We start from the raw sequence: 57,671 nt of genomic DNA on the forward strand, positions 1-57,671 counted from the left end.
TACAATCGCTCTAAAACCGATTTTGAAGCGTAGCCATACGATTGCGGTAATCACCAGGTATGCAACTGCCTTTTGTGAAGCTTATTTTATCGTGAACTGCGAGCCCTTGGGCAATCAGCCGCCACGTTCCGGCTATGAAGCGTAGGAACGGTTTGGTTGGTTAGGCCTATGCTTTATAGCCATTGTTACCGCCTTTTTTTAATTATTTATCACTCGTTTAAAGATAATTCCCTCTGTCCTATAAACTGCAAGCGTTACATTATCTCCCTTTCTTGTATAAAATTCAGGTTCGGTTTTAGTTTTCCAGTTATTTTTTCTTTTCTCAATTATCTTATCCATCCACGCTTTATCACTACCATCAAGTTCAATTTTTATCAATCCAGTAGTCCATTTGTCTATGTCAGAAGGATTCACTTTAATTACAAATTTGTAGTCCCAAGAAGACGCACCTGGTACCGTTGTTCGACTATTCGAGAATCCATTTACATTAAATAATTCGAATTCGGCATTTTCGATTTCCCTAAAAGTCTTGATTTCCTTTTTTAGAACTTCAACTCTTTCATCTTTTTTGTCATAATTATCACTGTCCAAGTTATTCGAGTCTGCCGTATCGGAACAGCTACTCAATCCAATAATTAAGAGTCCTATTATGAGTATTATTTTATTCATGTTAATTGGCGGTAACGTATATATAAACGCAAGTTACTAAAAACTTAATACTTATCATACCCATACTAGTTGTATAAACGAATGTTTTGGTGATTTTTTACCAATCTCGATTTTCGGCGTATAAACGAATGTTTTGGGTTTTTAACACAACTTTAACGGGTGACTGTCTCTATCACTAGCAAGGTCACTGGTAGTACATCTTTTATTTTCTTTCGCGAAAGCGCAAAAAAAAAACAAACTTGCTACACAATCTACTTAAACATATATCTTACTTCTTAAAAACAGTAAAGCCATCTTATAAAGATGGCTTTACTTAAAAAAGTATGTATAATCACATACTTAATGGAAGATTTCTCATTCTAGTAATATGTAAACCTACGTACTTTAGAAATGTATTTTGCAAGGCGTATCACCTGGTGGCTGTATCCATACTCGTTATCATACCAGATGTAAAGAAGTACATTTTTACCATCCTTACGTACGATAGTGGCATTACTGTCATAAATACTAGGAGCAGATGAGCCTATAATGTCGCTAGACACAAGCTCATTATCTATAGAGTACTTAATTTGCTCTACAAGCTCACCCTCTAGTGCATACTTTTTAAGAAGTGTGTTTATCCCTTCTATGCTTGTCTCTTTTGTAAGCTCAAGGTTAAGTATTGCTAGAGATCCGTTAGGCACAGGTACACGTATCGCGTTTGAGGTAAGCTTCCCTTCAAAATGTGGTAACGCCTTACTCACTGCCGCACCAGCACCAGTTTCTGTAATCACCATATTAAGAGCAGCGGCTCTACCACGGCGGTACTTACTGTGCATATTATCTACCAGGTTCTGGTCGTTTGTATATGCGTGTATGGTCTCTAGGTGACCTGTTTGTACACCTAGGGTGTCATCTATAGCTTTAAGGATAGGTGTAATGGCATTTGTAGTACAAGATGCTGCACTAAAGATTTGTACCTCATCTGGGTTGTGCTCTTGGTGGTTTACACCGTGCACAATGTTTGGGATTCCTTTACCAGGAGCGGTAAGTAATACCTTTGCCACACCCTTACTTACGAGGTGCCTGCTTAGTTGTTCTTTATCTCTAAAGGCACCCGTGTTATCTATCACAAGGGCATCTTTTATACCATAAGCGGTATAGTCTATATCTTCTGGTGCATTTGCACTTATAATATTTACCGTAGTACCGTTTATAATGAGGGCTTGATTTTCTACATCTACAGAGACGGTACCTGTAAAGTCACCGTGTACAGAGTCACTTTTAAGAAGACCCGCTCTTTTCTCAAGTATACCGGCATCTATCTTACCTCTTGTTACCACAGCTCTTAGACGTAACTGGCTACCTTTACCCGTGCGTGTCATAAGCTCTCTGGCTACAAGACGCCCTATACGGCCAAAACCGTAAAGCACCACATCCTTAGGCTCAATAGGCGCTGCCTGCTGTGCAGGTTTAAGGCGTTGTGCTATAAAGCTCGTTGCGTTTTCATTTTCTTCTAGGTGGTACTCATACGTAAGCTTACCTATATCTAGCTTAGATGGTGGCAAGTCTAGTTGCTTTATAGCCTGCGCGATCTCTACACTATCAAATATAGAGATAGGCTTCCCTACAAAGGCTCCTGCATACTCGTGAAGGTCTAAAATCTGACTCACGTTGCGATCCATCACTTGGTTTCTAAATAAAACAAGCTCTATAGCATTGTCATACCATAGGTCGCTAGCTATTTTAATAAATTCTACAGTGGCTCTTCGGCGGTCTGCTTGAAAGGAAAGTTCTTTTTCGTATGTTTCTGATTGATTCATAGTAAGATACTAAACGTTACATTGTTTTTTTTGTACGCTTTCGCGAAAGCGTAATTTTTCAAATTTTGTGCAAAAGTAGCCATTTCTGTCTGTTACTCAAACGTTTTCGTAAATGAATTTCTCCCACAAAAAAATAACCCCTCCAGAAACTGAAAGGGTTATAATATTAAAGCGTGTATTGCTTAGTCAAAAATAAAGCGGTTGCGCTCTCCTTTTTTGTCATTAAAAACAATGCTTACAGGCTCGTTTGGGCTTTTATTTTTAAATATTTCTTTTACGTCATCTATAGAGTTTACCATAACATCATCTATTTCAGATATAACAAGACCTTCTATACGGTAACGCTTCATTGCTTCTGTGAGTGTCTGGCTTATTACCACACCATTTTTGGCTTTGTACTTGTCAAGGTCTTTTGGGGAGGCATTTTTAACCTGTATCCCTAGTCGCTCTATATCAAAAGTGACAGACTTTACTAGTTTTACGGGTAGGGTCATAAGTTCATCATCACGTAAAATCTCTACTTGTATAATATCATTAGGTCGCTTGGTATTAATGTATCCTGAGAGGTCAGAAAACTTAGTGATATTTACATTGTCAAGTTTTTTGATAATATCACCAGTGGTGATACCTGCTTGCTCTGCACCACTCTCATACTCTACGCTGGCTACATAAAAGCCTTCTGTAGTGTTAAGGTCTTGATCTTTTGCAATGGCAGCATTAAGTGTGCCTCCAGTAACACCTAGTATGCCTTTTTGTACAGAGCCATATTGCATAATGTCTTCCATAATCTTACGCGCATTGTTAGACGGTACGGCAAAGGCATACCCTACATAAGATCCCGTTTGTGAGGTGATGGCCGTGTTAATCCCTACCAGCTCACCAAAAATATTTACAAGTGCTCCACCACTGTTACCAGGGTTAATAGCTGCATCTGTCTGTATAAAAGACTGGAAGTTTGCATCACGCTCATCTATATCTCTCGCCTTTGCAGAGACTATACCTGCGGTAACGGTAGAGGTAAGGTTAAAAGGGTTACCTACGGCAAGTACCCATTCTCCCACCTTTGTAGCATCACTATCGCCAAAGGGGATATAAGGCAACTCCTCACCAGCATCTATTTTAAGGATCGCAATATCTGCCTTTGCATCTTTACCTATCACTTCTGCCATAAAGGTTTTATTGTTATTAAGCGTGACCTCTACCTCAGAGGCGCCATCTATCACGTGGTTATTTGTAATAATGTATCCATCTCCAGAGATAATCACACCACTACCGGCACCTACAATGCCTTTATTAGTTTGCCCGCCACCACGTAAATATTCCATCATATTACGCGGTTGCTTGTACACTTGTACATTTTTTACGTGCACCACACCATTTACCGTGCGCTCTGCCGCTTCTGTAAAATCTACACCGCTGGCAGCTGCCGTGAGTGCTTCATAATTTACAGGGGTATAGGCAGGGATGGTTTGGTTCTGTACTGGAGTTGAGACTACTTGTGTAGGCTCTTCTATAAATAATTTATAAGATCCTAGCGTTATTGCGCCGGCTAGTAAGGCGATTAAGAATGTTCCTCCGATTTTTTTCATAGTCCTTAGCATTTTATCAATAATCGTTAAAATTAAAAATTTAGTATTCTGTCGGTTTCTATTTAACTGGCATTTAACATCAAAAAGGAGTTTGATATTTGCTACTTTTGTCGCTTATATTGAGCATAAATGACAATTTCTTTTTCAAAATATCAAGGCACCGGTAATGATTTTGTAATCATAGATAACCGTCTAGATATATTTCCCAAAGATGATACCAAACTTGTTGCACAACTCTGTGACCGTAAATTTGGCATAGGGGCAGATGGTTTAATGCTGCTAGAAAGTCACCCTTCGGCAGATTTTAGAATGGTGTATTATAATGCAGATGGTAATGAGAGTAGTATGTGCGGTAATGGTGGGCGATGTTTGGTCGCTTTCGCGAAAGCGTTATCACTCATAGATACCCACGCTACCTTTGAAGCGGTAGATGGAATGCACGAGGCCACCGTAAAGGATGGAATTGTACATCTTAAAATGCAAGATGTTGAAGAAATTAAAACAACACCAGAATATAGCTTTCTAGATACCGGGTCGCCACATCACATTAAAATGGTGAGTGACGTAAAAGCCGTTGCAGTAAAAGAAGAAGGAGCAGCCATACGTTATGGAGCGCTTTATGGAGAGGCTGGGAGTAATATAAACTTTGTGCAAGAGCTAGAAGATGGTCATTTTGCCGTGCGCACTTATGAGCGTGGGGTAGAAGATGAGACCTTGAGCTGTGGTACGGGAGTTACCGCCGTGGCAATTGCAGCACACCACAATGGTGTAACTTCAAAAAATAATATACAACTGGATGTAGAGGGTGGTAAACTTGCGGTGTCTTTTACAAAAACAGCTACGGGCTATACAGATGTATATCTTATAGGTCCTGCGACCTTTGTTTTTAAAGGGGAGTGGCAATGTTAACACTACGAGGTACACGTACAGCTTTACGAGCCCTAGAGCTAGAAGATCTAGAGGCACTTTATGAGATAGAAAATAATGAGGCACTCTGGTTTGTAGGGGAGACGCTAGCGCCCTACTCAAAGTTTGTACTTAAGGAATACCTGGCAAATGCGCACAAAGATATATTTGAGATGCGACAGTTGCGCCTTGCTATTTGTGATGTAACGTCTGGAGCTTTTTTGGGTCTTATAGACCTCTTTGACTTTGATCCTCATAATTTACGCGCGGGAGTGGGCGTTGTGATTGCAACAGAAACAGAAAAGCGCAAGGGATATGCTAGTGAGGCGATAGCCTTACTTAAAAAGTATGCAAAGACACATCTCCATATGCACCAGTTATATGCAAACATAGGAGATGAGAATAAAGCAAGCATAGCACTTTTTGAAAAAGCAGGGTTTGAGCTTGTGGGCATAAAAAAAGAATGGAGACGCAGGCGCGACCTAACCACAGGTGAAGAATCATTTACAAACGAATTATTATATCAACACATATTATAAATGTACATCAAGAGAATACTTTTAATCATCGGGATAGTGGGCGTAGTAGTAGGCGGTATTTTTGCCTACACGGTTTACGACGCTATTTTTTCTGATAACACAGCGTTTAATAATGAGCGCGCTCATTTATACATCCCTACGGGAGCAGATTTTAATGATGTAACGGCAGAGCTTACGCCATTACTTAAAGATGTAGATGCATTTGCATCTGTCGCTCAGAAAAAGGGATATGTGTCTAATGTAAAACCGGGTCATTATATCATTAAGAAGGGTATGAGTAATAATGACATTATTAATACCATTCGTGTTAAAAATGTGCCTGTAAAGGTGGCTTTTAATAACCAAGAGCGCCTAGAGGATATGGCCGGCCGTATCGCTACACAGATAGAGGCAGACAGTACCTCACTTATTAATGCAATGCTAGATGTAAACTTTTTACGTGAGCACGATTTTAATAAGGACACGGCACTTACTATGTATATTCCTAACAGTTATGAATTTTTCTGGAACACCAGCGCCGAAGATTTTAGAGCGAGAATGCTTAGTGAGCACAAAAAATTCTGGAATAAAACCAGACTCGCAAAAGCCGAAAAATTAAACCTCACACCGGCAGAGGTGTACTCACTTGCATCTATCGTACAGAAGGAAACCGCAAAGACAGATGAGCGACCACGAGTAGCAGGCGTATACCTTAATAGACTTAAAAAAGGAATAAAACTAGACGCAGACCCTACCGTTATATATGCCGTAAAGCGCACTAAAAATGACTGGGATATGGTGATAAAACGTGTACTCTATAAAGACCTAGAGACAGACTCTCCTTATAATACGTATAGAAATAGAGGGATACCACCAGGACCTATATTTATGCCAGACGTAACAGCAATACAGGCGGTTCTTAACCCAGAAAAGCATAACTACTACTACTTTGTGGCAGATGTAGAAAATTTTGGCTATCACAAGTTTGCAAAGACACTATCGCAACACAATGCAAATAGTGCCGCATATAGAAGGTGGATAAACAGCAAGAAAATCCATCGTTAAGATAGCATCTCATAAAATTATATAAACCCAAACCTAGTGTTTGGGTTTTTTTATACCCGAACTCAGAGAGGTGTAAAAACAGGTAGATGCCCGTATGTTAAAATGGTGTTATACCTTAGAGTTGGTTGTATTTTCTGAATTATTTTTGCGTTGTAATGTATGATAATTGACGTTTTAAGTAATTTTATACTTGTATTAAATTACATTAAAATATGCTAAAACGTTATAGTTGAACTTATTTTGTGAGTGTAAGTATCATAAAATCAGGGATTCATAAAGTTTTCCTAAAAAATTAAAATAAGTTTTTCTGGTAATCTTTAAAGGTTGTATTTTTGCGCGCCGAAACAGACAGCACCCCAAGAGAAATTTAAATAGTAATTTCTTGGCTGTCGAAATGTATTTATATGGTTAGGAACTTGATAAAAGTTACTGTATTGCCTCTTATGTTAGGTATTCTGATAGTGTCAAACAAATCAGAAAAAACATATGATTTTTCTCACTATACCACAGATGGTATAGCTATGGACTTTAGTGTTCCTCTTCCGGAGGAGACGGTTCAAACCCCTTTTGTATTTAACCCTACACCGCTTACTGGTAAAAATTATACCGGTTTTAAAGAAGCACTTGCTTTTAAAGAATCTCGCGGTGATTATCTTACTATAAATAGATTTGGATATCTAGGGAAGTACCAGTTTGGTGCATCTACATTAGATCTTTTAGGTATTCAAGATGGCTCTGAGTTTCTAGAGAATCCTGTACTGCAAGAGCAAGCCTTTTTACTTAATGCCTCTCGTAATAAATGGGTCTTACGCCGTGACATAAAACGATATGAAGGTCGCTGGATTTCTGGCGTGCGCGTTACCGAGTCTGGTATACTTGCAGCAGCACACCTTGCTGGGCCTGGTAGTGTTAAGAAGTTTTTACGCTCTGGTGGAGCTACTGGTTTTCAAGATGCCTTTGGTACAAGTATACGTAGCTATATGAAGCGTTTTTCTGGCTATGATGTGTCAAATATAGAAGCGATTAAAAAGCCTTCGTTAGAAAACTTATCTGCTAGTTTATAATAGCATAAACATACACTTATATATAAACCCCAGTATCATTATGATGCTGGGGTTTCTTTTTGGTACGCTTTCGCGAAAGCGTAATAACTCACCTCACCGTCACTTCATAAAGCCATTGCTACTAGACAGTAATCTCTATAAAGTACTGTCGTAAAATGTCAGTTTGTCACATATCGCATTGTGGTACTTTTTTCGCTTTAAGCAAGACTCAAATTTTACACTTTAAAACATATATACAATGTCAACAGGAAAAATTAATGTATCGGTAGAGAATATCTTTCCGCTTATTAAGAAGTTCTTATATAGTGATCACGAGATTTTCTTACGTGAGCTTATCTCAAATGCAACAGATGCAACCCTTAAGTTAAAACACCTTACCTCTATAGGTGAGTCTAGTGCTGAGTATGGAAATCCTCAGATAGAAGTAAAAATAGACAAAGAAGGGAAGAAGCTCCATATTATAGATCAGGGTCTTGGTATGACGCAAGAAGAGGTTGAGAAGTATATTAACCAACTTGCATTTTCTGGAGCAGAGGAGTTTTTAAACAAGTATGAAGATGGTGCAAAAGATACGGGTATCATAGGTCACTTTGGTCTTGGTTTTTACTCGGCATTTATGGTGGCAGAGAAGGTAGAGATTATTACAAAGTCACATAAAGATGAGCCAGCAGCACACTGGACGTGTGATGGTAGTCCTAACTTCACGCTAGAAGCGGCAGATAAGACAGAGCGCGGTACAGAGATTATCTTACACATCGCAGAAGATAGTACAGAGTTTCTTGAAGAAGGACGCATCGCGGGACTGCTTTCTAAGTACAACAAGTTTATGCCAGTGCCTATTAAGTTTGGTATGAAAACAGAGACGCTTCCTAAGCCAGAAGATGCAAAGGAAGAAGATCCAGCTCCTACACAAGAGGTTGATAATATTATAAACAACCCTAACCCAGCCTGGACAAAGCAACCAGCAGACCTTGAAGAAGAAGATTATAAAAACTTCTACCAGGAGCTGTATCCAGCAAACTTTGACGAGCCGTTATTTAATATACACCTCAATGTAGATTATCCTTTTAACCTTACAGGTATCTTATACTTCCCAAAACTTGGGCAGGATATGAATATGCAAAAGGATCGCATACAGTTATATCAAAACCAAGTTTTTGTTACAGATAACGTAGAGGGTATCGTACCAGAATTTTTAACAATGTTACGTGGTGTTATAGATTCTCCAGACATCCCACTTAACGTATCTCGTAGTTACTTACAGGCAGATGGAGCTGTAAAGAAAATATCTGGATACATCTCTCGTAAGGTGGCAGATAAGCTTAAGTCACTCTTTAATAACGACAGAGAAGATTTTGAGAAGAAATGGAATGACATCAAACTCGTTATAGAGTACGGGATGTTATCTGAAGATAAGTTCTTTGAGAAGGCAGATAAGTTTGCACTATATCCTACTGTAGATAATACATTCTTTACTTGGGAAGAGCTTGAAGCAAAAATCAAAGAAAACCAAGTAGATAAAGACGGGAAGACTGTTGTACTCTATGCAAGTGATACAGATGCACAGCACTCATACATACAGAGCGCAAAAGACAAAGGATATGAAGTGTTATTACTAGATTCTCCTATTGTATCTCACTTAATCCAGAAGCTAGAGACTAGCAAAGAAAACGTAACTTTTGTACGTGTAGATGGTGATCATATAGATAACCTTATCAAAAAGGACGAAGAGCAAATCTCTAAACTCTCTGACGATGAGAAGGAGACTGTAAAAACAGCTATTACAGATGCTATTGCAAACACGTCTTACACGGTACAAGTAGAAGCAATGGATAGTAATGCTGCACCATTTATCATCACACAGCCAGAGTTTATGCGCCGTATGAAGGAGATGCAACAAGCCGGTGGTGGCGGAGGTATGAATATGTTTGGTAATATGCCAGAGATGTACAACCTAGTAGTAAATGGTAACCACGAGCTGGTGACAGAGATACTCAATGCAGATACAGATGAGACTAAAAAGCGTTTGATCACGCAGTCTTTTGACCTTGCAAAACTATCTCAAAATCTACTTAAGGGTGAAGAGCTTACTAGCTTTATAAAACGCTCTTATGAGATGATTAAATAATGTGAGAGTGCCTAGCACAGCACATTAATGTAAACCACCTTTTTCATTTTTGAAAAAGGTGGTTTTTTTATTTTAGCAATGATTATACGTAACGTCTAGCATATTGTTGCGTCTTATCATACAGTATGAGAACACCTACATAGTGCAGGTGTTAATTATTAAGATTACAAAAAAAAATATATGTCACTTACTCCATCTAATATGTTACCGCTAGGTACAAAGGTTCCAGAGTTTCAACTGCTTGATACGGTTACAAACCAGCTTTGCAGTTATCACGATATTAAGGGTGAGCGCGGCACAGTGGTGATGTTTATATGTAACCATTGCCCCTTTGTATTACACGTGGTAGATGAGATTGTGCGCATCGCAAACGATTATCGTGTGCTCGGTTTTGGCTTTGTGGCGATAAGTAGTAATGACATTGTAGCATACCCGCAAGACGGGCCAGAGATGATGTGGGCAAATGCTCGTAAAAATAGCTTTACGTTTCCGTATCTACTTGATGAGACACAAGAGGTGGCAAAAAACTATGATGCTGCCTGCACACCAGATTTCTTTGTTTTTGGACCAGATGATCGTCTTGTGTATAGAGGGCAGCTAGATAACAGTAGGCCAGGTAATGGCATCCCGGTAAACGGCAGAGACCTGAGAGAAGCACTAGATAATATCTTTAACAGCAAGCCACAAGCAACCCTGCAAAAACCAAGTATGGGTTGTAACATTAAGTGGAAATAGTAGGGGAGAGTTACTAGGTACGCTTTCGCGAAAGCGCACTCAAAACCACTATTAATTGCAGTGATTGTTAAGAATGAAAACGTAAGTGTAGGCATACTATTAAACTTGATGTCATATAATTGATTAATTATTATCCTCGCTTTTTATGGCTTAGTATTTTGTGCTTAGGCTATTTCTGCTATTTTTACGTAAATCTCACATTTTTGGAAATCTTAGAAAATTTACGCATCCTAGACGGCATCGATATTTTACTCGTAGCCATCTTAATGTTTTACCTCTATAGACTAGTAAAAGGTACGGTTGCGATAAACATTTTTATAGGTATTGTAGTCATCTACTTGATCTGGCAACTTACCGTCTTGCTTAAGATGGAGATGCTTAGTACCATCTTGGGGCAGTTTATAGGTGTGGGGATGTTTGCGCTTATAGTCGTTTTCCAGCAGGAGATACGTAAATTTTTACTCCTCATAGGTAGTACAAACCTCACTAAGGGCGGACTCTTTAAAAACTTTAATTTTTCAAAAAAGGAAGGTACACTGGCTTTAGATCTTAATGCAGTTCTCACTGCTTGCGAGAATATGGCTGCTTCAAAAACGGGAGCACTTATTATCATAAGAAGAGATACCAGTCTAGAGTTTGTAAAAGATACGGGAGACAGGATGGAGATAGAGGTAAACAGACCTATTATAGAAAGTGTTTTTTATAAAAACTCAACCCTACACGACGGGGCGATGATTATAGAAGAAAATAAAATTACAGCTACAAGAGTCATATTACCCGTAACACAAGAGCGTGACATCCCACTACGTTTTGGACTTAGACACAGAGCTGCCGTAGGTATTACAGAAAAGACAGATGCGCTCGCACTGGTAGTGAGTGAGGAGTCTGGTGCGATAAGCTATATAAAAGACGGAGAGTTTGTACTCTATAAAACGATAGACGATCTACGCATACTACTAGAGACAGAACTTACGTAAACAATGGCAGATCAAAAGTCTAAAAAGCTCCCTAAAAAGGCAAAAGCAAAAACGCCTAAAAAGCAAAAGCGAGAGCTGCTTGTAATCTCAGAGAGTTGTAAAAACTGTGGTACTCCATTAGACCTAGACCAGCGCTTTTGTTCTCATTGTGGCGCAAAGCGTATGCACAACAGGCTTAATACACGCAACTTACTAGAAGATTTTACAGAGCGTTTTCTCAACATAGAAAATGTCTTTCTCAAAACTTTTATTGACCTTTTTACAAAGCCAGAAGATGTTATAAATGGTTATATAGGTGGATTGCGAAAGCGCTATATGTCTGCCTTTAGCTACTTTGCGGTGGCACTTACTATAGGGAGTATTTACATTTTCTTATTTAGAAATTGGTTTTTAGATACAGAAAATGGACTGTTTAATGGATTCTTTACAGGTCTAGAAGCCGGTGCACAATCTAATGGTGGTGATGGCGTGATGGAGCTTGTAAATTTTATATTTGATTATAACTCCTTTATAAGCTTTCTATACATTCCATTTTTTGCAGTGATTTCAAAAATTGTTTTCTGGAATTATAAGGAGGTAAATTTTATAGAGCACATTGTGATATATCTCTATGCATACTCACAAACTCAAATTATAACTAATGTACTTTTTATACTTGCGGGCTGGTCTGCTGCTGGGCAAATTATAGTAAGCCTGTTTGTATCTACATTACCGTTTTTTTACACAGCATATGTCTTGTATCGCGTGTTTAATTTAAGTTTCAAAAGTCTGGTTCTTAAAACAGGTATTTTCTTGTTAATTATAGTGCCTTTCAGCATTTTGTTAAGTGCCATTATAGGTACAGCAATGTATACAGCAGGTTCTTTTGACCCGCTTATAGAATCTGTAAAGAAATCTCACGATGCAAGAAGAGCAAAGAGAGATAGCATAAAGCAAGATAGCCTAAAGCTTAAAACACTTACCCCACAATCCTTGCCAATACCAGTACAGAAAACTCAAGATAGTATAGAGTGACTTTAACATACTTGTAATTTTAGTATTATTGTGATTCTAAATCAATCAATCAAATGAGTACACTCTCCAGGGCAGAAAAAAAAGCTTTAAAGAAGCAAAACAATCTTTTAAAAGTAGAGGATACCTGCATAAACTGTGCAGAGTATATAGCCCTAGACCAGCGTTTTTGCTCACACTGCGGTGGTAAACGTATTTATAATAGACTCACCTGGCGTAATCTTATAGAAGATTTTGTTGATCGTTTTTTAAATCTGGAAAACTCCTTTCTTAGAACATTTGTAGCGATGTTTACACGCCCAGATGAGGTTATAGGAGGTTATATGAATGGAATGCGTAAGAAGTACTTACCCGCATTCAGTTACTTTGCTATTGCACTAACCATTGCAGGAGTTTATAGTTTTTTACTTAAAAACTATTTTGCAGATGTGTTTACAGGTATGCAGGCAGATGCATCTACAATGTTCGTTTCAGACCCAGAACAACTCGCAATGCAAAAGGAATTTGCAGAGGGCTGGGCAGAGGAGTGGATAGAGCTAGCTACAGACTACCAGTCTATGTTTTATTTTGCTGCAATACCACTACTTGCAGTTATCTCAAGAATTGTTTTTTGGAATTACAAGAAGTATAATTTTGTTGAGCATCTGGTCATCTATTTATATGCCTACTCACATACAGCTATGATAACCTCAGTATTATATATATGTTTTATGTGGAGTGAGACTGCTTTTCAAATTATAGGTTTTGCTGGGATGCCACTTGCTGTTCTTTATATAGGTTATGTACTTAAAAGACTCTTTAAATTAGATGCAGCTGGGATTATACTTAAAACGGCATTGTTTGGAGTAGTATTAACAGCAATAACCGTTGTGATAGGTGGAGTTTTCGGTGGGTTGCTTATTTTTAATCTTCTCAAAAATGATGGGCAACCGGCAGAAAATGAATCGTCATTTGTAAAAATTATGAGAGAGTCCTTTGAGCAGGGTAAAAGAAAAGGTGAAGAAATGTCTAGAAAGAAGAAAGTCAAAGACTCTATGGAGCAGGACAGTGTAAAGCGACTTGAAGATATACTGGAGATCACTCCAGATATGATTAAAAATAGACCTCAGTAGGAGTACGCTTTCGCGAAAGCGTTATTAAAACCTCATAAATCTCTCTTAATAAGTAGACCATTCTGATAGGAGTATACCTATATTGATACCAGATATTGTAGTATGAAGATTTTTAGAAAAGAGTTAACTAACAATGAGATCATATTTTATGTGCGTAGAGCACTGTGGATCTTGCTTGCGTGGACACTCATATCAAATATTATTTTCTTGTATGATTATGCGACGCTAGTATCTGCAAATGCGCTTACGTCTAATTTTGATTTGGAAGTGTCATTTAAGGCTAACTTGCTTGTGTCTATCGTTGCTGGACTTTTTGGTGGCATTTTTACGGTAAATATAATGGAGCTCTGGTTACGTAAGTATGCCTTCTGGAAGGCGCTTATTTTTATCACCATACTTTATGTAGTGATTGCTATGGTAGTGGGTACCATAGGGGCTTATTATTTTTATAGTGATTCGCTAGGTCTCGCCGTAGGTAGTCAAGAGCTTTTAGATAGAGTATTACAGTTTTATACAGAGCACATATTTATAAAGAACTTTGTAATATGGTTGTTTATCGTATTGCTCACACTTATCGTTTTAATGATAAATGATAAGTATGGTCCAGGCGTTTTTCCAGATTACTTGATGGGGCGTTACTTCTTGCCAAAAAATGAAACCCGCATCTTTATGTTTGCAGACATTAGGGACGCAACGCGCATCGCAGAGAAACTAGGGGAGCAAGAGTATTTTAACTTTCTTAAAGACTTTTTTAATGACATTGCGCCAGCCATTATGCAAACTAAAGGCGAAGTATATCAATATGTAGGTGATGAGGTAGTTATCACCTGGAAGATGAAAAACGGTGTTAAAAACGCAAATGCACTGCGCTGCTATTACCGTATGAAAAACATTATCTATAAAAAATCTGTGCGCTATTATAAACGCTATAATGCCTTGCCAGATTTTAAGGTAGGTTTTCACTACGGGCAAGTAATGGTAGGGGAGCTAGGTAAAATAAAACGTGACATTGCATTTTCTGGAGACGTACTCAATACAACAGCACGTATACAAGGTATGTGTAATGATAAAGGCGTAGATATACTGGCGTCTAAAGCCTTTGCAGACTTGCTTAAAAAACTACCTAGAAACACAAGAGTGGTAAAAGTAGGTGATGAACTTCTCAAGGGTAAGTCTGAGCAAGTATCGCTCGTTACATTTGACAGGGATATTTCTGCAAAGTAATGTGTAGTTCGATTTAGCTTGCCTCAGCCTGCATAAACTGTACTTCATAAAGATTGCGATAATGACCGTTTTCTTTTTTAAGTAGCTCTTTATGTGTGCCTTGCTCGATGATTTTTCCTTTCTCCATCACGATAATTTGGTCAGCCTTTTTGATGGTTGCTAGACGGTGTGCAATAACGATAGAGGTACGTCCTTTTGTTATTTTCTTAATAGCTTTCTGTATAAGCTGCTCACTGTGTGAATCTACAGATGAGGTAGCCTCATCTAGCACAAGTATAGAAGGATTACTTACATAAGCTCTTAAGAAAGCAATAAGCTGTCGCTGGCCGCTAGAGAGCATAGAGCCACGCTCCTTTACGTTATAGTGGTATCCATCTGGCAGACTAGATATAAATTTATGTACGCCTATAGCCTTAGCACTTTCTATTACCTCCTCTTCTGTGATAGATGGGTCTTGTAGCGTGATGTTATTAAGTATAGTATCTGCAAATAAGAATACATCTTGCAATACCACAGCAATTTCCTTACGTAAATCTGTAAGCTTTATATCTTTTATATCTGTGCCGTCTAGTAATATCTTACCGCTATCTATCTCATAAAATCTACTTAGTAGATTGATAATTGTAGATTTACCTGCACCAGTAGAGCCTACAATAGCAATGGTTTCTCCAGCAGCAGCTTCTAGTGATATTCCTTTAAGTACTTCTTCACCGGGTACATACGAGAAGTGTACATCTTTAAAATCTATAACACCTTTTACATCGTTTAATTCTAGAGTACCTGTATTTGTAATAGAAGACTCTATATCTAGTATGGTAAATACCCTATTTGCGGCCACCATACCCATTTGTAAGGTGTTAAACTTATCTGCTATCTGGCGTAGTGGTGTAAAAAGCATCTGTATGTAACTTATAAAGGCAGTAATTAAACCTATCGTTACAATGTCGCTTTGTGCTGCTTTAAGACCGCCATACCACACAATAAGACCTATAGTCACCGCTGTACAAATCTCTGCAATAGGGAAGAAAATAGAGTTATACCATACTGTCTTGTTCCACGCATCTCTGTGCTTGTTATTAATAGCATTAAACTTTTTGTGCTCTATGGCTTCTCGATTAAAAATTTGTACAATTTTCATACCTGTCACGCGCTCTTGTACAAAGGTGTTGAGGTTAGAAACCTGTGTGCGCACTTCTTCGAAGGCAAGCTTCATTGCTCGCTGAAAAACGCGGGTGGCATATAATATAATGGGGAATACCGCAAGTACAATAAGTGTGAGTCTCCAGCTCTCATAAAACATAAAACCTAAAACGACACTCATTTTAAGTAAGTCTGCAATAATCATAAAGAGCCCTTGTGAGAAAATACTAGAGATTGTCTCTATGTCACCTACAGCTCTAGTCACTAGACGACCCACTGCAGACTTGTCAAAATATTGCATTTTGAACCCAAGCATATGGTCAAAGAGTTTAACACGTATATCTTTTATAACCTGCTGGCCTATCCAGTTTGAAAAGTAGATAAACATAAGCTGGAAAACGACCTCACCTACCAGTACAACCGCCATAAGGCGTAAGTAAAAAAATAAGTCTGTGGCAGAGCGTTGTGAAATCCCTAGATCTATGGCGTTCTTTAAAAAGTAAGGGCGTAGCGCTGCACAAACAGATAAGATAATCGCTCCCGCTGCGGCTATGTAAAGCCTGCTACGATAAGGTTTCGTAAAGGCAAGTAATCGTTTGAACAACTGTGTGTCAAAAGCTTTTCCTTTAGTCTCTCCCATTGTTTATATAAATTGTTTCTGGATATATAATCTCTGTTAAATATAAGCCGTGCCCCGGTACAGAAGACCCTGCTTGTGATCTACTCTTTCCTTTTACTACTTCGTGTATCCACGTGACAGGTTTTTTACCTTGCCCTATCTCTAGTAATGTCCCTACAATGGCACGTACCATATTGCGCAAAAATCGGTTTGCCGTAATATGGAAGTGGTACTCATCTTCGGTTTCTAGCCACTGCGCTCTAGTAATATCACAAAGATACGTGTTGACCTCTGTCTTTGATTTAGAAAAACATTCAAAATCTGAATAATCTAGTAACGCTGCCGCTGCTTCATTCATAAGGCTTAGATCTATATCATATACTATAGCGTGTGCTTGCTCTGTACTAAAGGGGTTTTTGCATTTTGCAATGCGATATAGATAAGATCTCGATGTCGCGTCAAAACGTGTATGAGCCTCATCACGCACATTAAAAATGCGATCTATGGCAATGTCTGGAGGCAAAAACCTATTGAGTTTATAGGTAAGATTTTTTAATTTATTATCAAGACTTAAATCATCGTCCCATTCAAAGTGGGCATACATCTGCGTAGCGTGCACCCCGGCATCTGTACGTCCTGCACCCATTATGAGTACAGGTTTTCTTAAGATGGTACTCAGTGCTTTTTCTATGGTTTCTTGAACGGTAACAGCATTAGGTTGCCGCTGCCAGCCGTGGTAGTTTTTTCCAAAATAAGAAAGCTCAATAAAATAGCGCACCGTGTTGTATTTTTGTAGCAAATATACGCTTTCGCGAAAGCGCACTCAAATGAAAAAAATCCTCCTCCTTAGCGATACACATAGTTATATAGATGACCACATTATAGGCCACGTAAAATGGGCAGACGAGGTCTGGCACGCGGGTGATATAGGTGATCTAAAAGTAACAGACACGCTTAAAAAATTAAAGCCGCTACGTGCCGTTTATGGCAATATAGATACCACAGAAGCACGACAAGAATTCCCGCTTAACAATCGTTTTATTTGTGAAGGGGTAGAAGTTTTAATTACTCATATAGGAGGCTACCCTGGTAGATACTCGCCTGCTATAAGGGAAGAAATTTATGCACGACCGCCTAAACTGTTTATATGCGGGCATAGTCATATCTTAAAGGTGATGCCAGATAAAAAACTGGGACTATTACATATGAATCCGGGTGCAATAGGGAAGCACGGTTTTCATAAAGTGCGCACAATGCTCAGGTTTACCATACACGAGGGTCGCATCGAGAATCTTGAAATAATAGAGGTTGCTAGGTAATTATAAGAGTACCAGCATTTAAGGTAAGTGCTAAGATTATATTAAACTTAGTATATTTTTAAACCTGCTCATTTGCCTTCCCAAAGGTAAATAGTATCTTTGCACCTCATTAAAAACAAGGATAATGCAAGACGGTATTTACGCAAAAATTCATACGCCAAAGGGCGAAATAACACTTAAGCTTGAGCACGAGAAAACTCCTGGAACAGTAGGAAACTTTGTTGCCCTAGCAGAAGGAAACCTAGAGAACTCTCAAAAACCTCAAGGAACACCTTACTATGACGGATTAAAATTTCACCGTGTCATTCCTGATTTTATGATCCAAGGAGGTTGCCCACTGGGGACTGGAACTGGTGATGGAGGATACAAATTTGACGATGAGATTCATCCAGACCTTAAGCACGATGCTCCAGGTAAATTATCTATGGCAAATGCTGGACCAGGAACAAATGGAACTCAGTTTTTTATAACACACATCCCTACAGATTGGTTAGACGGTAAGCATACTGTTTTTGGAAACGTAGTAGAAGGGCAAGACGTAGTAAATAGCGTAGCACAAGGTGATGAGATGGAAAAAATCGAAATCATACGTGTAGGAGCAGAGGCAGAGGCTTGGAACGCGGTAGAAGCATTTAGAACCTTTGAAGGATCTAGAGCTAAGCGTATAGAAGAAGAGAGAGCAGCACAAGCAGCAGAGATAGAAGCACTAGCAACAGGATTTGATACTACTGATAGCGGACTACGCTACCAAATTATTCAAAAAGGAGATGGTGTAAAAGCAGAAAAAGGTAAAACAGTTTCTGTACACTATAAAGGAGCACTTCCTGACGGAACTGTTTTTGATAGTTCTTTTAAAAGAAACCAACCTATAGATTTTCAACTAGGAGTAGGTCAAGTAATCCCAGGGTGGGATGAAGGTATCGCTTTATTAAATGTAGGAGATAAAGCACGTTTAGTAATTCCTTCAGATCTTGCTTACGGTAGTGCAGGAGCTGGTGGTGTAATACCACCTAACGCTACACTCGTATTTGATGTAGAGCTTGTTGCTGTAAAGTAAGGAGTACAATTATAAAAGTTTAAAAAGGTCTGGTATTATGCCAGACCTTTTTTTGTTTTTAATAGGTTTTGTAAGCACATAGTCTTGTGGTTGTTAATAAGGTGTGATAACAATTATGTGTAAAGGCGCAGAGACTTTTCTATTTTTGAGACTATGGAAAAGTTAAGATACCCAATAGGAAAATATTCGATGCCCACAGATATCTCAAACGAGAAGCTTACAGAGTGGATTAACATTCTAGAAGTAATGCCAGCTCAGTTACGAGATATGACAAGTGAGATGAGTGATGAGCAGTTAAACACGCCTTACAGACCAGAAGGATGGAATGTGAGACAAGTAGTACATCATTTAGCAGATAGTCATCACAACAGCTATACGCGTTTTAAATGGGCACTCACAGAAGAAAACCCAGTTATAAAACCCTATGATGAAAATGCGTGGACGGCACTCCCAGATCTAGAAGGGATGCCAGTAGAGTGGTCACTACGTCACCTTGAAGTGGTTCATTATAAACTTGTACGATTATTAAGAACGCTCACAGATGAGCAACTGTCTAAAACATTTATTCACCCTGCAGGTGATAAAACCTATAACTTGAAACAAAACGTAGGGCAATATGCCTGGCACAGTATGCATCACTATATGCACATTGCAAACCTAGTGAAAGAGAAAGGCTGGAAATAATAGTAGACCTAGCACAAAAAGAAAGTCCGCAGTAGTATTATACTACTGCGGACTTTCTTTTATTAAAATCTCAATACGAGGTTATACTACCACTTTATAATAGAGCTGGCCCAAGTAAACCCACTACCAAAGGCAGCTAGCACTACAGTATCTCCTTCTTTTATCTTCCCGTTCTCCCAAGCTTCTGTTAGGGCGATAGGGATAGAGGCAGCCGTTGTGTTTCCGTACTTCTGGATGTTATTATACACCTTATCATCACTAAGCTTAAACTTTTTCTGGACAAACTGTGAGATACGTAAGTTAGCTTGATGCGGTATAAGCATATCGATATCTGTTACATCAAGTTTGTTTTTCTGTAAACCTTCCATAATCACTTCAGAAAAGCGTACCACGGCATTTTTAAATACAAACTGCCCATTCATATACGGGTAGTAAGGGATATCTTCTTGCGGGTTAGTCTCTATAAGTTCTGGTACCCATTGCTCTGTGCTTGGTCCTTTAAGAGATAGCTCTAGTGCGTACTCTCCCTCACTGTGTAGGTGAGATGATAATACACCTTTAGTCGTATCTTCTTCTCTAGAAAGTACTGCAGCACCTGCACCATCACCAAATATTACAGACACACTACGTCCTCTAGTGGTAAAATCTAAACCTCCACTATGATTTTCAGATCCTATTACCAGTACATTTTTATACATACCAGATTTTATAAACTGGTCTGCCGTTGCTAGTGCATAGATAAATCCAGAACACTGGTTTCTTACATCTAGCGCAGGTACGGTTTCCATACCCATTAAGTGCTGTACTTGTACACCACAGCCAGGGAAGTAATAGTCTGGGCTGAGTGTCGCAAAGACTATCATACCTATATCCTTATTAGTAAGTCCAGCACGCTCTATAGCAATGGTTGCTGCTTTTACACCCATCTTTGCGGTAGAGTTACCATCTCCTTTTTTGATGTGTCTACGCTCTTTTATTCCGGTGCGTTCTTGTATCCACTCATCATTAGTATCCATCAGTTTTGATAGATCATCATTTGTCACCACATTTTCTGGGACGTATTTACCTAGTCCGGTAATTTTGGAATTATACATAAGCTGTGTTTGAAAATTGTTTGAGGGTAATTACGCTTTCGCGAAAGCGTAAAACTCTCAGCGTGTAAATATACTTTATCTTAAGGGGTAGATAAAGTGTCTCTCATAATTTTAGTATGCACGCACAGCATAACATATAAACACAAAAAGAGCGCCCGACTAAAAGCGCTCTTTTCAAAAAACAACCTAACCAATAACATGTCACAAAAAGTAACACAATTATTAACCTTTATGCCACAGAGTCTGTGGGTACATAGTTCTTAAAATTATTGACCTTTATTTGTGCCTTGAGATCGTGCATCAAGTTATAAAGTCCAAAAAATGTTCTGTTTATATATAAGAAGTGTTTACTACCTCTGTTACCATTCATCTTACGTATTTCTGTATCCTTACTATACTTCTCGCTTAGCACGGCAATTTGATCAAAAAATGTACTGTCTCTAAAATCAAATTCTTCTTGATGCATAGGCTGTGTGAAGAGGCTGAGCATCTCGTGAAATAGTGCTGAGAAGAACTTTACTGTCTCTGAATCATCATCATCTCGTAATATTTCTAGCTCGTATAATTTTTGCTTAAAAATATTAGGGTCATTTATATTTGACGGTTCTGCAAGGTCAAAGTAAGGTATGTAAAAGTCTTGCGGTACGTGCTTGATACAACCAAAGTCTATGGCAATAAGATTATGGTCTTTATCTACCATAAAGTTACCTGGGTGAGGATCTGCGTGTATGCGCTTTAAAATATGCATCTGGTACATATAAAAATCCCATAGCGCTTGTCCCAGCTTATTTGCCGCTTCTTGATCTGTATTATGTGCCACAAACTCACTTAAGTGTTCTCCATCCATCCAGTCCATAGTGAGTATACGCTCACTAGATAGGTCTGGATAGTAAGTTGGGAATACAAGATTAGGTATGGTAGCACAGTCTTCTGTCATTGCAATACTTTGTGCTAGCTCTAGATTGTAATCTGTCTCTTCTAGTAGTTTATCTTCTACCTCTTTAAAAAATTTCTCTTTACCCTCGCCTTGAAGATTAAACATCTTCTTTGCAATAGGTTTTACGAGAGCAAGATCACTACTGATACTGTCTGCGACTCCCGGATATTGGATTTTCACAGCAAGTTTTTTCCCATTTAATGTCGCCTGGTGCACTTGGCCTATACTGGCCGCGTTAACACTCTGAGCCGCAAACGTATCATAGAGATCTTCTGGGTATTTACCCAAATATTTTTTAAAGGTTTTACGCACTAAAGGTGGAGATAGGGGAGGAACACTAAATTGTGATAGAGAGAATTTTTCTACATATGCCTTAGGCATAATGTTTTTCTCCATACTAAGCATTTGCGCCACCTTAAGTGCGCTACCTTTTAGACTTTTTAAGCCATCATAAATATCTTCGGCATTATCTTCATTAAGTTGCTCTTTTGTGAGCGATGGGTTAACGACCTTCTTACCGTAATATTTTGCATAATTTGCACCTACCTTTACACCAGTTTTTACAAGCTTTGAGGCTCTCTGGAGTTTGTTAGTAGGTATGTGGTCTATTGTTTTCATATATTGATGCCCATAGGGCTTATTATCTTGTTGAGTTGAGGTAAAATCTCGTGCGTACTTATAGTACTACTTTGCCATTGTGAAATTTTCTTTGAATAAAAATTTTCCAAAGTCTATGATGCTTTCTAGCGGTGTGGTTTCAAAAATGTCAAAAATTGCATTTACTGATTTTTCAATCGCCACATCTGTTTTTTCGAAGGCTGGAGAGTTATCTTCCATCCAGTATTTAAGTAAGAATAAAAACTGTACCCAAGCTCCTTCTTTAAAAAGACGTACAGGATTTTTTGTAATCTTATAATTCTTATCATCATTACCAGCCTCTATAAGATCTGCTGCAAAAGAGGTAAGATGACCTCTCAATTCTTTAAGTTGACTCATATTCTTGAGCATATTTTTATGCTCGTCTAGCGCTACAAGAACATAACTTCTATTTGCAGTAAGCATCTCAAACATTGTAAAAAAGTATGAGAGCATTTTGTCTTTATTGGTGTACAATTCAAAATCACTGTTTTTGTGAAGCACACCTACGGTATTTGTGTGGAAAGCATTCCAGATACCAGCTTTTAGATTTTGAAAAGAGCCAAAGAATTTATAAAACTCTGCTTCTTCTATATTGTGCTCTTTACAAAACTTGTAAATCGTTTTTGGTTCTTCTCCGTGCTCTAACACGTACTCCATATATGCTGTAATAAGCATTGGTGCGTTTACTGTCTTCTTCTTGGCAGTAGTCTTTTTAGTCGTTTTCTTTACAGTTGCCATAATATTTGTTGTTTTATGTAAAGATACATTATGTTTAACCTTGCAACAATACTATTAAACAAAAGTTACGTTAAAATTATTTCAAATTATATGAAATCCATTTTCACACCTGCTTGTAAGATGTTTGCTTTGTGATGGTTAATAGTTGGTTGATTAGAGTAGTGGGTGGTGATATGTGTTTTTACGCTTTCGCGAAAGCGTAATTAAAACCTTTATTTTTTAATAATGACACCTTGTCATACTTTGACCGATGGCATACTCCTTGTCTATTTGTGAGTGTTGAAAAAATTAAATAACACTTAAATACATATATAATGAGTAAAATAATAGGAATTGACTTGGGTACTACCAACTCGTGCGTTGCTGTAATGGAAGGTAACGAGCCTACGGTTATCCCTAATGCAGAAGGTAAGAGAACTACTCCATCTGTCATTGCCTTTGTAGAAGGTGGTGAGATTAAAGTAGGAGACCCTGCAAAAAGACAAGCTGTAACAAACCCTACAAAGACTATCGCTTCTGTAAAGCGTTTTATGGGTAACAAGTTTTCTGAATCTAGCAAAGAGGCAGAGCGTGCAGCATATAAAGTAGTAAAAGGTGACAATGATACACCACGTGTAGACATAGATGGCCGTTTATATACACCTCAAGAATTATCTGCAATGACTCTTCAAAAAATGAAGAAAACTGCAGAAGATTACTTAGGACAAGATGTAACAAGAGCTGTAATTACGGTTCCAGCATACTTTAACGATTCTCAACGTCAGGCTACAAAAGAAGCTGGAGAGATTGCAGGTCTTAAAGTAGAGCGTATTATTAATGAGCCTACAGCAGCAGCACTTGCTTATGGTCTTGATAAAAAAGATACAGATCAAAAAATCGTTGTTTTTGACTTTGGAGGAGGAACACACGATGTATCTATACTAGAACTAGGAGATGGCGTTTTTGAAGTATTATCTACAGATGGTGATACACACTTAGGTGGTGATGACGTAGATCAAAAAATCATAAACTGGCTAGCAGAAGAGTTTATTGCAGATGAGGATATGGACCTTCGTAAAGACCCAATGGCTTTACAACGTCTTAAAGAAGCTGCAGAAAAGGCTAAGATTGAGCTTTCTTCTTCTACACAGACAGAAATTAACCTTCCTTATGTAACTGCAACGGCTTCTGGGCCTAAGCACTTAGTACGTACTTTAAGCCGTGCAAAATTTGAAGCGTTAATAGACGACCTAGTAAAAAGAACAATAGAGCCTTGTCAGACAGCACTTAAATCTGCTGGATTAAGTACAGGAGATATCGATGAGATTATTCTTGTAGGAGGATCTACTCGTATCCCTGCAGTACAGGCAGCGGTAGAGAAGTTCTTTGGTAAAGCACCGTCAAAAGGAGTAAACCCAGATGAGGTTGTTGCCGTAGGAGCAGCAATACAAGGAGGAGTACTCACTGGAGATGTAAAAGATGTATTACTACTAGACGTAACACCACTATCATTAGGTATTGAGACTATGGGTAATGTATTTACAAAACTTATAGAAGCAAACACTACAATACCTACTAAGAAGTCACAAGTATTCTCTACAGCGGCAGATAATCAGCCTAGTGTAGATATACACGTACTACAAGGTGAGCGCCCTATGGCGGCAGATAACAAAACGATAGGTCGTTTCCAGTTAACTGATATCCCACCAGCACAAAGAGGTGTACCACAAATTGAAGTAACTTTTGATATTGATGCAAATGGTATCATTAAAGTAAGTGCAGTAGATAAAGCAACTGGAAAATCTCAAGATATTCGTATCGAGGCATCTTCTGGACTATCTGAAGAAGAAATTGCAAAGATGAAAGCAGAGGCAGAAGCAAATGCAGAGTCTGATAAAAAAGCAAAAGAAACTGCAGATAAGATAAACGAGGCAGATGGTATGATTTTCCAAACGGAAAAACAACTTACTGAGTTTGGTGATAAGTTATCTGACGATAAGAAGAAGCCTATCGAAGATGCTCTTGCAGAGCTTAAAGCAGCTTACGAGACTAAATCTGTAGACGCGATTGCTCCAGCACTAGATAAAATCAACGAAGCTTGGAAAGTTGCATCTGAAGAGATGTACAAAGCACAAGCAGATGCTGCTGGGCAACCAGGACCAGATGCACAAGCTGGACCAGATGCTGGCGGAGATACTGCTAGTGATGTAGAAGACGTAGACTTCGAAGAAGTCAAGTAGCCTGTACTGAGCGTAGTCGAAGTATAGACTTCGAAGAAGTTAAGTACTATTTACTAAGTGTAGTCGAAGTATAGATTTTTGAAGAAGTGAAATATTTGCTTAACAAAAATCGGTAATTTATTGAGACACTATATATAATGAAATCCCTTTGACGTGAAGTTAAAGGGATTTTTTTGCGCTTTCGCGAAAGCGGTATCATATACTTCGTTACTTAATTTAATGTATAGCTTTTTGTAGTATAAATCACACAATAGTGTAGTACAGCTGTATAAATAAGTACTATAACGAGTTTTTTATAGAGGTCTCACCTATATTTGCGACGCTAAACCAGTCTAATTATGGGGAAATTATACCTGTTTCTTATCTTTTTTGTAACCGTAGCTACAACAACATTTGCACAATGTGGTGACACAGAGACTTTTACTGTTTGTGATATGACTGTTGTAGACGGTGATAGCAACGGTACTCCAGATGGAATCATAAATCTATATGAAGAGTTCTCTACACTGAGCGGTACAACTATCACTGCTGCCGACGGTATGTGGTTTGATCCAAACTTTAACTTTGCCCTAGATGTAGTTACTGGTGACCTTTATTTATGGGATCTTGATAGCTCTTCAGAACTAGATACAGACTATCAATTTGAATTTTTGAGCGGTACATCTGGCTGTCCAGAAGATGTTCAATACTTATTTAATATCGTACTCGGTCCTTATTCTGGAACTGTTGCAAACACGATGGATGGTGCCATAAACTTACAGATATGTCAACCAGCCCCACCAGCAGAGTGTATGCAGTTTACAGAGATTGACTTGTTTCAAACTATGCTTTCTAACCCTAGTCCGCATAGCAATGGGGAGTGGACATATACTGGGTCCAGTGCTAACTTTGTTTCTATAACTGGTAATCGTTTTCTTAATGTAAATATTCCATATCAAGAGGGTCCGCCGCTTGTAGATGAAGAGACATTTGAGCTAGTTTATACAGTGCCAGGTATAACACCTTGTGATGCAGAGCAATCTACAACCGTTACAGTATCTGTGGTTAGGGAGCCTTTTGCTGGATTTGCAAATCAATTTAATATCTGTGATACAGAACTTATAGCTGGTAATTATGATGGAGATATTGATTTACTAGAAGATGAGTTTCTAGTAAACGAAAACATAGAAGGAATATGGCTAGATGCAACAGACCCTACAGGTCAAATCTCAGGTCCAGGAGATTCTGTAATTAATCTTGCTCAGGTGTATGCAGATCTTGTAATGAGTAACCCTAGGTTTGGATCACAAACTTACGAGTACCAATATTTTGTAGAAAGTAGGTCTACTGTTTGTAATGATGCCACAAGTACCATAGGTCTTACATTTTATGAATCTGTAAGGCCTTTTAGTCAAAACGAAAATGAAGCAGCATTTTGTACTACAGATGAAACTTTAGGAAGTGTTAATCTATATGATTATGTAGAATTTACTACAGAAAATGGAGTGCTGTATGATTATCCTAATAATGATTACACTAACTGGACATTGATTTCTGGACCTTCAGATTTAGGATTAGTTTCTAACACAGGTGATATCGCTACAACGACAGAAGATCCAGGTTATACAAGTCAAGGTACTATAGATTTATCAAATCTGGATCCTCTCACAGCTGCTGGAACATATGTTTTTGAGTTTACTGTAGATGAGGCGTATAATGCTGAGGCAATAGAAGAAGAAATTTTTGAAATTCCTGACGGTTGTTCTTCAGAAGTAAATGAGGATCATCCCTGTGATACTCAAACTACTCAAATTACCATAATCATTACAAATCCGAACTACGCAGGAGAAGACACTGCAGATCTTGAATTTTGTGAGAATGAAGAAACACTCACACTTACAGATTTGCTAGAGACAGATGGTGTACAAACAGTATATGTAGGGCCAGATGGTGTATGGACAGACACAGCAACATCTACTGTGGTAGATAATAACTTTTTTATTCCAGAAATTACTGGAGGTTCACAAACCTTTGATTTTGTATACAACACAACAACTAGCGCTAGTGACTGTGCAGATAGCGCTACATTGAGCTTTACTATTTATGAGCAATATGATGCTGGGGAAGATACTCTGGTAGATATTTGTGCAAATAGTGAAGAGGTAGATCTTTTTACACTACTAGAAGGTAGTCCAGATACTAATGGAACTTGGACGGGTCCAGAAGGATACACTACTACAGATAATGTTGCAAATTATGATCCAGCGACTAATGCCGCAGGAGATTATGTATACACCGTGCCTAGCAATGAAAGTTGTGATGAAGATATGGCAACATTAAGTATCACGCTACTTGAGTTTCTGTATGCAGGAGAAGATACCGCAGGCGTAGAGTTATGTGATGTAGATGCAGAGTCTCCTATTGATCTTATCAATTTATTAGATACAAATGGTACAGATACTATTTATGAAGGAACACAAGGAGTGTGGACAGATACGGTAAGTGGCGATGAAGTTGCAAACCCATTTTTATATGCAGATATAGATGGGCAAGCGACCTTTAATTTTACTTATACGACAACATCAGATGAAGGTTGTATAGATAGTGCGACACTAGAGTTTACATTATTTGAAAGTGTGAGTCCAGGGGTAGACGCAATTTATGAGACCTGTGCTGTAGATGATGTTGTAAACTTATTTGACTTTTTAGAAGGTACTCCTGCTACAACGGGAACTTGGACAGGTCCTGAGGGATATATAACTACAGATAATGAAGCAATTTTTGATCCTACAATAAATGCCGAAGGTAACTATGTATATACGGCACCAGCAAACGGTGTTTGTGAAGCGTTAAGTGCAACAATTACAGTTTCCTTTTTTGAAAATAATTATCCTGGAGAAGATACTGCTGGTGTTACTATTTGTGACGAGGCTGGATTTGTGAGTCTTATCTCTTTGCTAGAAACAAACGGTGTTGAAGTTATTTATTCTGGACCTCTAGGTGAGTTTACAGATGCGGTAACGGGTGAAGTGGTAGATAATTTCTTTTTCTTTCCGGAGATAGATGGCGAGCAGGATTTTAGTTTTATTTATGCGACCACTACAGAAAATGGTTGTGATGCCCAAGCTACATTAGACTTTACTGTCTTTGAGCAAGGAGATCCGGGTATTACCTCAAGTATTGTACTGTGTCAAGATGATGCGCCACTTGATTTATTTTTATCGCTTTCTGGTACTCCTGATACAACAGGAACTTGGACAGGTCCTGGTGGTTATGTTTCTTCTTCAAGCGAAGCGCTATTAGACCCTATGACCGCGCTAGACGGAGATTATATTTATACCATTGCTGCTACAGATGTGTGTCCAGAGGCCTTTGCTTGGGTAAATGTCACTGTAAATGGAATCGCAAATGCAGGAGAAGATCTAGACACCTTTGTTTGTCCTGGTGATTATACACTCTCGCTTTTTGACTTTTTGAGCGAAGGGGCAGATGTAACGGGACAGTTTATCGATCTTGATACATCGCTCACCATAGATAATGGGTTACTGTCTATAGGCGATTTTGAACCTGAGACGTTTTCATATATGTACCTAGTAGAAAATGACAACTGTGGTGATGATGATGCGACTATCACTTTTACTATAACAGCGATAGAAGCGCCTTCGGTAGCAGATCCAGAGACGTTTTGTGTTAATGATGATCAGACTTTGGGAGATATTTTAGTTACTGGAGCGGCGGTTTATAATTGGTACGCTTTCGCGGAAGCGGGCTCTCCCTTACCATTATCCACATTGCTAGAAAATAATGTCACGTATTATGTGGCTGCCATAGATGAAAATGGTTGTGAGTCTGAAAGAGTTTCATACCTAGCCGATATCTTGCCACTTACTGATGGTAGCTGCCAGCAAGAGATATCTGACGGGGTGTCTGACAATGGTGATGGTCAAAACGATTTTCTAGACTTAGGAACCTACCCAGATTTATATCCAAATTTTGATATTCAAATCTTTAATAGATACGGAACCATCGTGTATAGAGGAAATAAAAATACTCCAGCCTTTGACGGAAGTGCAAACACCGGATCAGCACTAGGAGATCAATTACCTACGGGTGTGTATTTCTATATCCTTTATCCAAACGACTCGGAGACAGAACCTATAGACGGTAACTTTTACTTAAGTAGATAAAATAAAAAGCATATTATGAAATTTAGATTATTCATACTAGCGGCATTTTGTAGTTTATCTACGCTCGCACAACAAGAACCGCAGTACACACAGTATATGTACAATCAGGGTGTGGTAAACCCTGCATATATGATTAATGAGCCAGGACTCATACGTATAGGGAGTCTATACAGATCGCAATGGGTAGGTCTTGAAGGAGCTCCTACCACAGCAAACGTTTTTGCAAACATCCCACTCAACGAGCGAGTAGAGATAGGTGTTAATTATGTAAATGACCAAATAGGAGATGTACTTACTACAAATAATTTTAATGTAAACTTTGCTTACAGAATTAATGTAGCAGAAAGTACTAATCTATCATTTGGGTTAAAACTAGGAGTAGATAACCAGAGTCTTGATTTTACGGGGCAAAATATTACTGGTGACCAAGCCTTTCAAAATGGCCAGACAACATCTCTTAATGTAGGTGCTGGGGTATTTCTATTTAAAGAAAATTATTATGTAGGCTTAAGTTCTCCTAGTGTAATTCCTTATAAGATAGAAAATAGATTTGAAGATGGAGGAAGCTCTGTACTTTATAAAAAGGATCCTACTGCTTACTTAATGGCTGGATATGTTTATGAGGTGACAGATATGCTCAAGATCAAGCCTTCTGGTGTAGCAAAGTGGGTGAGTGGTGCACCACTTACTTTTGATCTCTCTGTAAACACACTTTATGATGATAAATTTGAGCTAGGTGTCTCATATAGACATCAAGATGCTATCGCAGCTCTTGCCGGCTTTAATATCACAAACAGTCTCAAATTAGGTTATAGCTACGATTTTAATGTAAGTGATCTTAACAGCTTTAATAATGGGAGTCACGAGATTGTATTGTTATACACTTTTGACATATTAGGCTTACAGAAAAGATACATCTCACCTAGATTTTATTAAGATGAAAAATATATACCTACTACTTGCAATACTGTGCCTGAGTACAACAGTCATTGCACAATCTAAAAAAGGAGATCGGTTCTTTAAGAGAGGAGATTATATAGGAGCTGCACATTATTATGAGCAAGCACTTAAGGATAATAACTCTAAAGAAAATTTAAGTAAAGTAATAGATGCCTACTACTTAGGTCAAGATTATAAAAGCGCAGCCTTATATCTTAATCAACTTGTAAATGAGCGTTTTAATGATCAAGATAGAACGTTTGATAATGAATTTAATTTTAAAATGTACCACGCACTAACGGTCACCGGTGAGGGCGTAGAAGCATTAAACTACCTTGAAGCTTATTATAAAAACAAAGGAGAAGATTTTGATAAAACTAAAGCGCTAGAAACGCTCAAAGCCTTATCTGGCAGTAATCCTAAATTTGATGCGACAAAGAGTAACATAAGCTCTGAGGCAGATGATTTTGGACCTGTGCGTGTAGGTGATAGTGTGTTTTTTACCTCAGACCGTCTCAATGATGAGGTTTTTAGAACTTTATTTGCAAAACGTTTTAAGTCTACGCAAAGACCTTTTCTCGATATTTATGGAGTCCGAGTAAATGATAAAAATGAACTAGCTGGTGAAGCCGTTCGTTTAGGTCAAGGTGTAAATTCTTCATTGCACGATGGTAACATAAGCTTTAACGCTGCAGGTGATGAGATGTACATCTCGCGTAGCGCCTATGAAAAAAGTGATTCAAAAAGAATTTTTGATGAAGAAGGGACGAATCGTGTTCACCTATATAAAAGTGTGCGCATAGACGAGGTTTGGAGAGAGGCAGAGCGATTACCTTTTGTAAAGGAGGAATTTTCATATATGCACCCTACACTTACTAAAGATGGTAAGCGACTTTACTTTGCCTCAGATATGGATGGCGGTCTAGGTGGTTATGATATTTATTATGTCACGGTACATCTTGATGGCTCTTATGGTACACCCGTAAATTTAGGACCTACCATAAATACAGTTCACAGAGAGCAATTTCCTTATGTGTCAGACAGTGGAGATTTATACTTTGCTACAGACGGAAGATTAGGACTAGGATTGTTAGACATCTTTGTAGCCCCACTTACCGTAAAAGGATTTACAGAACCTATTAATCTAGGCGCACCTGTAAACTCGCCTTATGATGACTTTAGTCTCACATACTACTCTCAAAATGAAGGTCTTTTTGCAACAAGCAGAAGCGGAAAAGATGATGATATTTATAGTTTTGTCCAGACAGGTGAGCTTATTACTAGAAAGTTTAACACACGATTTGAAATAAGAGATGCTGTAACAAATGAGTTAATAAGTGATGCAACTATTAAGATTATAGGATATCAAGGAAAAGAAATTTACAAGAAGACACAAGCCGTTGCGGGCACTTTTACCGTGCCACTTACTGTAGATGATTATACATTTATAGGCTCTGGAGATAACCACGATCAAGGTAGCTTAGACTTCCAGATAAGAGGTGTGCAAAAGGCTCCCTATGTGATTAAAGTAAATCGCATATTTACCGAGTCAGAACTCACGATGATGAAACAAAAGAATCTTGCAAAAGATCTTAAAGATAAAGACCCTAGCCGTTTTGAGTTGCTCACAGACACACAGTCGCCACAAGTGGTAGAAAAAGAAGGTAAGCTATTTATAGATGTAGCTCCTATTTACTTTGATTTTGATTTATACAGTATAAGAGAGGATTCTCAAGTTGTACTCGATGAGCTTGCTGCAAAGCTTATAAAGTATAAACGTATCAAAATGAAAATACAATCTCATACAGATAGTCGTGGGCCAGAGGCATATAATGTTCCGTTATCACAAAACAGAGCAAAAGCAACCTTTGATTATCTTGTAGAAAAAGGAATAGACCCTAATCGCATACAGTATCAAGGTTATGGTAATAGCCAGCCAGTAGTAGATTGTCCAGCTGGACAATGTACAGAGGAGGAGCACCAGCTCAACAGGCGTAGTGAGTTTGAGATAACAGGGTATTAGAGATATAATCATTCATAAAAAAAGCAACAGTTTATGTTGCTTTTTTTTGGTTTACGCTTTCGCGAAAGCGTACTCATAACCAATACTTACATAAGTTTAGTACTTATCTCATTTATAAACGGGACGTGCACCTCGTGCTTTCCTTTAAACACCTGCACATTTAACCTTTCTCCAAAAAGTGCCGAGCCTTTAAGTTGTTGCTCTGTCTTACGGGCTTCTGTGATGTACTCATCCTCATCTCCATAGAGATAAGTTACCGTAGTGCTTTGTGGTAAATAATTAAAGTCTGTTGCTTCGAGTTCTTGAGGTATCGCACCAGAGTGTAGCAGTAGATAATCACAAGATAGCGCTCTGTGTGCCATCCAGCGGGTGAGTATAGAGACTCCTTGCGAGTAACCCATAAAGATAAAGCGTACTTCTTGATTTCCTATTTTCTCAAGTTCTTTGCTCCACATTGCATCTAGATAGGCAAAGAGATTTTCTTTCTCGGTCTCTATATTTTCTCTAGTAAGCCAGCTTGCACCTATGTATTTAAAACGTTTATCTTGATAGTACTTACTAGGCGCCTGTGGTGCTATGATATAATTCTCAGTAGTATCTAGAGCCTTAAAGTACTTGATAAAATATTTTGATAAATACCCCATACCGTGTAGTGCTACCCATACATTTTTAGTCTGTGAGGTTACATCATTAAGTGTAGTATACGTATTAGTATGTGTGTAGGTTGTACTATTTTCTTCCATAGATGATAAAAGTAGAAAAGCTTGTAGAATCTTGTTAGTAATAAGGCATAAAAAAACCACTCGATAGAGTGGTTTTAGGTTGCTTTGAGAGCAACTTATATATTAATACCTACTGGTAGTAGCTTTTTGTACTTACGACGGTTAGAGCGCATAAATTTTGCAATTTCTGGACTTGTAGGGACGAGGTTAATCTCTCTATCTGCTACTTCCTTAAAAACGGCTATTATAAACTCGTTCATATGGTCTTCTGTGCCTTCTGGCATAAATATTTTAGTGAGGAAGATCTTACGCTCTTGTAAGGAATATTCCATTTTTGCAAGCTTTCCGTCAAAGGTAGTTTCGAATTGTCTTAGAAACTCATTGTCTGTCAATTCAATTGCTGTTGTAGCCTCCATAAATTTTGAAAAATATTTAGTATTTGTAATATAATTAACACGTAATAAGAAATCAGTCTTTAGTTTTATGCGCTGTAAACGCTGGTATTTGAGAATATTTTTAAAACATATGAATTTCTTAATAAGAAAGTGTTGCAAATTTACAAAAAATTCCCGAAATAGGCCACTACTTCTATGTTAAACCCTTATTCCTAAGTAAGATGATACACGTGTATTTGATGCCTGGTATGGCTGCAAATCCTTCTATATTTGAAAATATAAGCTTACCGAGTGCTTCTTATACTACGCATTTACTAGAATGGCAGCTGCCAGAACCTGGGGAGTCACTATCACAGTATGCCCTACGTATGACACAGTTTATAAAGCACGATGATATTGTATTGCTAGGCGTGAGTTTTGGTGGAGTGCTCGTACAAGAGATGGCAAAGCATATCAAGGTGCGCAAGCTTATACTGGTAAGCACTGTAAAAAGCAAGTATGAATTACCGAGGCGAATGAAGCTTTCGCGAAAGCTAAAACTCTACAAAGCACTTCCAGCTAGTCTTATAGAAGATGTTGATAAACTTGCAAAATATGCCTTTGGAGAAACCATAAAAAACCGCGTAGATTTGTACCAGAAATATCTATCTATGAATGATAGAAGATATATGAAGTGGGCAGTAAAAGAAATGGTGTGCTGGGATCAAGAAACCCCTACAGAAAATGCGATACATATACACGGAACGGCAGATAAGGTGTTTCCAGTCAAGTATATAGATAATTGTATAGAGGTTCAAGATGGAACACATATAATGGTGATAACTCGTGCAAAATGGTTTAATGAACATTTGCCGAAACTCATTGAAAATGAGTAAATTGATTTAAAATAGAAAAGACTATGATAATGATGAAGAAAATTTTTGCAGGTGTGGCGATAGTCGCAGTTGCCGGTCTTGTTATAAACTCTGCAAAAGCTCCACAAGAGCAAGAGGAAGAACAAGTACCCGTAAAAGATGAAAAAGTACGAAGCGAAAAACTAGTAAACGATTATAATGTATATGCCATCCCTATGCCAGATGGACTCAACTTTGCTGGTGAGGAAGTGCCTGTACAAAATCCAGACATTAAGGAACGTATGGATCGCGAACTTCTGGTAAATACATACTGGCAGTCTAATGCGTTATTGCTTTTTAAAAGAGCGCATAAATACTTTCCTATCATAGAGCCCATACTTGCCGAAGAGGGCGTGCCAGATGATCTGAAATATCTTGCAGTTATTGAGAGTGGTCTTACACAGGCGGTATCACCTGCAAGAGCTACAGGTTTCTGGCAAATTATGAAAGAAACGGGTAAAGAGTACGGTCTAGAAGTAAACAGCAATGTTGATGAGCGTTACCACATAGAGAAGTCTACAAGGGCTGCTTGCCAGTACTTAAAGAAGTCTAAAGAGCGTTTTGGAAACTGGACGGCTGCTGCTGCAGCATATAATGCAGGTAACTACGGTGTGTCACGTCGCTTTGAGGAGCAAAATGTAAATGATTATTATGACCTACTTCTAGGTGAAGAGACAGGGAGATATGTCTTTAGAATTATCGCGCTTAAGGAGATTCTTAATAACCCAAAAAAGTATGGATTTAATTATAGAACAGAAGACTTGTATACCGCTGTACCTACATACAAAGTAGAAGTTGATACAGCAGTTACAAATTTTGTAAAATTTGCTGAGCGTTTTGGGATTAATTATAAGATTTTAAAAATACATAATCCTTGGTTGAGAGAGCCTAAGCTCAATAACAGCTCAAGAAAGAAATATTATATCGAGATACCTAAAGAAGGAGCATACTCTTTAGGGAGATAACAATGTAACAACACATTGTTGTAAATGAAAAGCCTGACAGAAATATTACTGTCAGGCTTTTTCTATTATTCAAGATATAATGAAGGTATTATTTGTTTATCACGATGGGAGCCTCGCTCAATGTTTCTTGTTTAAAAAGAAGCTCCTTGAGTAAGTTTTTATAAAGATCATAATTCTCAAATGCGGCATCTTTTTCATCTTTTGCCATTTTATTTGAGAGTCTTCTTTTTATATTAATAATTGTCTTGTCTGATGTGATGGTATAAGCAAGAGGTAGACCTAAGGAGTGCTTAAGATTTTTAATAATCTGTGTGTACTTGTTATCTGAGTCATCTACATAAAGCACGTCAATATTACGATGATATCCTTTTGCTAGTTTTTTTACCTCCTTATTGGTTCCCCAGTGCAGTAATATAATAGATACGTCATCTCCATACTGGGCTGCTAGTTCATTAAGAGCTGCTTGTTCTCCTTTACAGTTTATACGCCAGCTAGAGTAGGTGAGTAGCATTACTGGTTTTGTATACTCATTAAGTGCTACCGCTTTTTTAGAAAGTTTAGTCACCTTAAAATTGTCCATTAGAGACCCTGTGATTTTATCTTCAACAAGATTATCAAAAAGTACTTTGACTTTATCTTGTTCTAAATTTCTAATCGCGTCTTCGGCTTGTAAAAGATAGGCAGGTAGGTGCGCGTCTAACACATCAGAAAAAAACAGTTGAGAGTTTTGAGCCGATAGTGTAATGTGCGCAGTAAGAAGGAGTGTAAGTAATAATCTTCCCATAATCATACCTTTATACTAACAAGGTATGCGAGTAAGATCTAAAAAAGAAATTTTTTCGTCCAAGCACCTTAAAATTAGGTCAAAATGCTTGTTTTTGACATTTTATTATCCTTATTTATAACAAATATCTTGTAAAATCTATTTTTATTAAGAATATGATATTTATAAGTATCCTTAGTTATTTCCACTTTTTTTAATAACTGGGATCACTTTTGGTTTAGTGGAGATTGATGTAGGTGCAGTAGCTCTCTGTTGAGCGGCTTTTTCATTACGTTCAATTAATGACTCTCTTTGTTTTGTGCTTTCATCATCAGAAGATTCAGTACCGTATTGTGGTTTATTTTCTTCTCTATTTTGTAACGTGCCCTCACTAATATCTGAGTTTTCTGAAAGTGGAGGTTTCTCACCATCATCTGGTGTGCTGAAGAAACCTTCATCTATTTCTGGAAGAGGTATTCCCTGTATTTTTGTAAGTGTAAAAGGTGCCTCACCTTTAAAAATATCTTCTTTGCTTAGTAGTCGCTCATCGCCACGCCAGTTAAACCCTTCAAAGGTTTGTGGCTCCTCTAGAAATTGAGACTCAGGAAAAATATTCCCGCCAGGACTCTTTATTTTATTAATCTCATCTATGGTGTTCTCAAAAAAAGTGATTTCTATCCTTGCAGATTTACCCCTATCTATCCCTGTGAGATCTCCATTATCTTCACGCATATACATTATGGTCTCAGCATTGTTTATAATATCTACCTGCTTAAGTGCATTGTCATCATCAAAAAAGCCATAAAGTTTCTGGCCCTTAATCTGATTGAAACCAGAGATAGTATCCTTTTGAGCAATAAAAGCGTTATTAAAAACTTTAAGAGAATCTATTTTTTCTGTCTCTGTATTGCTTATAAGGTGTATACTATCACCCGTGATCTGGCTTTCTTCACTCCATAAAATGGGCTTGTATATCATCTGTGTAAGACCTGTGCGCTGGTTGCTGTGTAGCGAGTCACTCTTACCACTCATATTACTCTTGTAGAGCTTTACATTTTTATAAGCACGCATTATACGATTCTCTGGCTTACCAGTAAGCATTAATTTATCTCCGTGTACATATACAGAGTCATTATCTTCTACAGTAATAGCAACTGCTCTTTGCGTTATAAGTACGGAGTCTTTTGCTCTATAAACCTCTGCATAATGTCCTTTTACTAGACTTCTATTAAGGGTGTCAAGTACTTTTATATTATTAGTAGCGCTTGCAAAATTGCGATTTCTATCAAAATAAAGGCTATCCCCATATACTTGCCTGTTATCATAATCTATACGAGAGTTTTTTACAAAATAGCCATAATCATTTGCGGTGTCATAAAACCCACGTTCACAATACACCTTAGAAGTCTTACTTGTAATCGTTGTTGGGCCGTATAGATATGCGTGCTCTGGCACACTATAAAAATCTAGTTGCTCACTGTTTATAGTATACTCAGGGTTTTTTACCACCACATCACTTATAAATGATATTTTATCTTGCTCTATATAATAACGCCCCACACGGCTTGTAATCTTACTATTAGGGGAGGTTACAACACCACCAGTTCTGTAATAAGCTTGCTGTGTAGTACGATTAAAGTACATTGTATCTGTAGTGACGGTGGTCGTATCCTTTTTTAGAAATACGTCACCAGCGGCATAGGCAAACTTTGTTTTACCATTATACTCGATGTATTTACTGCGCATAGAGACAGAGTCGCCTTGTTTGAGTCTTACATTTCGGTAAGCTTTTACAAAATTTTCTTCTTTGTAAAAAAAGGCAAGATCACACCACATCTCTGCACCTTCGTGCTCTATGTAAACTTGCTCATTATTGTTTTTCTGTAAAAGGATTGCTCCGGGAAACTCCTCTTCATTTATACGCTCTATAGGAGATTCTATATAGATGAGCTTTGAGGGTTGTTCTTGCGCTTTCGCGAAAGCGGAAAAAAATATAATCCCAGCTAGTAAGATGTAGTATTTGTAGTTCATTAATTCCAAAAATAATCAAATTGCTACCCTTAACCGTTAGCGCTTTATCAAAAAATAGATTGTAAAGATTAAAACGTTGCTATAAGTCAAAGCGTATGTAGTAATGTGTTTATATATAAAAAGAGCCTTCAGATATAATTCTGAAGGCTCTTTACATATTGTAGATACTTACTATCTAAGGATAGTTTGTGTTCTATCTGGTCCTACAGATACTATCTTGATAGGAGTCTCTAGCTCTTTTTCTAGATAGTCTATATAGTCATTAAGCTCTTTAGGTAGTTGGTCTGCCTTAGTCATACCTGTAAGGTCTTCAGACCATCCTGGCATATCTTTATATACAACTTCTACGTTTTCTGGCTCTATGTTATATGGAAGGTGCTCAATAGTCTCTCCTTTATATTTATAAGCCGTACATACTTTTAAGGTTTTAAAACCAGAAAGCACATCACCTTTCATCATCATAAGTTGTGTTACACCATTAACGCGCACAGCATATTTAAGTGCTACTAGATCGAGCCATCCACAACGACGCGCTCTACCCGTAGTTGCTCCAAACTCGTTACCTACACGTCCCATAGTCTCACCATCCTCATCAAAAAGTTCTGTAGGAAATGGTCCAGAGCCTACACGAGTAGTATATGCTTTAAATATCCCGAATACTTCACCTATTTGATTAGGAGGAACTCCAAGACCGGTACAAGCACCAGCCGCAGTCGTGTTTGAAGAAGTTACAAAAGGATATGTACCAAAATCAATATCTAGAAGTGATCCTTGTGCTCCCTCTGCAAGTATAGATTTACCGCCTTTTTGAGCTTGGTATAGGTACTCTTCTGAGTCTATAAATTGTAAGGTCTTAAGCGTCTTTATTGCTGCAAAAAATTCTGATTCTAGTTCTTCTAGGTCGTACTCAATTTTTGCATCATAAAAGTCTATCATAGAGATATGCTTATCTCTAAGAGTTGCATAACGATTTTTCCAGTCTGCAAGTTCTAAATCACCTACACGTATACCGTTACGACCTGTTTTATCCATATAAGTAGGTCCTATTCCTTTAAGAGTAGATCCTATTTTTGCTTTTCCTTTTGAGGCTTCAGAAGCAGCATCAAGTAAGCGGTGGGTAGGAAGTATAAGGTGAGCTTTACGCGAGATTACCATTTTTGCTTTATAATCAAGACCTTCAAACTTGTCTAAGTTTTGTAGCTCTTTCTTAAAAATAACTGGATCTATCACCACGCCATTACCTATGACATTCATAGCATTGTCGTGAAAAATTCCAGAAGGAATCGTATGTAGTACGTGTTTTATACCATCAAACTCAAGTGTGTGACCAGCGTTAGGTCCTCCTTGAAAACGTGCAATGATATCGTAGTCTTTTGTAAGGACATCTACAATTTTTCCTTTTCCTTCGTCGCCCCATTGGAGGCCTAGTAGTAAATCTACTGCCATTGTTATATTAGTTAGTCGTGTTTTTCTTTCCGTAAAAGTATAGAGAGTGCTTGTCTATAGTAATATCAAAAACCTCTTCTATGGTTTTTTTTATAGACTGTATGCGAGGGTCACAAAATTCTATAACCTCTCCAGTATCTGTAAGAATTACGTGATCGTGCTGCTTGTCAAAATATGATTTCTCATACTGCGCTTGGTTGTTACCAAACTGGTGCTTGCGCACGAGTCCACATTCTAATAAAAGTTCTATAGTGTTATATAGTGTTGCACGGCTCACACGATAGTTCTTATTTTTCATACTAATGTAAAGCGCTTCTATATCAAAGTGCTCTTCATTGCTGTATATTTCGTGTAGTATGGCAAAACGCTCTGGCGTCTTGCGGTGGCCTTTTTCTTCTAGATAGGCTGTAAAAACGCCTTTTACAACGTCTTGATCCTTATTGATAGTAGCTTTTAGTGGCATCGTTTATAATAAAGGACGAATTTACGGATTTAAACTCTAGTCACTTGATCGATACCATCTATTTTTTTGAGATTTTCTATTAAGGTTTTCAACAATGCATTGTTTCTTACAACAACGGTTATTTTACCCTTAAAAATACCTCCTTGTGTGGTAAAGCTCAGGCCTTTTATATCTACATTAAGATGGTTTGATATCTCTGCTGTAACTGTATTTACTAGACCAAGATTATCTATCCCTGTAAGTACGATATCTGTTTGATAACCCGTGTCTGATGAGTCTACCCACTTTGCTTTTATAATTCTATAGGCGTAGTTGCTACGCATAGCAATTGCATTAGGGCAGTTATTTTTATGAACCTTTATGCCATCTTTTATAGTGGTAAACCCAAAAACCGGATCACCCGGTATAGGGCTACAGCACTTTGCAAAGGTGTAATCTAGTTTTTGATCTTCCGGTCCAAAAACAAGGGAGTCAAAATTATTTGTAATCTCATCTTTGTGAATATCTGGCGGAGTGTTAGGTTTTCTGATCTTACTTTTAATAAAACTCATTAAGGCATTGCTGCGTTGTGCGGCAAATTCCTTTATCATTTTATTATCAATTGTTCCATTACCCACACGGTAAAAGAGGTCTAAGCTTGTGTTGAGTTTAAAATAGGATACAAGCTCGTTTATCGTTTTTTCATTAAGAGGTATTTTCTGCGACTTCAGTTTTCTGGCGAGTATTGCCTTACCATCATCTGCTAGCTCTTTTTTCTCGTCTTTGAGTGAAGATTTTATTTTGGCTCTTGCACGTGCTGTAGTCGCATAGTCTAACCAGTTATTTGTAGGGTGTGCAGACTCAGACGTGATAATCTCAACTTGATCACCACTTTTGAGAGTGTGGCTAAGAGGTACAAGTTTGCCATTTACTCTAGAGCCACGCGTGTGCAAACCAACCTCCGTATGCACGCTAAATGCAAAATCAAGCGGTGTTGCACCCTTAGGTAGCGATTTAAGCTCTCCCTGAGGTGTAAAGACAAATATCTCTTTATTATATAAGTTGAGCTTAAAGTTTTCTACAAAGTCTACCGCATTCTGGTCTGGATTTTCTAGTGCTTCTTGTAGCCTGTTTATCCACTCATCAAGGCTAGATTCTCCTTCTTTACCTTCCTTGTATTTATAGTGAGCTGCATATCCTTTTTCGGCAATTTCATTCATACGGTCAGAGCGTATCTGTACTTCAACCCATCTGCCTTTAAGCCCCATTACTGTAATGTGTAAGGCCTCATATCCAGTAGATTTTGGTGAAGAAATCCAGTCGCGTAGTCTCGTAGGGTTAGGTCTAAAGTGATCTGTTACGATAGAATAAATTTTCCAGGCGAGGAATTTTTCATTTGCCTTATCACTTTTATAGATGATACGTATGGCAAACTTGTCATACACCTCGTCAAAGGTGACACCCTGAGCAAGAATTTTGCGTCGTATGCTGTATATAGATTTTGGTCTACCTTTTATCTCATAAGTAAGTCCTTCTTCATCTAGTGAGTCTTCTATTACCTTCTTAAAGTCCTTTATGTATTGATCTTGCTGGGCTTTACTTTCTGTAATCTTACTAGAGATATCTTTATATACATCTGGCTCTGTATATTTAAGGCTAAGGTCTTCTAGTTCAGTCTTAATATTATACAAGCCCATTCTGTGAGCAAGTGGAGCATAGATATAAAGTGTCTCGCTAGCAATTTTAGACTGCTTATCTGCACGCATAGCATCCATAGTTTGCATATTGTGCAATCTATCTGCTATCTTAATGATGATCACACGTGGGTCATCATTAATAGTGAGGAGCATTTTTCTAAAGTTTTCTGCTTGTAGTGATACGTCTCTGTCCTTTTTTAGACTTGATATTTTTGTAAGGCCATCTACTATACGGGCAACCGTCTCGCCAAACATTTGTTCAAGATCTGCAAGGGTATACTCTGTGTCTTCTACCACATCGTGTAGTAATGCACTCGCTATAGAGGTAGCATCAAGTCCTATCTCACTTGCAACTATTTGAGCCACAGCAAGAGGGTGGAAGATGTAAGCCTCCCCAGACTTGCGACGTTGCGATTTATGCGCATCTACCGCAACCTCAAACGCTTTTCTTATCATCTTCTTGTCCTCATCGGTCAAGGTTTGATAACTTATGCGCAAGAGCTTTTTGTACTGTCTTGTCAGCTCTTTATTCTCTGCTTCTATAAATTCTGCGGTTAACTCCATATGATATATTAAATGTACCAAATTCTACTTTATGAACAACATATTTTTAATACATCTTAAGCTGTTTTAATAAATGTCTATAAATAGAGAATTCTATTAAAGTTTCTTTTTTACGCTTTCGCGAAAGCGTAACAATAATACCACATCACCTACTTATAAATGACAGTATAGTGAGCGAGTATAATTATTATCTTCGCCGTAATAAAAAACATTATATGAGCATATTTTTTATCCTAGTTGGATTAGTACTGTTAGTAGTAGGAGGGGAGTTTTTGGTACGAGCATCTGTGGGGTTATCTTTTAAACTCAACCTGTCTAAAATGGTGATAGGACTTACAGTTGTATCTTTTGCAACCTCTGCTCCAGAACTACTGGTAAGCGTGCAGGCAGCTCTAGATGGGAGTTCAGACATTGCACTTGGTAATGTAATAGGGTCTAATATTGCAAACATAGGGCTTGTGCTAGGTATAACGGCAGTAATATCTGCCCTGGCCATAGACCGAGATTTTTACAGATTTAACTGGCCGGTGATGGTGCTATTCTCACTTGCGCTTTACTTCTTACTTTCTAACGATGGTAAGCTCACAGCAGTAGAGGGTGGTGGTCTACTTGCGGCGCTGGGTGTGTACTTGTTTTTCTTAATACGTCGTGCTCGTAAAAGTAGAGAAGAAGAAGATGCAGATGGTGTAGATGAGGGGCTGGGACAAGCATCTTATTTTAAGATATTTATATGGTTATTTATAGGTGCACTTGCGCTATATTTTGGGTCAGAATGGCTAGTCTCTGGAGCAAAAGATCTTGCTACAGCAGTAGGTATAAGTGAGTATGCAATCTCTGTTACCGTGATTGCTATAGGTACGAGTGTGCCAGAACTTGCGGCATCTGTCATCGCTGCGCTCAAAAAGGAAAAAGCAATCTCACTAGGTAATCTTATAGGTTCTAATATTTTTAATATTGCCTCTGTGCTAGGCTTTACATCGCTTATAAAGGATATAAACGTTGTAGATGATGCTATTTTAGGGACTAATATTTACTGGATGCTAGGCTTTGCTATTGTACTCTTACCACTAGCATTTATACCAAAAACATTACAGATAGGTCGTTTTAAGGGCTTATTTCTTGTAGGTGCCTATATCTTATTTATTGCGCTTGCATTTTCGGCTTAGTTTCTTGGCTTCGTTTATAAAATAAATATCTAGGCTTCTCAATTATTTGATTATAATAAATGTACATTGTCTTCTACAGGCAATTTTAAGTCATTGTATACTGTCTATAGATGTAGGTGAAATTCCTTGTTTTATTACATAAGATGTGTTTACGCTTTCGCGAAAGCGCAAAAAAAATGCCCAACCTAAGTTGAGCATTTTTCACAATATAATTAAATCAGAATTAAACCTTTGCTGTTTTTACAGTCTCGATAATACGACCTGCTACTCTGTATGGGTCTGCGTTTGAAGCTGGACGACGGTCTTCTAGCCATCCTTTCCATCCTTGCTCTACAGTGATAATAGGGATACGTATAGATGCTCCTCTATCTGATACTCCGTAAGAGAAGTCATTTATAGATGCAGTCTCGTGATCTCCTGTAAGGCGTTGCTCATTGTGAGCTCCGTATGCTTCTATATGTTCTTTTGTAAATGGACGGAAAGCCTCACATATTGTATTGTAAGTCTCTTCAGATCCACACGTTCTCAATGTTGTATTTGAGAAGTTTGCGTGCATTCCAGAACCGTTCCAGTCTCCTTTTATTGGTTTTGGGTGGTAATCTATGTACCATCCGTACTGCTCAGTAAGACGGTCTAGTAGGTAACGAGCAATCCAGATCTCATCTCCTGCTTTTTTTGCTCCTTTTGCAAAAAGTTGGAATTCCCACTGTCCAGAAGCAACCTCTTGGTTAATTCCTTCAAAGTTAAGACCAGCCTCGATACAAAGATCTGCGTGCTCTTCTACAAAGTCACGACCGTGAGTGTTTTTACCACCTACAGAACAGTAGTACATACCTTGTGGTCCAGGGTATCCACCTATAGGAAATCCTAATGGTAGTTGTGTAGCCGTGTCCATAATGAAGTACTCCTGCTCAAAACCGAACCAGAAGTCATTATCGTTATCATCTATTTTTGCTCTATGGTTTGACTCGTGCGGAGTACCATCTGCACTTAAAACCTCAGTCATTACTAAAAATCCATTTATACGTAGTGGATCTGGGTAAATTGCAACTGGCTTTAAAAGACAGTCTGAATCTCCTCCAGAAGCTTGTTTTGTAGAAGAACCATCAAAAGACCATACTGGACAATCTTCTAGTTTACCACTAAAGTCATTTACAACCTTAGTTTTACTTCTCATATTTTGTGTCGGTGCATACCCGTCTAACCAAATGTATTCTAATTTTGACTTGCTCATAATAGCATTAATGTTTTGAGTTAACGAGGGCAAAGATAAAATAATTTTGAAATGCAGTGCTATTTATAGGGTTGATTTATTAAAAATTACACCATCTTATTAACAACCCCTTAAATTTTAGGGGGTGTGTAAAAAAAGAGACATATTTTTGTAAATCCCTTATATTTGCAATGCTTTTAAGGTCTCAAATGGTTGAATCTGTAAACTCTTTGACTAATGCAGAAGAGTAAATCTTAATAGTATAAACAATTTAAATAAACACGATAGTGACGTTTATTAATGAGAACCACTATCATATAGTCATAAAAAGTTATGTCAAAATTACGTTTTCAAGCACTGCACGATGTACAACACAGACCTGCAGTTACTTTTGAATCACTAGGACGACCATCGTCTTTATATAAGTCAAGTGTCTTTGGAGAGCAGGCTATGCGACAGTATTTATCAAAATCCACATTTGATAGTGTGCAAACGGCTATACGTAAAGGAGATAATATAGATCGCATCACTGCAGATGCTATAGCGACGGGTATGAAATCTTGGGCGCTAGAAAAAGGAGCAACCCATTACACACACTGGTTTCAACCGCTTACTGGTGCTACTGCAGAGAAGCACGATGCTTTTTTTGAAGTTACACCAGAGGGGCACGTCATAGATAAATTTGACGGAGCACAGCTTGCACAGCAAGAGCCAGATGCCTCAAGTTTTCCTCACGGAGGAATACGTAATACTTTTGAAGCACGTGGTTATACCGCCTGGGACCCTACGTCGCCTGCATTTATATATGATAACACACTTTGTATACCTACAGTTTTTGTAGCTTATACTGGAGAGGCGCTGGATTTTAAGACTCCGCTACTCAAAGCACTTAATGTAATAGATGAGGCCGCAACAAATGTTGCTCGCTATTTTAATAAAAATGTAAATAAGGTAACTGCAACATTAGGGTGGGAGCAAGAGTTTTTTCTTGTAGATGCATCACTCGCTGCTGCGAGACCAGACTTAATACTTACAGGGAGAACCCTTCTAGGTCACGCCGCGGCAAAAGGACAGCAGCTGGATGATCATTACTTTGGTTCTATTCCTATTCGTGTGCTAGCATACTTAAAAGAGCTAGAGCAAGAATGTCTCCTGCTAGGTATCCCTGTAAAAACAAGACATAATGAGGTAGCGCCTAATCAGTTTGAGATGGCTCCAGTATATGAAGAGGCAAATCTTGCGGTAGATCATAATGCCCTACTTATGGATATTATGCAAAAGGTCGCCCAGCGTCACCATTTTAAGGTGCTCTTTCACGAGAAGCCTTTTGATGGTATAAACGGCAGTGGTAAACATAATAACTGGTCGCTAGCTACAGATACGGGTGTCAACCTTTTAAGCCCAGGTAGCACACCTATGAAGAACTTACAGTTTTTAACCTTTTTTGTAAATACCATAAAAGCTGTTTATGAGCACGAGGCACTACTACGAGCATCTATTGCTAGTGCGGGTAATGATTATAGACTGGGAGCAAACGAGGCGCCACCAGCAATCATCTCTGTCTTTATAGGGTCACAGCTTACTAGAGTACTAGATGAACTTGAGAAGGTAACAGATGGAAAACTGTCACCACAAGAAAAAACAGACCTTAAGCTCAATGTTATAGGTAAAATCCCGGAGATTTTACTTGACAATACAGATCGCAACCGTACATCACCCTTTGCCTTCACTGGTAATAAGTTTGAGTTTAGAGCAGTAGGAGCTACTGCAAACTGTGCAAACCCTATGACAGTTCTTAATGCTATAGTAGCACAACAGCTTATAGCTTTCAAGAAAGAAGTAGACACGCTAGTGGATACCAAGGATATGAAAAAGGATGATGCCATCTTTAATGTACTGCGTGAGTATATTAAAGACAGCAAGAAGATACGATTTGAAGGTGACGGGTATGGTGACTCTTGGGAAAAGGAAGCAAGAAAACGCAAGCTTAGCAACAACAAGACAACAGTAGAGGCTTTAAAGGCTAGAGTGAGCAAAGCTAGTGTAGCACTTTTTGACTCGCTACAAATTATGAATACGGTAGAAATACAAGCGCGTTATGAGATAGAGCTCGAGGAGTATGTAAAACGCATACAGATAGAGAGCCGTGTTCTTGGAGATGTAGCGCGTAATCATATTATCCCTACAGCCTTACGATATCAAAATGTACTTATAGATAATGTACGAGGCCTAAAAGATATCTATGGTGATGATTATACCGCTTTCGCGAAAGCGCAAACAACCATCATAAAATCCTTATCAGATCACATTGCTAGTATTAATACACTTATCACAGAAATGATAGATGTGCGCAAAAAATCTAATAGTCTTGAATTAGAGAAAAAAGCAGGTGATTATGCCGATAAAGTAAAGCCTTATTTTGAACTTATTAGGAAACAATGTGATAAGCTAGAATTACTTGTAGAAGACGATTTGTGGCCTTTACCAAAATATAGAGAGCTTCTTTTTGTAAATTAAGTATAGTTTTCTGTAAGATTTTTCAATTATTTTTTGAGATTATTTCTCGGTGATAAGCTTTGTCTTTTTGAGACTTAGCCTATCTGCTTAGTTTTTGGTGTGCTTGTAAATGAGTAATTTACACTTAGTCGAAAACAGTGCATTTTATAATGATATATTATAAAATCACTCTTAACTTGCACATATACTCTTATCTATATTTTCCCTCTTTGAGTATTCTTCCCCCATAGTATTAAGTTTTGGCTTTCACATTTTGATGATGATGACGTTTTTGTTGTTGGCCTATATTGACGTGTTTTTATTAACCATTTATATATTAATCAATAACCTTTTTATTATGAAAAGAATTCTAATGAGCGCTGCTGCACTTGCTATTTGTTCTGTTGCTTTTGGACAGAATACTAGTACAGTAAGCCAGACGGGAACAACAAACGGACAACTTACCTTACAATTAGGAAGTAACACATCTACAATTACACAAGATGGATTAAACTCTGGTGCTACGGCTGGAGGAGACAGTAATGTGGCAGGAGTACTGCAAGTAGGAGCTAGTACATCTACTATATCTCAACTAGGAGATCGTAACCTAGCTGGGGTTGCTCAGTTTGGGTTAGGTAACAGTGCAAATATTGATCAAGGTGTAGGTTATTCTGAAGATAACGTTGCTGGAACACTTCAAATAGGAAACGGTAATACCGCTTCACAAAAGCAGCGTTATGATAATAATACTGCGGGAATTCTTCAAGTAGGAGATGATAACACGGCAACACAAGACCAGTCTACATTAACAAACGGCGCTATGGGTAGTACTGCTACTATAGATCAAGATGGTGATGATAATACAGGTACACAAGTACAGAGAGGAGAAGAAAACTTAGCAACTCTTGTGCAATTTGGAGATGATAACACAAGTACAGAAAACCAGACAGGGGATCGCAATGATAGTGATGTGCTACAAGTAGGTAACTTTAATGATGCAGATGTAGATCAAAATGGAATGTTAAATATATCATCTATTGATCAGGATGGTGATAATAATGATTACCGAACTCAACAGATTGGTACCTCAAACACATCTACTGTGAGTCAAATAGGTGATAGAAACTTAGGTGGTGGCGCTAATTTTTACGGCACATTCCAATTTGGAGAAAATAATAACTCTTCAACTACAGTGCTAGGAGATGATAACAATACTGGCACAATACAAAGAGGTGAAAATAACTCATCATCCATTTCTATTGTAGGTGATCGCAATGATGCAAACTTTTTAACTTCTTGGGGTTGGGGCGTACAGCAGATAGGTAATGATAATAATGCGTCGATTGATATCACTGGTGATGATAATACTGCATCATCAGATCAACTAGGAGATATGAATACTTCTCTAACTATTCAAAGAGGAGACAATAATAATTCAGATGTTGATCAAGTAGGGAACAATAATAACGCATTAATGCAACAGGTAGATTTCACAGGTAACGGAAATACTAGTAATAATAACACTGGGTCTATTTCTCAAACTGGAGATCGTAACACAAACTTCTCAACACAAGACGGAGATTTTAATGAAGCGAAGACTGTTGTAACAGGTGATGATAACCGTTCATTTACCATACAAAATGGTACACAAAATAAATTAACTATCACCCAAGACGGTGATAGAAATAGTTCTGAAGGACCTTACTTTGGTATTCAGCAAATAGGTATGTCAAATGAAGCAGCGATTTCGCAAATTGGAGATGATAATGCTGGGGGTATTTTACAGAGCGGAGCTGAAAATAAAGGGACAATCACACAAACAGGAGATCGAAATAATGCAAACGGTTTGACTCAATATGCATTCGGAATACTGCAATTTGGAGAAAATAATGATGCAGTAATCACTCAAGATGGTGATGATAATACGGCGAGTAGTGATCAAAGAGGAGATCGTAATGATTCTGAGACAAACCAATTAGGTGATTTTAATACAGCCAAAACAGTTCAATTAGGAGATGATAACATTTCTATTATAGATCAAAATGGAAATACAAATACAGCAGATACAGATCAAATAGGTGATAATAATGGTTCACTAGTTGCTCAGTTTGGAGTAGATAATACATCTACGGTTACCCAAACAGGAGATGACAATGGGTCTATTGTGCTTCAAGCAGGTGGTTTCTTTGGTGGTAATACTTCTACTGTGACTCAAACTGGAGACAGTAACTTATCTATCGTAGGTCAACTAGGAAGTATGAATATCTCTACAGTAACACAAATGGGTATGTCTAATCTTTCTGCAGTAGGTCAAGCAGGGTTTGGAAATACATCTACAGTAATGCAAGATGGAACTGCAAATGCTCAGATCACTGGCCAGTTAGGAGTTGGTAACACAGCTACTACTACTCAGGTGGGAACAGGTAACGCTTCAATAACACTACAAGCTGGGTTCTAATAAATGATAATCGCATACTGCGTGGGTATGCGCAGTATACCCTTAGAATCTCCGTACCCAACTACATAATTATTTCATAATAATTATATGAATGGATAAAGCACCGCCTCGCGGTGCTTTTTTCATTTAAGCTGGAAAGCCTAGTTAAGAACTTATATTGTTTATATACGCTTTCGCGAAAGCGTAATTCATTACAGGGTACTTTAGAGTAGGTCCATAGACTTAGAGCATATGTGATGATTAATAAAATAAGTGCTATAAGTAAGGTAATAACTTACTATTTGTCACTTGTGTGAAGTGAATTTTTAACTTGTAACTATTTGATTTTGAATAATAAAAAACAGTTATATCTGTAAGAATTATCTTAATCTCATTAGACCGTGTTTATTAAAGGGTATTTGCCCCTTCTTTGTGAGGCCCTGTTTTTACTGGTAGTTTAAAGATTTTGGTTATACAGTGGGCTTCCCTTTGTCGAAAACTTAGGTTTCGATGTTGACTAAGACAACAATTTGCATAATTTAGCAATGTATTACAAAACAATCTTCCCCCACGTAATATAACTCCCCCGTAATAAAAGTATTGGTATAGCGCACATTATAGATGATGCTGTTGACGCGTCTGGCCATTATTAAATTGTATTTATTAACCATTTATATATTTTTTAATTAAACCTTTTTATTATGAAAAAATTATTATTAAGTGCTGCGGCACTCGCATTTTGCACTGTAGGTTTTGCACAAAACAATGACAGTGATGTAGATCAGAGAGGAACACTTAACACATCTGGAGTTCTACAAGTAGGAGGAAACAACACCTCTGTAGTTGACCAAGATGGTAGAAACAACGCGGCTGGTGGAGATTCTAACAGTGCTCTTGTAGTGCAGTTAGGAAACCGTAACGCATCAGATGTATCTTCACAGGGTGATCGTAATACAGCTGGTGTATTACAAGTAGGTAATCGTAACGACGCTACGATAGACCAGGGAGTTGGATATTCAGAAGACAATGTTGCTTCTACAGTCCAGTTAGGAAACAGAAACACTGCTTCACAAAAGCAACGTTACGACAATAACCAGGCGTTTATAAACTCTAATGGTAATCGCAACACGGCTATTCAAGATCAATCTAGTATGAGTGAAAATGCTCCTGGAAACTTTGCAGACATAGATCAAGATGGAAACCGTAATATGGCATCTCAAACGCAAAGAGGAGAGGCAAATATGGCATTCATTACCCAAGATGGAAACCGCAATGATGCTACTCAGACTCAAACTGGAGATATGAACTCTGCAACTAGTACTCAAACAGGTAACCGTAACACTTCTTTAGAAAGTCAAGATGGAGACTTAAACGTTTCTATTAATACACAGTTAGGAGATGATAATATGACAGATCACGCACAGAAAGGTGATTCTAACTTTGCATCTACTACTCAAACAGGAACTTTTAATGACAGTAGTATTGATCAAGATGGTACAGGTAACGGTGCTATTACAGCTCAGTTAGGTACTGCAAATGATTCTGACGTAGAGCAGGATGGAACAGGTAACGGTTCTTTTGTAGCGCAGGCTGGTATAGGAAACATTTCTGACGTAAAGCAGGATGGAACAACAAACGGATCTTTAGTATTACAATTAGGAGTTGCAAATAATTCTGATGTTGATCAAGTAGGAACTTCTAATGGATCTTTTGTAGCACAATTAGGAGCTGCAAACAGTTCTACAGTATCACAAAATGGAGGTGGTAACGGGTCTGCAGTATTACAAGCAGGAGCTCTTAACAATTCAACAGTAAGTCAAGTAGGAGGTCTTAATGGATCACTAGTAGCACAAGCAGGTGTTGCAAACGGTTCTCTAGTAGCACAAGCTGGTCTTGGAAACGGATCTACTGTTGCTCAAACAGGTTTTGGTAATGGTTCTATAGTAGGGCAGTTAGGTCTTGGAAATGGTTCTTCAGTTACTCAAACAGGAGCGCTTAACGGATCATTAGTAGGTCAAGCTGGTGTGTTGAATACATCTACAGTAGATCAGAACGGTATCCTTAATGGATCTGCAGTTGGACAATTAGGAGCTGGAAACACTTCAAATGTTGATCAAGATGGTTTCTTAAACGGTCAAGTAACTGGACAGTTAGGAACTGGTCACAACGCAGATACTAAGCAATTAGGAGCTGGAAACGGATCTATTACACTTCAAGCTGGATTCTAAGAAATAATATTTCTTAAGACACAAATAATCACTACATTTAAGAGTGATTAAAAATAACCTGAAAAGGGTGTAGTGATCAATAAATCTCACACACCCTTTTCTTTATATAAAAAATTATGAAAATCTATAGTTTATTAATTTTCGCATTTCTTTTTACTGTGTCACTAGCTGCTCAGACTAATGAGGCCGCACCAGAAACTATAAGTCGTTCTAATATTGTTAACCTTGTAGCTACAGAGCAATTACCTAGAGTAAATAATAATTTTCCTAATAATAGTGTATTGATTCAACAAGTAGGTCAAGCTAACTCATCATATGTAAATATTTCTTCATCTAGTTCTTCTGTTACAGTTTCTCAAAATGGTAATAGTAATGATGTTGCAATTGCCTTAAGGGGTAATAATATTTCAGAGAGCGTGTATCAATTAGGAAATGGAAATTCAGTAATAGATGTTTCTACAAGCAATGCATCGGGATCTGGTATGCAAGTGATTCAAAAAGGAAATAATTTAGAATTAGAAAGATATGGCACCAGCCGTACCTCTGGACCTATAAAAGTAACTCAGACAGGTAATGGTTCAGGTCAAGCAGTGATAGTTCGTCAGTTTAACTAGTTTATTACTTAGCTCTTAATAGCATACTTTAATGATGTTACGCTATAGTACATACATATTACTTATTGCGCTCATATTCTTAACAGATACGGTGAAGGCGCAAAAATTCTACAATACAGAAATTGCTGCAAAAATTGAAATAGTTGAGTCTAATGGACTTTATTTAATAACAGCAAATGCTTCTAACCTAACAGGTTTAAACAGAAGCATACGGTACAAATTCTCAATTATACAAAGAGATGGTACAAATAACCCCAAAAAAGAAGAGGCAGAAGGAAGGTTTGTAATTGAGCCTTCACAAAAAGTCATACTCAATGACTATGCAATGCTTATTGAAAAAAGTAAGGACGCACTTATACTGCTTCTCGTTTACGATGGAGAAAATTTAATAGGTAAGGATCGCGTCATTGTTGCCGAAATTATTGATGAGATACCCAAAGTAGGAGAGCGTACTATATTAAGCCAGGCATTACAACAAGGGCAGTCTATAGGTCTCACGGGTTTAATTATAGAAGATACTAAAACAAAAGCAGGTCGTGATTTTTATAGATACTTTTTTCAAAAGTGTAGTATCGATAATATAAAATGGTCTAAGGATATTATTATAAAAGAAGATTTTGGACTGGGTAGAAGTACCGTTATTAAAGTAATAGAAGGAACGACTACAATTGTAAAGTTTAATGCACAGCCTAGAGATGAGTTTTTAAGGAAAGCCTCAGAGGAGTGCATACGACAAGTTCAAGGACATTTTAATCAACTAGCAAGAACAAAACAACTCTTAACATCATATTAATTCCAGACTACTTATGAAAAGTTTTATACTTATCGCAGGACTGTTTGTAACAGGTGGTTGCTTCTCACAGCAGCTTGTATATACTCCTAAAAACCCGAACTTTGGAGGAAGCTCATTTAACTATGCTTGGCTACAATCATCTGCAGATGCTCAAAACTCATTTACAGATCCTAATGCGGTAGATCCATTTGCACAACAAACAGACCTTGAGCGATTTACAGAAGATATTAATAGAACACTACTTAACAATATAAGTAATAGTATCACAAGGTCACTATTTGGAGAAGATGGAGAGCTACAAGAAGGTACGTTTACATTTGGAAGTCTAGAAGTAGAGGCTTTTCAAACTGCAGAAGGACTTGTTATAAACATATTAGATATAAATACAGGGGAGACCACACAGGTTATTGTTCCTAACTAAAAGCAATTATGAAGTATATCTTACAAACAGGTCTTTTAGTTTTAATGCTTAGCACACTCTCAAGCTGTGGTACTTATTTTAACCAGCCATTGGGTCCAGAAGAGGCAAGAACTGGAGAAAAACTCGCAACTACAGATTCTCTTATGGCGTTACCTCCTACATCTAGAAGGATAGACGTAGGTGTATATAATTTTAGAGATCTTACAGGGCAATTTAAGGCAAGTGCGACTGCAAGTACATTTAGTACAGCGGTAACGCAAGGGTCAACCGCTATATTATTAAAAGCGCTTGAAGATTCTAAGTGGTTTAGAACCTTAGAAAGGGAAAACCTGGGTAATTTATTACAAGAGCGTAATATCATAAAGCAAACCAGAGAAGAAGCTAGAAAAACAACAAACCCAAACGAACCTAGATTACCAGGTCTCTTATTTGCAGGTATATTGCTTGAAGGAGGTATCGTTTCTTATGATACAAATATTGTAACAGGAGGACTAGGTGCAAGATACTTTGGTATAAGTGGTTCAACACAATACCGTCAGGATAGAGTCACTGTTTATTTACGAGCAATAAATACTCAAAGTGGTGAGATTTTAAAAACTATTTACGTTTCAAAAACCATATTGTCACAATCACTTGATGCTAGTTTATTTAAATATGTAAACTTTCAGAGGCTGCTAGAGGTAGAGACTGGTTTTACACGTAATGAACCTGTACAACTAGCAATAAAAGAGGCTATAGAAAAATCTGTAAGAGGTCTCATTATAGAAGGTATAGAAGATAATTTATGGTCTACTAGTAAGGGTAGAGAACTTAATGAAAAGGTAGTAGCACAATATTATAAAGAAAAAGAGCTAGAAGAATCTACACGTTTATATGATAGAGTTTATAAACCTAATGTTGCAAATTCACATTTTGACTTTGCTATAGGAGCAAACCTTTTTGATGGTGATCTGGCAGATAAGAAATTTGGTGAATTTGCGCAGCTCGGTTACGAGACCGCTCTTGGCTCTACATTTGGGTTACATTTTAACGGGAGGTATCAAAGATTTAAAGCGGGTAATGAGTTTGAGCAAGCATATACAAGTCTTAACCTCAATCTTACTTATGAAATTTTACCTACAGATAATTTTACACCCTTTATCTATGCAGGAGGTGGTTACCTTTTTGGAGATAATGATGTAAGCGCTCCCAAAGTGCAGTACGGTGGCGGCGTACTTTACAAAGTAAGTGATAGAGTAGGGCTCAAGTTATTTGCCGAACAGAACTTGACTTTTGTAGATGATGTAGACCTTGCCATAAATGGTAGAAGAAATGATTTTTACTTCAACTTTGGTTTTGGTTTGAGATATAGCATTTTAAAAGATAAAAAAGAAGAGGTAGAAGACGAGGTAATCCCATTAAATTAATCAAAATGAAAACAGGTTTATATATATTCTTTTTATGTTGTACACTAAGCTTACTAGTAAGTTGTAGTGAAGACACATTAGGAGAAACAGGTATCGGTAATATAACGGGGGTGGTAGTCTTTGAAGGAGATAATGCCCCACAGGCAAATGTAAAAATATCTACAAATCCACCATCAAATACTGTTTTTACAGGTGAAGATGGAAGCTTTGATCTAGGTGAAGTAGTAGTAGGAGATTATTCTGTGCAAGCAGAAAAGAGTGATTTTATAACCGCTTTTGAGCCTGCAACGGTTACAGAGGGAACTACTACAAACGTTATTTTTGAATTACAACCAGAAACAGCCAATAATGTAGCACCGTCTATACCAATTTTAGTCACTCCGGCAGATGAGGCAGAAGATGTGGCTCAAGACGTTCTTTTTACCTGGACAGTAACAGATCCAGATCCTTTTGATGAGCTAGTGTATCAACTAGAACTACGTAATGATATGACTAATGAAATACTCAATTTTCAAAACTTGAGTGATACCTTTTTATCAGTAAATGATCTTGCATTTTCTACTAAGTACTTCTGGCAAGTAACCGTAAATGATGGTATAAATCCAGATGTAAATAGTGAGTTTAGCTCTTTTAATACCATTGATGAGCCTAATAATAGATTAGTATTTGTACGTAAAGAGAGTAACGGTAATAATGTAATCTACTCTACAGATGACGGTTCTGAAACTGGATTAGGCCCCCTTGCTCTTACCTCGCAATCGTCTAATAGTTTTAGACCTAGACGTAATACAGAAGTAAATAAAATCGCTTTCTTACGCACCGTAGGAGGAGAGACACAACTATTTACAATGAATGAGGATGGGAGTGACGTTTTTCAAGTAACAGCATCCCAACCTGTAAATGGTTTTAATCTAGAAGAAGTAGACTTTGCTTGGGAGCCTACTGGAGAGAAATTATACTTCCCTAGTTTTGATAAATTATTTTCTATAAACACAGATGGAGGAGGCTTAGAGCTCGTTTATACCACACCAGATGGTAGTTTTATCACAGAAGTAGAAAGAGCGAGATTTAACGATTTTTTCGTTATAAAAACTAATAACGTATCTGGTTATGCGGCAGAGATTCTTGTGCTAGATTTAGATGGTAACCTCATAGAGACTGCTGTAACAGGTTTTCAAGGAGCCCTAGGAGGCCTTGATATTTCTATTACCGGTAGTACTATCGTGTTTACAAGAGACATTTCAGAATTTGAAAATCCTAACTATTTACAACTAGACACACGTATATTTACCTACGAGTTAGGCACGGGCAATGCTCCAGTAGACCAGTCTGGAGATAAACCTGCCGGAACAAATGATCTAGACCCTCGCTTTACACCTACTAATGCAGGTATTGTTTATACCAATACGCCTAATGATGAGGTATCTGTACGTGATATTGTAACATCACAACTAGGCGATGCATCCAGAACAACCCTTGTAGAGGATGGCGCTATGCCAGACTGGCAATAAACTAGAGATATTTATACTAAAAGCTCCTTTATAATGATATAAAGGAGCTTTTTTTGTTCAAGTAAAATCAAAGAGTTTTGTTTTGATTATTTATCTCTCTTATGGTGTTTTCGCTAACCAAACCTTGCGGTGATTCATTTCGTATTATCAATATAATTACGCTTTCGCGAAAGCGCACCTATAAACATTAAAAATGCAATCTCACCTTAAGACTTTTTGCGCGCCTCTTTTTGTGCTTTTTTGATAACGTTTTTTAGAGTCTTGTTAGTGGTGTAATCCAAAGCAGTAAGATTGTTCTTATTTGTGAGTAGTGCATTTGCATCTGCCTCAAGTAAAGCTTTTACAGTGGGAAGTGCATTCTCGTTGCCACTAGCAGCTAGGTGTAATGGAGTCTCATCTCTTTTGTTTTGTGCGTTTACATCTGCTCCGTAGGACACTAATAGCGCTATTAATGCACTATCTGTAGCTTCATACGTTTCTGTAACCAGATGTAATGGGTAGTATCCATTCCCAAAGGCTTGTGTAGGTGTGACACCTTCTTCTAGAACTAACTTGGTGCCATCTATGAAGTTAAATTTGATAGCTAGTTCTAAGTCATATTGTGTGGGTTTTGCTCCACTTTCTAGCAATAGCTTTGCAACGTCTAGTTGTTTGTATCGCATCGCGTCTTCTAGAGCGATACTTGTACTTAAACCTCGTTCTATAAGTTTTTGTACAACTTTAAGGTTTCCTTTTCTTGCAGCAGTAGATATAAATGACGGGTCGATATGCTCTGTTTTTGCTAAGATGAGAAGAATGATGTCTTCGTCCTTAGTTTCCATAGCAGCGTTTAGAGCCTCTTCTGTATCTGCACCCTTCTCTAGTAAGTAGCCAGTAATTTCTTTATTACCAGTCTCTGTAGCATCTACAATAGCCTCGCTTACATTAGCCTGTCCCTGTTCTATAAGGATTTTTGATATGGCGAGATTTTCTTTTTTTACAGCTTCTTGTAATAGCGCTGGGTCTGCCGTAGCTGCTCCCTTAGTCACTAGAAAAGCGGTAATAGATTCATTTTCTCTAGATACGGCCGTTTTAATACCTTGAGAAGGGTCTGC

45 protein-coding genes (1 of these 45 running past the window's edge) are annotated in these 57,671 nt (G+C 37.9%); 28 read left to right on the top strand and 17 right to left on the bottom strand.

Annotation, left to right across the window (positions count from 1 at the left end; all coding sequences use genetic code 11):
- Nucleotides 1-198 precede the first annotated feature (198 nt).
- The 3 genes from ACFO5T_RS14115 to ACFO5T_RS14125 form a co-directional block, all read right to left on the bottom strand.
- Nucleotides 199-669, bottom strand: a complete 471-nt coding sequence (locus ACFO5T_RS14115; protein ID WP_380035659.1) for a hypothetical protein — start codon at nucleotides 667-669, stop codon at nucleotides 199-201.
- Nucleotides 670-1,028: 359 nt separating this feature from the next.
- The gene (locus tag ACFO5T_RS14120; protein WP_380035662.1) at nucleotides 1,029-2,471 is read right to left on the bottom strand and encodes a glyceraldehyde-3-phosphate dehydrogenase; all 1,443 of its coding nucleotides are present in this window, start codon (nucleotides 2,469-2,471) and stop codon (nucleotides 1,029-1,031) included.
- A 182-nt stretch (nucleotides 2,472-2,653) separates the two neighbouring features.
- Nucleotides 2,654-4,060 carry a trypsin-like peptidase domain-containing protein gene (locus ACFO5T_RS14125; RefSeq protein ID WP_380035665.1) on the bottom strand — a complete coding sequence of 469 codons (1,407 nt, stop codon included), beginning with the start codon at nucleotides 4,058-4,060 and terminating at the stop codon, nucleotides 2,654-2,656.
- A gap of 129 nt (nucleotides 4,061-4,189) precedes the next feature.
- Here ACFO5T_RS14125 and dapF point away from each other — a divergent pair, with 129 nt between their 5' ends.
- The 10 genes from dapF to ACFO5T_RS14175 all read left to right on the top strand — a co-directional run bounded on the left by dapF (nucleotide 4,190) and on the right by ACFO5T_RS14175 (nucleotide 14,800).
- Nucleotides 4,190-4,969 (top strand): diaminopimelate epimerase, encoded by a 780-nt coding sequence (dapF, locus tag ACFO5T_RS14130; RefSeq protein WP_380035668.1) that lies wholly within the window; start codon nucleotides 4,190-4,192, stop codon nucleotides 4,967-4,969.
- Nucleotides 4,963-5,505, top strand: a complete 543-nt coding sequence (locus ACFO5T_RS14135) for a GNAT family N-acetyltransferase (protein WP_298348225.1) — start codon at nucleotides 4,963-4,965, stop codon at nucleotides 5,503-5,505. Before dapF ends, ACFO5T_RS14135 begins: the two co-directional genes overlap by 7 nt.
- A complete protein-coding gene (gene mltG / locus ACFO5T_RS14140; protein ID WP_380035672.1) occupies nucleotides 5,506-6,549 on the top strand; it encodes an endolytic transglycosylase MltG in 1,044 nt (347 codons plus the stop codon). It begins immediately after the preceding gene.
- 404 nt (nucleotides 6,550-6,953) lie between these two features.
- Nucleotides 6,954-7,613: a hypothetical protein gene (locus ACFO5T_RS14145; RefSeq protein WP_021778650.1), complete on the top strand. Its 660-nt coding sequence runs from the start codon at nucleotides 6,954-6,956 to the stop codon at nucleotides 7,611-7,613.
- A gap of 238 nt (nucleotides 7,614-7,851) precedes the next feature.
- Nucleotides 7,852-9,741: a molecular chaperone HtpG gene (htpG, locus tag ACFO5T_RS14150; protein WP_021778651.1), complete on the top strand. Its 1,890-nt coding sequence runs from the start codon at nucleotides 7,852-7,854 to the stop codon at nucleotides 9,739-9,741.
- Nucleotides 9,742-9,921: 180 nt separating this feature from the next.
- Nucleotides 9,922-10,476: a thioredoxin family protein gene (locus tag ACFO5T_RS14155; RefSeq protein WP_380035677.1), complete on the top strand. Its 555-nt coding sequence runs from the start codon at nucleotides 9,922-9,924 to the stop codon at nucleotides 10,474-10,476.
- A gap of 203 nt (nucleotides 10,477-10,679) precedes the next feature.
- On the top strand, nucleotides 10,680-11,453 hold the full coding sequence (locus ACFO5T_RS14160) for a diadenylate cyclase (RefSeq protein WP_021778653.1): 774 nt from the start codon (nucleotides 10,680-10,682) through the stop codon (nucleotides 11,451-11,453).
- Between the two features lie 3 nt (nucleotides 11,454-11,456).
- A complete protein-coding gene (locus tag ACFO5T_RS14165; RefSeq protein ID WP_380035680.1) occupies nucleotides 11,457-12,467 on the top strand; it encodes a DUF3667 domain-containing protein in 1,011 nt (336 codons plus the stop codon).
- 53 nt (nucleotides 12,468-12,520) lie between these two features.
- On the top strand, nucleotides 12,521-13,576 hold the full coding sequence (locus ACFO5T_RS14170) for a DUF3667 domain-containing protein (RefSeq protein ID WP_380035683.1): 1,056 nt from the start codon (nucleotides 12,521-12,523) through the stop codon (nucleotides 13,574-13,576).
- 102 nt (nucleotides 13,577-13,678) lie between these two features.
- The gene (locus tag ACFO5T_RS14175; RefSeq protein ID WP_375252664.1) at nucleotides 13,679-14,800 is read left to right on the top strand and encodes an adenylate/guanylate cyclase domain-containing protein; all 1,122 of its coding nucleotides are present in this window, start codon (nucleotides 13,679-13,681) and stop codon (nucleotides 14,798-14,800) included.
- A 13-nt stretch (nucleotides 14,801-14,813) separates the two neighbouring features.
- Here ACFO5T_RS14175 and ACFO5T_RS14180 read toward each other — a convergent pair whose 3' ends face one another.
- Both ACFO5T_RS14180 and truA read right to left on the bottom strand, forming a co-directional pair.
- A complete protein-coding gene (locus ACFO5T_RS14180) occupies nucleotides 14,814-16,580 on the bottom strand; it encodes an ABC transporter ATP-binding protein (RefSeq protein WP_380035687.1) in 1,767 nt (588 codons plus the stop codon).
- Nucleotides 16,567-17,337 carry a tRNA pseudouridine(38-40) synthase TruA gene (gene truA, locus ACFO5T_RS14185; protein ID WP_380035690.1) on the bottom strand — a complete coding sequence of 257 codons (771 nt, stop codon included), beginning with the start codon at nucleotides 17,335-17,337 and terminating at the stop codon, nucleotides 16,567-16,569. Before truA ends, ACFO5T_RS14180 begins: the two co-directional genes overlap by 14 nt.
- A gap of 49 nt (nucleotides 17,338-17,386) precedes the next feature.
- On the opposite strand from truA, the gene ACFO5T_RS14190 reads away from it, so the two are divergent.
- The 3 genes from ACFO5T_RS14190 (at nucleotide 17,387) to ACFO5T_RS14200 (ending at nucleotide 19,619) form a co-directional block, all read left to right on the top strand.
- Entirely contained in the window at nucleotides 17,387-17,878 is a 492-nt protein-coding gene (locus ACFO5T_RS14190) for a metallophosphoesterase family protein (protein WP_380035693.1), read from the top strand.
- A gap of 124 nt (nucleotides 17,879-18,002) precedes the next feature.
- Nucleotides 18,003-18,935, top strand: a complete 933-nt coding sequence (locus ACFO5T_RS14195) for a peptidylprolyl isomerase (RefSeq protein WP_021778660.1) — start codon at nucleotides 18,003-18,005, stop codon at nucleotides 18,933-18,935.
- Nucleotides 18,936-19,088: 153 nt separating this feature from the next.
- Nucleotides 19,089-19,619: a YfiT family bacillithiol transferase gene (locus ACFO5T_RS14200; protein WP_035324490.1), complete on the top strand. Its 531-nt coding sequence runs from the start codon at nucleotides 19,089-19,091 to the stop codon at nucleotides 19,617-19,619.
- Nucleotides 19,620-19,705: 86 nt separating this feature from the next.
- On the opposite strand, the gene ACFO5T_RS14205 is transcribed toward ACFO5T_RS14200, so the two are convergent.
- From ACFO5T_RS14205 to ACFO5T_RS14215, 3 genes are all read right to left on the bottom strand, one after another.
- The gene (locus tag ACFO5T_RS14205) at nucleotides 19,706-20,713 is read right to left on the bottom strand and encodes a 3-oxoacyl-ACP synthase III family protein (RefSeq protein WP_380035698.1); all 1,008 of its coding nucleotides are present in this window, start codon (nucleotides 20,711-20,713) and stop codon (nucleotides 19,706-19,708) included.
- 229 nt (nucleotides 20,714-20,942) lie between these two features.
- Nucleotides 20,943-22,268 carry an ABC1 kinase family protein gene (locus tag ACFO5T_RS14210; protein ID WP_380035701.1) on the bottom strand — a complete coding sequence of 442 codons (1,326 nt, stop codon included), beginning with the start codon at nucleotides 22,266-22,268 and terminating at the stop codon, nucleotides 20,943-20,945.
- A gap of 66 nt (nucleotides 22,269-22,334) precedes the next feature.
- Nucleotides 22,335-23,027: a TetR family transcriptional regulator C-terminal domain-containing protein gene (locus ACFO5T_RS14215; RefSeq protein ID WP_380035704.1), complete on the bottom strand. Its 693-nt coding sequence runs from the start codon at nucleotides 23,025-23,027 to the stop codon at nucleotides 22,335-22,337.
- 314 nt (nucleotides 23,028-23,341) lie between these two features.
- Here ACFO5T_RS14215 and dnaK point away from each other — a divergent pair, with 314 nt between their 5' ends.
- The 4 genes from dnaK (at nucleotide 23,342) to ACFO5T_RS14235 (ending at nucleotide 32,374) form a co-directional block, all read left to right on the top strand.
- Nucleotides 23,342-25,246 (top strand): molecular chaperone DnaK, encoded by a 1,905-nt coding sequence (gene dnaK / locus ACFO5T_RS14220; RefSeq protein WP_380035707.1) that lies wholly within the window; start codon nucleotides 23,342-23,344, stop codon nucleotides 25,244-25,246.
- Nucleotides 25,247-25,584: 338 nt separating this feature from the next.
- Complete coding sequence (locus ACFO5T_RS14225; protein WP_380035710.1) at nucleotides 25,585-29,412, top strand: T9SS type B sorting domain-containing protein; 3,828 nt, start codon at nucleotides 25,585-25,587, stop codon at nucleotides 29,410-29,412.
- Between the two features lie 15 nt (nucleotides 29,413-29,427).
- The gene (locus ACFO5T_RS14230; protein ID WP_380035713.1) at nucleotides 29,428-30,348 is read left to right on the top strand and encodes a PorP/SprF family type IX secretion system membrane protein; all 921 of its coding nucleotides are present in this window, start codon (nucleotides 29,428-29,430) and stop codon (nucleotides 30,346-30,348) included.
- Nucleotide 30,349: 1 nt separating this feature from the next.
- Nucleotides 30,350-32,374 (top strand): OmpA family protein, encoded by a 2,025-nt coding sequence (locus ACFO5T_RS14235; RefSeq protein ID WP_380035716.1) that lies wholly within the window; start codon nucleotides 30,350-30,352, stop codon nucleotides 32,372-32,374.
- Nucleotides 32,375-32,460: 86 nt separating this feature from the next.
- Here ACFO5T_RS14235 and ACFO5T_RS14240 read toward each other — a convergent pair whose 3' ends face one another.
- Both ACFO5T_RS14240 and ACFO5T_RS14245 read right to left on the bottom strand, forming a co-directional pair.
- Nucleotides 32,461-33,117 (bottom strand): alpha/beta hydrolase, encoded by a 657-nt coding sequence (locus ACFO5T_RS14240; RefSeq protein ID WP_380035719.1) that lies wholly within the window; start codon nucleotides 33,115-33,117, stop codon nucleotides 32,461-32,463.
- Between the two features lie 95 nt (nucleotides 33,118-33,212).
- Nucleotides 33,213-33,512, bottom strand: coding sequence for a hypothetical protein (locus ACFO5T_RS14245; protein WP_021778670.1), 300 nt, complete (start codon nucleotides 33,510-33,512; stop codon nucleotides 33,213-33,215).
- Nucleotides 33,513-33,712: 200 nt separating this feature from the next.
- Between ACFO5T_RS14245 and ACFO5T_RS14250 the strand changes: the two genes are divergently transcribed.
- Nucleotides 33,713-34,366, top strand: coding sequence for an alpha/beta fold hydrolase (locus tag ACFO5T_RS14250; RefSeq protein ID WP_021778671.1), 654 nt, complete (start codon nucleotides 33,713-33,715; stop codon nucleotides 34,364-34,366).
- A gap of 29 nt (nucleotides 34,367-34,395) precedes the next feature.
- Nucleotides 34,396-35,349: a lytic transglycosylase domain-containing protein gene (locus ACFO5T_RS14255; RefSeq protein WP_380035724.1), complete on the top strand. Its 954-nt coding sequence runs from the start codon at nucleotides 34,396-34,398 to the stop codon at nucleotides 35,347-35,349.
- Nucleotides 35,350-35,437: 88 nt separating this feature from the next.
- On the opposite strand, the gene ACFO5T_RS14260 is transcribed toward ACFO5T_RS14255, so the two are convergent.
- From ACFO5T_RS14260 to ACFO5T_RS14280, 5 genes are all read right to left on the bottom strand, one after another.
- Complete coding sequence (locus tag ACFO5T_RS14260) at nucleotides 35,438-36,133, bottom strand: TlpA family protein disulfide reductase (RefSeq protein WP_380035727.1); 696 nt, start codon at nucleotides 36,131-36,133, stop codon at nucleotides 35,438-35,440.
- A 174-nt stretch (nucleotides 36,134-36,307) separates the two neighbouring features.
- Nucleotides 36,308-38,143, bottom strand: a complete 1,836-nt coding sequence (locus ACFO5T_RS14265; RefSeq protein ID WP_380035730.1) for an OstA-like protein — start codon at nucleotides 38,141-38,143, stop codon at nucleotides 36,308-36,310.
- Nucleotides 38,144-38,314: 171 nt separating this feature from the next.
- Nucleotides 38,315-39,589 (bottom strand): adenylosuccinate synthase, encoded by a 1,275-nt coding sequence (locus tag ACFO5T_RS14270; protein WP_380035733.1) that lies wholly within the window; start codon nucleotides 39,587-39,589, stop codon nucleotides 38,315-38,317.
- A 7-nt stretch (nucleotides 39,590-39,596) separates the two neighbouring features.
- Nucleotides 39,597-40,052, bottom strand: coding sequence for a Fur family transcriptional regulator (locus ACFO5T_RS14275; RefSeq protein ID WP_021778676.1), 456 nt, complete (start codon nucleotides 40,050-40,052; stop codon nucleotides 39,597-39,599).
- 29 nt (nucleotides 40,053-40,081) lie between these two features.
- Nucleotides 40,082-42,292: a RelA/SpoT family protein gene (locus ACFO5T_RS14280; RefSeq protein WP_380035736.1), complete on the bottom strand. Its 2,211-nt coding sequence runs from the start codon at nucleotides 42,290-42,292 to the stop codon at nucleotides 40,082-40,084.
- A gap of 215 nt (nucleotides 42,293-42,507) precedes the next feature.
- On the opposite strand from ACFO5T_RS14280, the gene ACFO5T_RS14285 reads away from it, so the two are divergent.
- Nucleotides 42,508-43,458 (top strand): calcium/sodium antiporter, encoded by a 951-nt coding sequence (locus ACFO5T_RS14285; protein WP_298348290.1) that lies wholly within the window; start codon nucleotides 42,508-42,510, stop codon nucleotides 43,456-43,458.
- A gap of 223 nt (nucleotides 43,459-43,681) precedes the next feature.
- On the opposite strand, the gene ACFO5T_RS14290 is transcribed toward ACFO5T_RS14285, so the two are convergent.
- The gene (locus ACFO5T_RS14290; protein WP_375253292.1) at nucleotides 43,682-44,692 is read right to left on the bottom strand and encodes a glutamine synthetase beta-grasp domain-containing protein; all 1,011 of its coding nucleotides are present in this window, start codon (nucleotides 44,690-44,692) and stop codon (nucleotides 43,682-43,684) included.
- A 312-nt stretch (nucleotides 44,693-45,004) separates the two neighbouring features.
- On the opposite strand from ACFO5T_RS14290, the gene ACFO5T_RS14295 reads away from it, so the two are divergent.
- The 8 genes from ACFO5T_RS14295 (at nucleotide 45,005) to ACFO5T_RS14330 (ending at nucleotide 56,577) form a co-directional block, all read left to right on the top strand.
- A complete protein-coding gene (locus ACFO5T_RS14295; RefSeq protein ID WP_380035741.1) occupies nucleotides 45,005-47,188 on the top strand; it encodes a glutamine synthetase III family protein in 2,184 nt (727 codons plus the stop codon).
- Nucleotides 47,189-47,525: 337 nt separating this feature from the next.
- Nucleotides 47,526-49,625 (top strand): beta strand repeat-containing protein, encoded by a 2,100-nt coding sequence (locus ACFO5T_RS14300; RefSeq protein ID WP_380035744.1) that lies wholly within the window; start codon nucleotides 47,526-47,528, stop codon nucleotides 49,623-49,625.
- A gap of 680 nt (nucleotides 49,626-50,305) precedes the next feature.
- Nucleotides 50,306-51,832, top strand: a complete 1,527-nt coding sequence (locus ACFO5T_RS14305; RefSeq protein WP_380035747.1) for a hypothetical protein — start codon at nucleotides 50,306-50,308, stop codon at nucleotides 51,830-51,832.
- Between the two features lie 116 nt (nucleotides 51,833-51,948).
- Nucleotides 51,949-52,446 (top strand): hypothetical protein, encoded by a 498-nt coding sequence (locus ACFO5T_RS14310; RefSeq protein WP_380035750.1) that lies wholly within the window; start codon nucleotides 51,949-51,951, stop codon nucleotides 52,444-52,446.
- Nucleotides 52,447-52,477: 31 nt separating this feature from the next.
- The gene (locus ACFO5T_RS14315; RefSeq protein WP_021778684.1) at nucleotides 52,478-53,239 is read left to right on the top strand and encodes a CsgE family curli-type amyloid fiber assembly protein; all 762 of its coding nucleotides are present in this window, start codon (nucleotides 52,478-52,480) and stop codon (nucleotides 53,237-53,239) included.
- Between the two features lie 13 nt (nucleotides 53,240-53,252).
- On the top strand, nucleotides 53,253-53,660 hold the full coding sequence (locus ACFO5T_RS14320) for a curli production assembly/transport component CsgF (RefSeq protein WP_021778685.1): 408 nt from the start codon (nucleotides 53,253-53,255) through the stop codon (nucleotides 53,658-53,660).
- 8 nt (nucleotides 53,661-53,668) lie between these two features.
- Nucleotides 53,669-55,066, top strand: a complete 1,398-nt coding sequence (locus ACFO5T_RS14325; RefSeq protein WP_375253429.1) for a CsgG/HfaB family protein — start codon at nucleotides 53,669-53,671, stop codon at nucleotides 55,064-55,066.
- A gap of 5 nt (nucleotides 55,067-55,071) precedes the next feature.
- Nucleotides 55,072-56,577 carry a carboxypeptidase regulatory-like domain-containing protein gene (locus tag ACFO5T_RS14330; RefSeq protein ID WP_380035755.1) on the top strand — a complete coding sequence of 502 codons (1,506 nt, stop codon included), beginning with the start codon at nucleotides 55,072-55,074 and terminating at the stop codon, nucleotides 56,575-56,577.
- A gap of 206 nt (nucleotides 56,578-56,783) precedes the next feature.
- Here ACFO5T_RS14330 and ACFO5T_RS14335 read toward each other — a convergent pair whose 3' ends face one another.
- Nucleotides 56,784-57,671: the 3' portion of an ankyrin repeat domain-containing protein gene (locus ACFO5T_RS14335; protein WP_380035758.1), read on the bottom strand. The gene runs 2,421 nt beyond the window's last position; 888 of the gene's 3,309 nt are visible here — the last part of the coding sequence; its start codon lies off the right edge, out of view — the gene reads right to left on this strand; the stop codon is at nucleotides 56,784-56,786.

Source organism: Dokdonia genika (genome assembly GCF_042652845.1).
GTDB classification, from domain to species: Bacteria; Bacteroidota; Bacteroidia; order Flavobacteriales; family Flavobacteriaceae; genus Dokdonia; species Dokdonia donghaensis.

What these genes read in the sequence shown, in the direction of transcription:
- ACFO5T_RS14170 (WP_380035683.1), top strand. Translation starts at nt 12,521, where the DNA reads ATGAGTACACTCTCCAGGGCAGAAAAAAAAGCTTTAAAGAAGCAAAAC.
- ACFO5T_RS14180 (WP_380035687.1), bottom strand. Translation starts at nt 16,580, where the DNA reads ATGGGAGAGACTAAAGGAAAAGCTTTTGACACACAGTTGTTCAAACGA.
- ACFO5T_RS14145 (WP_021778650.1), top strand. Translation starts at nt 6,954, where the DNA reads ATGGTTAGGAACTTGATAAAAGTTACTGTATTGCCTCTTATGTTAGGT.
- dapF (WP_380035668.1), top strand. Translation starts at nt 4,190, where the DNA reads ATGACAATTTCTTTTTCAAAATATCAAGGCACCGGTAATGATTTTGTA.
- ACFO5T_RS14300 (WP_380035744.1), top strand. Translation starts at nt 47,526, where the DNA reads ATGAAAAGAATTCTAATGAGCGCTGCTGCACTTGCTATTTGTTCTGTT.
- ACFO5T_RS14270 (WP_380035733.1), bottom strand. Translation starts at nt 39,589, where the DNA reads ATGGCAGTAGATTTACTACTAGGCCTCCAATGGGGCGACGAAGGAAAA.
- mltG (WP_380035672.1), top strand. Translation starts at nt 5,506, where the DNA reads ATGTACATCAAGAGAATACTTTTAATCATCGGGATAGTGGGCGTAGTA.
- ACFO5T_RS14235 (WP_380035716.1), top strand. Translation starts at nt 30,350, where the DNA reads ATGAAAAATATATACCTACTACTTGCAATACTGTGCCTGAGTACAACA.
- ACFO5T_RS14135 (WP_298348225.1), top strand. Translation starts at nt 4,963, where the DNA reads ATGTTAACACTACGAGGTACACGTACAGCTTTACGAGCCCTAGAGCTA.
- ACFO5T_RS14290 (WP_375253292.1), bottom strand. Translation starts at nt 44,692, where the DNA reads ATGAGCAAGTCAAAATTAGAATACATTTGGTTAGACGGGTATGCACCG.
- ACFO5T_RS14260 (WP_380035727.1), bottom strand. Translation starts at nt 36,133, where the DNA reads ATGGGAAGATTATTACTTACACTCCTTCTTACTGCGCACATTACACTA.
- ACFO5T_RS14125 (WP_380035665.1), bottom strand. Translation starts at nt 4,060, where the DNA reads ATGAAAAAAATCGGAGGAACATTCTTAATCGCCTTACTAGCCGGCGCA.
- ACFO5T_RS14285 (WP_298348290.1), top strand. Translation starts at nt 42,508, where the DNA reads ATGAGCATATTTTTTATCCTAGTTGGATTAGTACTGTTAGTAGTAGGA.
- htpG (WP_021778651.1), top strand. Translation starts at nt 7,852, where the DNA reads ATGTCAACAGGAAAAATTAATGTATCGGTAGAGAATATCTTTCCGCTT.
- ACFO5T_RS14245 (WP_021778670.1), bottom strand. Translation starts at nt 33,512, where the DNA reads ATGGAGGCTACAACAGCAATTGAATTGACAGACAATGAGTTTCTAAGA.
- ACFO5T_RS14265 (WP_380035730.1), bottom strand. Translation starts at nt 38,143, where the DNA reads ATGAACTACAAATACTACATCTTACTAGCTGGGATTATATTTTTTTCC.
- ACFO5T_RS14205 (WP_380035698.1), bottom strand. Translation starts at nt 20,713, where the DNA reads ATGTATAATTCCAAAATTACCGGACTAGGTAAATACGTCCCAGAAAAT.
- ACFO5T_RS14230 (WP_380035713.1), top strand. Translation starts at nt 29,428, where the DNA reads ATGAAATTTAGATTATTCATACTAGCGGCATTTTGTAGTTTATCTACG.
- ACFO5T_RS14195 (WP_021778660.1), top strand. Translation starts at nt 18,003, where the DNA reads ATGCAAGACGGTATTTACGCAAAAATTCATACGCCAAAGGGCGAAATA.
- ACFO5T_RS14330 (WP_380035755.1), top strand. Translation starts at nt 55,072, where the DNA reads ATGAAAACAGGTTTATATATATTCTTTTTATGTTGTACACTAAGCTTA.
- ACFO5T_RS14210 (WP_380035701.1), bottom strand. Translation starts at nt 22,268, where the DNA reads ATGAAAACAATAGACCACATACCTACTAACAAACTCCAGAGAGCCTCA.
- ACFO5T_RS14225 (WP_380035710.1), top strand. Translation starts at nt 25,585, where the DNA reads ATGGGGAAATTATACCTGTTTCTTATCTTTTTTGTAACCGTAGCTACA.
- ACFO5T_RS14250 (WP_021778671.1), top strand. Translation starts at nt 33,713, where the DNA reads ATGATACACGTGTATTTGATGCCTGGTATGGCTGCAAATCCTTCTATA.
- ACFO5T_RS14275 (WP_021778676.1), bottom strand. Translation starts at nt 40,052, where the DNA reads ATGCCACTAAAAGCTACTATCAATAAGGATCAAGACGTTGTAAAAGGC.
- ACFO5T_RS14255 (WP_380035724.1), top strand. Translation starts at nt 34,396, where the DNA reads ATGATGAAGAAAATTTTTGCAGGTGTGGCGATAGTCGCAGTTGCCGGT.
- ACFO5T_RS14165 (WP_380035680.1), top strand. Translation starts at nt 11,457, where the DNA reads ATGGCAGATCAAAAGTCTAAAAAGCTCCCTAAAAAGGCAAAAGCAAAA.
- ACFO5T_RS14295 (WP_380035741.1), top strand. Translation starts at nt 45,005, where the DNA reads ATGTCAAAATTACGTTTTCAAGCACTGCACGATGTACAACACAGACCT.
- ACFO5T_RS14215 (WP_380035704.1), bottom strand. Translation starts at nt 23,027, where the DNA reads ATGGCAACTGTAAAGAAAACGACTAAAAAGACTACTGCCAAGAAGAAG.
- ACFO5T_RS14325 (WP_375253429.1), top strand. Translation starts at nt 53,669, where the DNA reads ATGAAGTATATCTTACAAACAGGTCTTTTAGTTTTAATGCTTAGCACA.
- dnaK (WP_380035707.1), top strand. Translation starts at nt 23,342, where the DNA reads ATGAGTAAAATAATAGGAATTGACTTGGGTACTACCAACTCGTGCGTT.
- ACFO5T_RS14190 (WP_380035693.1), top strand. Translation starts at nt 17,387, where the DNA reads ATGAAAAAAATCCTCCTCCTTAGCGATACACATAGTTATATAGATGAC.
- ACFO5T_RS14310 (WP_380035750.1), top strand. Translation starts at nt 51,949, where the DNA reads ATGAAAATCTATAGTTTATTAATTTTCGCATTTCTTTTTACTGTGTCA.
- ACFO5T_RS14155 (WP_380035677.1), top strand. Translation starts at nt 9,922, where the DNA reads ATGTCACTTACTCCATCTAATATGTTACCGCTAGGTACAAAGGTTCCA.
- ACFO5T_RS14175 (WP_375252664.1), top strand. Translation starts at nt 13,679, where the DNA reads ATGAAGATTTTTAGAAAAGAGTTAACTAACAATGAGATCATATTTTAT.
- ACFO5T_RS14115 (WP_380035659.1), bottom strand. Translation starts at nt 669, where the DNA reads ATGAATAAAATAATACTCATAATAGGACTCTTAATTATTGGATTGAGT.
- ACFO5T_RS14240 (WP_380035719.1), bottom strand. Translation starts at nt 33,117, where the DNA reads ATGGAAGAAAATAGTACAACCTACACACATACTAATACGTATACTACA.
- ACFO5T_RS14320 (WP_021778685.1), top strand. Translation starts at nt 53,253, where the DNA reads ATGAAAAGTTTTATACTTATCGCAGGACTGTTTGTAACAGGTGGTTGC.
- ACFO5T_RS14120 (WP_380035662.1), bottom strand. Translation starts at nt 2,471, where the DNA reads ATGAATCAATCAGAAACATACGAAAAAGAACTTTCCTTTCAAGCAGAC.
- ACFO5T_RS14280 (WP_380035736.1), bottom strand. Translation starts at nt 42,292, where the DNA reads ATGGAGTTAACCGCAGAATTTATAGAAGCAGAGAATAAAGAGCTGACA.
- ACFO5T_RS14305 (WP_380035747.1), top strand. Translation starts at nt 50,306, where the DNA reads ATGAAAAAATTATTATTAAGTGCTGCGGCACTCGCATTTTGCACTGTA.
- ACFO5T_RS14200 (WP_035324490.1), top strand. Translation starts at nt 19,089, where the DNA reads ATGGAAAAGTTAAGATACCCAATAGGAAAATATTCGATGCCCACAGAT.
- ACFO5T_RS14315 (WP_021778684.1), top strand. Translation starts at nt 52,478, where the DNA reads ATGATGTTACGCTATAGTACATACATATTACTTATTGCGCTCATATTC.